This is a genomic window from Luteibacter sp. (assembly GCF_036500425.1).
Taxonomy (GTDB): Bacteria; Pseudomonadota; Gammaproteobacteria; order Xanthomonadales; family Rhodanobacteraceae; genus Luteibacter.
Genome location: NZ_DASYCB010000018.1, coordinates 1 through 49,246, shown reverse-complemented (window position 1 = coordinate 49,246; position 49,246 = coordinate 1). Strand labels below are relative to the sequence as shown.

Genomic DNA, 49,246 nt, shown 5'->3' with positions numbered 1-49,246 from the left:
CGCGCTCCTACAGGAGAGCTGCCTTGCTCTTGTAGGAGCGCGCTTGCGCGCGATCCCGGCCCCTCAGACCGTGGGAATGCCGTTATCGATCTGGGCGATGCGCGCTTCGAAGTCGCGGGCGGGGACGGCGCGGCCGAAGAGGAAACCTTGCATCTGGGTGCAGCCGGCATTGTCGAGGAAGGTGGCTTGCTCGGTGCTTTCGACGCCTTCGGCAAGCACCATCTTGTTCATGCCCTTGCCCATCGTGATGATCGCGCTAACGATGGCGGCGCTGTCATTATCCCAGGCGACGTCGCGGATGAAGGCGCGGTCGATCTTCAGTGTATCGACCGGGAAGTGCTTGAGGTACGAGAGGCTGCAATAGCCCGTGCCGAAGTCATCGAGGCTGAGCGAGACGCCTTGCGCCTTGATCCGGTGCAGCAGGTCGGCGATGTGGTCACCGCCTTCCATCACGGTACGCTCGGTCACTTCGAGCTCGAGCAAGGTGGGGTGCAGGCCGGTCTCGACCAGGATGCCCTGCATCATTTCGAAGAAGCGGGTGTTCTGGAACTGTAGCGCGGAGACATTCACCGAGACGGATATCGGGCGGTACGCGGTCGACCACGCGTGGGTTTGCCGACAGGCTTCGCGCAAGGCCCACTCGCCGATCGGCACGATAAGCCCGCAATCCTCCGCGACCGGGATGAACTGCTCGGGCGTGTAGACATCTTCGCCATCGACCTGCCAGCGCAGCAGTGCTTCGGCACCCACAATCGTGCCCAGGTCGACATCGACCTTCGGCTGGTAGTGCAGGCTCAACTCATTGCGCGCGAGGGCCTTGCGCAGCTCCACCTCGATGCGCACACGCGCGGTGTTGCGCTCGTTCATGCTCGCGTTGAAGAAGCGGTAACCGTTGCGACCCTGCATCTTCGCTTCGTACATGGCAGTGTCCGCGTTACGCAGCATGGATTCGGCGTCGTACGCATCGTCCGGGAACACGCTGATGCCGATGCTGAAGCTGATCGCCAGTGCCGACGCCTCAAGGCCGATGGCTTCGTTACAGGCACGCAGCACGGTCTCCGCGACCTCGGCGGCATCGACGCCATCCTCGACGTGCGGCAGCAGTACCACGAATTCATCGCCGCCGAGCCGGCTTACGGTATCGTCCGGGCGCACCGCAGCGCGAATGCGCCGCGCCACTTCCTGTAGCAGGGCATCGCCGGCAGCGTGGCCCATGCTGTCATTGATCTGCTTGAAATGATCGATATCGACGAAGAGCAGTGCACAGCGTTGCTTGCGCCGCGTCGCCACGGTGACGGCGAACTCGACGCGCGATTGCAGCAACGCACGGTTCGGCAGGCCGGTGAGCGTATCGTGGTGCGCCAGGTGCGCCATCTTCAGCGCCAGCGCACGCGTTTCACTCACGTCATGGAAGACCACGACACCACCGACGACGTTGCCAGCATGGTCGTGGATCGGCGCGGCCGAATCCTCGATCGGGCTATCGAAGCCGTTGCGGTGAACAAGGATCGCATCGGTGGTGAGGCCGATGATCGTGTTCTTCTGCACCGCGGTGAGCAATGGGTTGGCGATGGGGCGTCGGGTCAGGGGATCGCGCAACTGGAAGATATCGTCCATGGGCCGGCCGACGGCCTCGTGGCTCGCCCAGCCGGTCATCGCTTCAGCGATGGGATTGAGCGAGGTGATGCGGAGGTCCGGGTCGGTGGTGATCACCGCATCGCCGATGGATTTCAGCGTGACCTCGGCCAGTTCGCGCTCGCGGAACAACGCATCCTCGAAGGCCTTGCGCTCGCTGATGTCCTGCACCTGCGAGACGAAGTACAGCGGATCACCGCGTTCGTCGCGGACCAGCGAGACGGTAAGCAGCGCGTAGACCACCCGGCCATCGCGATTCAGGTAACGCTTCTCCATGTGGTAGGAGACGCGTTCGCCCGTCAGCACCTGCTGGACCATGTTGAGATCGGTAGCCAGGTCGTCGGGGTGGGTGATGTCCTGGAAGCTCAGTGCCAGCAGTTCGCTCTCGTTGTAGCCGAGCATCGCGCACATGGCGTCGTTGACCTGCAGCCAGCGGCCATCGGGAAGCACGAGTGCCATGCCGATGGCGGCATGGCGGAAGGCTTGCGAGAAGCGCCGCTCGCTTTCCCTCAGGCGGGCCTCAAGGGCGCGCCGGTCGGAAATATCGGCGAGCACCACGAACGCGCCGCGGACGTTGCCTTGCTCATCCAGGTCGGGCGAGAAGCTGGCCTGCGCATAGCGGTGGAGTTCTTCGCGGCGCAGCTCGCGGTCGGCGATGACCGGCGTGCCATTGAGCGCGGCGACCACGCCCGGCTCGATCCGCGGGTACAGCTCGGCGGGCACGAGTTCTTCGAGCGTGCGACCTTCCACGGCGGCATCGCCCATGCCCATCCACGCGCGATACGCCGGGCTTGCGTAGCGCAGGCGCATATCCGTCCCGACGTAAGCCAGCATGGCAGGCGCGCGTTCCAGCAGGAACGCAGGCCAGTCAGCCGGGGAAAACGCGTCGGTTGAAGACGGGTGGGGCATAGGAAACGTCGAGTTCGCAATGGCTCACTCTAGTGCCTCGGCGAACAGCCGTACATCACCAACCCGTGTACGCACCCGCCCGCGGCAAGTCGGATCACCCATGTAGGAGCGCGCTTGCGCGCGATGGGTGCTTGCGGCAAGACCCATCTCGCGCAAGCGCGCTCCTACACAGGTGGTTAGTGCAGGGAGGGGGCGGGGGCGGTCAGGGCGCCGCGTTCGTCGAGCAGCATGCGGCCCAGGGCGTGGAGTTCGCGATCAGTGCCGAAGCGGCTGGCCAGTGCGTCGAGCAGGGGCGCGAGGGCGTTCGGTTCCAGCGGGTAGCCGTGGGCGAGCACGCGGGCTTTACCTGGGATGGGCTGGGCTACGGTGATCGCGGCCATGCCCAGGCCGGCGGCTTCGTGGGCGTACAGGCGTGGCGCGGGCTGGGCCGGATCTGCCTCGGCCAGGGCTTCGACGAGGTAGCCGGCGGACGAGGCCGGGTCGCCTTCCAGATGCAGCGGCACGTGGTGGGCGGCGAGCAGCGCGGCGTATTGGCGTAACTCGAACAGGGTACCGGCGAGTTCGTGGGCCGGATTATCGCGCTGGATGCCGTCCCGGGCGAACCAGCTGGCGATGCCCGGGACGCTGACCCGCCCTTCGGCGTAGCGCAGCGGCAGGCCGCGGGAGCCCATGGCGGTCTCATCCCGGTAAGGCGTGAGCAGGGCGGCCTCGAGCATGGTCCACAGCGGGGCCAGATTTACGTGCTCGTACTGGACGCAGGTGAGCGCCAGCACGTCATCGCGACTGAGGTAGCGGGCGTGCTCGAGGCGGATGCCCAGGGTACGCATGAGGAAATCGGCGGTCAGCGAGCCGGCTTCGCCCTTGCCGACCAGGGCGGTCTCCATCGCCTGGGTCAGTTCCCCGGCGAGTTCGGCCGGGGCCAGCAGCATCCAGGGCATGAGCCGCATGGGGCCATCGGCGTAGCGCGGATCCGGCACCAGCGGCTGTGCCGGCATGTGCCCCTCGTGGGTACCGAAGGCGACCACACCGCCCTGGTCGGTCACCCGGGGGATGCGACGGGCCAGTTCTTCCAGGGTGGCGAACACCGGGAAGCCGGGACGGAGCAGCTCGACGCCATCGAACAAGGCACCGGCCACGGCGAAGCGGGACGCCTCGATACCGGGCAGCAGGACGCGCAGGTCATCGGCCATGAGGGCCGCCAGCGCCTGGGCTTCATCACGGGTAAGTTCGAGGCGATCGGGGGCCTCGCCCGGGACCAGTTCCAGCGCCAGCACGGCGGGGCAGGCGATCAGCGGCTCGGACACGACGCATTTCCACAACGGCAAAGGAACGTAATTCTATCATTGGCCGCCTTTGCCCTTTCGTTAGGAGGGGATGCGGGTTAGCCTTGCCGATACCCGGTTCGTCGGCGAACGTCGGCGTCCGCGATCCCTTTGGCTTCGATCGTTCCCCGGTCAGGCATCCCTATTCAGGTTCTTCGGACAGTCCCCAAAGCATGGAAAAGTCGCAAAAGCGTGTGGGTGTGGTCGGTGGCGTCCGCATTCCCTTCTGCCGTAACAACACCGCCTATGCGGAGGTCGGCAACTTTGGCATGTCGGTCAAGGTGCTCGGGTCGCTGGTCGAGAAGTTCGGCCTGCACGGCGTGGAGCTCGGCGAAGTGGCCATGGGCGCGGTGATCAAGCACTCGTCGGACTGGAACGTGGCCCGCGAGGCCGTGCTCTCCTCCGGCTTGGCGGCGACCACCCCTGGTATCACCACGGCGCGCGCCTGCGGCACCTCGCTCGATAACGCGATCATCATCGCCAACAAGATCGCCGCAGGGCAGATCGAGGCCGGCATCGCGGGCGGTTCCGACACCACCAGCGATGTGCCGATCGTCTACGGGCAGAAATTCCGCAAGCGCCTGCTGGCGTTGAACCGCGCGAAGACCCTGAAGGAAAAATTCCAGGTCGCCACGCGTGGGTTCTCGTTCAAGGAACTGAAGCCCTCGTTCCCCGGTGTGGCCGAGCCGCGTACGGGCAAGTCGATGGGTGATCACTGCGAATCGATGGCGAAGGAATGGCACATCGGCCGTGTCGAGCAGGATGAGCTGGCGCTGGCCAGCCACAAGAAGCTGGGCGCCGCGTACGACGCCGGTTTCTTCGATGACCTGGTGGTGCCGTTCCGTGGGCTCAAACGCGATGGTTTTCTCCGTGCGGATTCGACGCTGGAAAAACTTTCGTCGTTGAAACCCGCGTTCGACAAGACCTCGGGCCAGGGCACGCTCACCGCGGGTAACTCTACTGGCCTGTCTGATGGCGCGGCCGCCGTGCTGCTGGCCAGCGAGGAGTGGGCGGCGCAGCGCGGTCTGGCGATCCAGGCATACTTCCTCGATGCCGAAGTTTCGGCCGTCGATTTCGTGCATGGCGAAGGCCTGCTCATGGCGCCCACCGTCGCGGTGCCGCGCATGCTGAAGCGGCACGGCCTCACCCTGCAGGATTTCGACTTCTACGAGATCCATGAAGCATTCGCCGCGCAGGTGCTCTGTACGCTGCGTGCATGGGAATCCGAGGACTATTGCCGCAACCGGCTGGGCCTCGATGCCCCGTTGGGATCCATCGACCCGGCGAAGCTCAACATCAACGGTTCCAGTCTCGCGGCAGGCCATCCCTTCGCCGCCACGGGTGCGCGCATCGTCGCCACCCTGGCCAAGATGCTGGAACAGAAGGGTTCGGGCCGTGGCCTGATCTCGATATGCACGGCCGGTGGCATGGGTGTCACGGCGATCCTGGAACGCCCCTGAACGTTACGCATGCTCGCACTCCGCACCAGCACCTCGCTTAGCGCCTTCGGGCTGCTCATCGGCATCGCCGGCACCAGTTGGCTGACCGCGCTTACCTATGAGCGGGCGCCCGCGACACGCCGGTTCGCCGAGGTGATGATGCCTGGCACCAAGCCGGCGTTGTTGGCGAAGACGGTAGCAGACCACCCCTCATCGAACACACCGCTTGCGCGTCTGCGCACGCGCACCGTGGTGGATCTCGCGGCTCAGCCTGTCGCGCGTCGGGCGGTGACTGCGCCTGTCGCTGACGCGGCACCGCCGAAGCCAGAGCCGCTGGTTCCGGTGTACATGCCTTCACCGCGTTACCCGATGGAAGCGTTGCGTGCGCACCGCGAGGGGCAGGTGGTGTTGAGTGTCACCGTGACGCCCGAGGGTGATGTCACGGCGGTGTCCGTCGGTCGCTCCAGTGGCGACATGGCCTTGGACCAGGCGGCTGAAGAAGCCGTGCGGAACTGGCGCTTCGCCTCCGCCGCCGAGCGGCCGGTGCGGTATACGTCCGAGTTGCCGATTCGCTTCGAGCTTACTGATCCGCTCTGAGCCATCGCGCGCAAGCGCGCTCCTACACAAGACCTGCGCAGGCTTCTGTAGGAGCGCGCTTGCGCGCGATCTCCCCGGTCCTCAAAGAATCCCGGACGACGCCGACCCAAACGCCGTAATCATCCGCGTGTAAATCATCTTCAACGACACATCGACTTCCGGGAAATCGCCAACCGGCTCGTAGCATTCGAAGAACTGCGGGTCGGTCCAGCGCATCGGGATGCAACCGGGTTTCAGGTCGTAGCTCGTGGCGTAGCGGAACGGCCACAGGTCGAAGAACGGCAAGCGCTCCGACACATCGCCGATGAACTCGTTGATCTCCGACAATACCGGGATCGTCTTCTCGCGCGGCCCGATCACCCAGGCGTTGCCGGGCTCGGTGTCCTGCATGATCGAACCGCGCAGGCGATCGGCGAAGCGCTTGTCGTAGATGATCACGCCCGCCTCGGTGTTGTAGTGATCCGAGCGCGGGTCGAAGTTATGCGTGCCGACCATGGCGAAGGTGTCATCCACCACGATCGACTTCGCATGCAAGCCGAAGCGCACACCTGCCGTACGCAGCGGCGCGGGGCGGTGCCGCGCGCTGGGGCCATAGCGCCTGCCGGCCGAGAGGAAGCCCGTGCTTTCCGAGGGGCCGTTGGCCGCCGCCAGCTGCGCGCGCTCGGCGCGGGTCAGGCGCCGGCTTCCGCCACCCGAGCCGACCGGGCGGTTGACTGGCGGCGTCGCAACCTCATTCGAATGGCCTTCCAGGGCGTCGGGGTCGGCGTTCGAAGGGTGTGGCTTCATCTCGTAGATCTCGAAGCCGTAGTCGGTGAGGTAACGCTTGCGGTGCTTGTACGACATGGCGTACACGGCAAACGCATCGGTCGAGGCCAGCGAGTTGGTGGACACGACGACGCGCGGTGGGTCGGGCTGCTTGTGCAGGTTGCTGAAGATCTTCTTCGCGGGCCGGCTCATCACCAGGTACGGCGTCTGCAGCACGACCTCGCTTTTCGCGTTGCGCACCAGGCCCATGATGTTGCGGGTGAGCGCACGCGCCTCGCGGCGCTTCGGCTCGTCGGTCTTGCCGGGCAGGTCCGAGAGATATTCCACCCGATTCAGACGCAGCGATGCGCGCACCAGCCGCTCATCGAGCCAGTCAGGGTCTTCCGCATGGTCGACCAGCTCGGCGACGCGCCCAGGGTTGTCGTACTTCGGCGACAGCCATCGCTTCGGATCATCGGTATCGGCGACCAGCTCGCGATTCACGTCACGCAGGTGGGTCAGCGGTACCGCGCGTTTGTGCGCCCAGAATTGATCGAAGCTGGCGCCCATGGTCCTGGCGACGGGGCCGCCGACCATGACGTCGCGATCCACGTAGTCGAAGACCGGGTCCCAGTCGAAGTAGCGATCTTCATAGTTGCGTCCGCCAGTGATACCCACCAGGTCATCCACCACCAGCAGCTTGTTATGCATGCGCTGGTTGAAGCGGAAGAAGCAACACACGATGCTTGCGGCGAATTCCAGTGGCGGGGTGCGTGCGTTGGAGAAGGTCGGGTTGTACAGGCGGATCTCGAGGTGGTCGCTGGCGCGGGCGAGCCCGGCGAGCAAGCCCGGGTCGCGGAACGAGAACAACTGGTCGGCCAGGATGCGGACGCGCACGCCGCGCCGCGCGGCGGCGATCAACTCATCCAGCATCAGCTTGCCGGCGTCGTCCTGTTCCCAGATGTAAGTCTGCACATCGATGGACTGCCGGGCCGCGCGGATCAGGTTGACCCGCGCGGCCAGCGCGGCCTCGCCATCTTCCAGCAGGGTCGCCACATGCACGGGCTTGTCCGCCGTCGACGCGCCATTGGCTTCGAGCGCCGCCTCTATCAGGGGGGAGGGCAGTGCGCAGCGGTCCGGCTGGGTGCAGGTGGACTCGCGGTCGACCGTCAGCGTCACCACGGCATCGGCCTTCTGGATGCGGGCCGCCGAAAGCGAGCAGCCGCCGGATACCAGCGAGGCGGCAAGGACGAGGAGCGTGAGGAGGCGGCGCATGGCGCGCATCATAGGGGAGATGTTGCAACGCCACGTGAGCCGCACGGAGGGTGTGGGGCTTTACATCGCCTCGATGACGATGGCCATGCCCAGGTTCACGCGATCGGACAGGGCGCCGCGACGGCCGAGCATGCCGAAGTCGGTGCGATCGATCATGCCCTGCAACTGCAGGACGCACCCCGCCATGGCCTCGGGTGGGCAACGGTTGGCGAGGAGCCGGAAGGTGACCGGGCGGGTGACCCCACGGATCGTGAGTTCCCCGGCGACGTCACCGCCCTCGCTGAGCCGGGTCAGTGGCGTGGCGGCGGAGACGAACTGGATTCGCGGGTGATGTTCCGCATCGAAGAATTCCGGCGCCAGCACCCAGCGGCGCAGGCGCGCGGATTCCATGCGGATGTTCTCGGTGTCGATGTCGGCCCGGACCACCGCCGTGGCGGTGGCCGGATCGGTCGTGAGATCACCACGGATCCCTTCGAAATGGCCGGTGACCGAGGTGACCCACAACAGGCGCACCGAGAACTCGGCCTTCGAGCGGGCGGAATCGATGCGCAGGTCGGCGGCGGCCGCAGGCGACATCAGGAAAAGCACTGCGATCGCCGACAACAGGAAACGCATCAGGAACTCGGCGGACGGGACTAGTTAGGTGGGGACCAGAAGGTTTCGAGTTTGGCCTTGCCGGGTTCGAAGTTGCCGTCGAACGCCAGGCGGGCCATGCCGCCGGGGGGCATGCCGCGGTAGTCCTCGGAGCGGCCCTCGACGAGGAAGGCTACCAGCTGTTCGATGCCGGGATTGTGACCGACGAGCACGACGCGCTCGACATCCGACTGCTGGTCCAGCAGCTCGTAGAGGTCGCCGGGCGTGGCGTCGTAAATGGCCTCTTCGTAAAGAGGCTCGACCTGGCCTAGCGCCAGGGCGGCGGTTTCACGCGTTCGCGCGGAGGGCGAACACAGCACGCGGTCGTACTTGATCTTGTGCTCGGCGAGCCACGCACCCGCGGCGCGCGATTCGCGTTGACCGTGTTCGGTGAGTTTTCGCTCGCGGTCGTCCTTGCCGTCCCTGCCGGCTTCCGCCTCGGCATGGCGAAGAAGAATGAGTTCACGCATGGGTACCGTCCTCCGCTAAGGCCACTGTGAGTGGCGTAATACTGCCGTCGCGGTTGCCCTTACGCTCAGGTACTTCGCTTGATCCAGCGAAGCAGTTTCGCCCAGTCGTCCTGGTGTCCGCGTACGTTTTCCGAGTGATAGTCGAAGATGCCCTTACCGAGCGCCGTGAGCAAGACGTAAGCCTGCGAATCACGCAATTCAGCCACCACCGGGAACGGTGCCTGTTCGGCAAGTTCCGCCATGGCTTGCTGGCTGGCGTTTGTCCACGGCTTCAGGCGGTTGCCCACCAGGCCCACGGGCAGCTTGCCACGTTTCACCCGGGGGATGCCTTGCAGGATCTTGAGAAAATCCAGCGTCGCGTCCAGGTCGAACGTGGAGGGGAGCACCGGGACGAGGATGACATCGGCCTTGTCCAGGTAGGGCTCCATGTCTTTAGCGTCCATGCCTGCCGGCATGTCGATCATGACCCGCTGGATATCGTCGGAGAGCCGGTCGAAGGCCTTGCGGCTGCCTTCGATGGCGGTGACGGCCGGTGCGTTCTCGGGGCGGCGGCCCGCCCAGCGCAGGCTGGAATGCTGCCGGTCCGCATCGATGATGGCCGCATGCTTGCCGGCCTGAGACCAATAGGCCGCGAGCTGGGTGACCAGCGTCGACTTGCCGCAACCACCCTTGCTGCTTGCCACGAGCGTCGTAAGCATCCGCGAGCACCTGCCGTCGGGAGTGGCCTAGCCTACACAGGGCGGGCGGCGGATCAAAACAGCTTTGCACGAACCTTGGGCATCAGGACCAAGACCAGGGTCCCGATCGGGCCGAGGATGAGCGAAAGCAGGAACCATAGGAGCCCGCTACGGTTCTTGCCTTGGGCAAGACCGGCGTTGATCAGCGAGAGAGTGCCCCAACCGACGAAGAAACCAGCGGGCTGGCTAGTGAGGATGGCGAATTGATCCATTGTAAGCTCCTGTTCTATCGCAGGATTGATGCATCGGTCATGCGGCCGGTAGCTGGCATGTTCCCCCCGCGCTGGCCCCAATGGTAACAATGTCGACCATGTGTGAAGCCAAAGGGCCGCAGCTTCCGTTCATGCTGCGGCCGTATCCTTATCGTTTTATTTCACGGAGATGTCGCATGCGGGGACGCCGCGTCCTAACCCTGGCGGTTGCCAGCCTGCTTTCCCTGCCGGCGCTCGCCGCCACCTCATGGCCGGGGGCACCCGCGGCGGCGCCTGCCAAGGCCGACCAGAAAGCGCAGAAGGACCACACCCAGGCCCTGCTGCAGTTCCAGAAGGATCTGGCGAGCGTGCTGGCGCTGCGTACGGAGGCCGAGCCCCTGCTCGGTGCCGCGCTGCTGGCGCGCCCGCTTCCGAACCCGCCCGAGGTGCTTAGCTACCACGCCCTGCTCGAGCGTGCCTCGCGCAACGCCGATGCCGGCCCCCAGGTCACCTGGGTCCGCCTGGCCGATTGCGAAGCAAAACAGAAGGAGGCCTGCCCGAATCCCGAGGCGGTCACCCAACTGGAGACCCAGGCCCCGGATAATGCGGCGGTGTGGCTGCTCAAGCTCGGTATCGACGAGCACAACGGTGAGACCAGGGCCGCCCGTGCCGATTTGGCCAAGGCGGCCAACGCGAAGACCTACGACGACTACCTCGGCGCGAGCATGAAGGCGCTGGCGAACTCGGTGAGCCAGCTGCCGCCACCGCCGAACACCTTCAACGCCCTGCAGGGCGCCGGCGCCGCCGGCGTGCAGATGGTGATCGTGTTCGGCCTGGCCAGCGCGCAGCCGATGCCGGGCTTCCAGTCCACGGCGAAGTTCTGCGACGACAACAAGGACAACAGCGCCATCGTCGGCGATTGCCTGAAGCTGGCCAAGGTCCTGGAGTGGGGCAGCAGCCCGCTTGGTCGTTCGCTGGGCCTGCACCTGCGCGAGACGCTGTCGACCGATGCCGCCGACCAGCAGTCCGCGAAGGCCGCTCGCCTCAACCTGATCTGGCAGATGCAGCGTTTCGCCCAGCTCAACGTCCAGGCCCAGGGCGACAAGGCTACCGCGCAGAAGCTGCTGGCGTTGGCCCGCAGCGGCGGCACCGAGATGAGCGTGGTGCTTGCGGCGCTGCGCGCCTACGGTATGCCGGCTGAGGCGCCTGCAGGTTGGGAGCCCGCGCATGTCGAGAACAGTAGGTAAGCACACACATTGAATAACCAAAGGGCGCCGTGAGGCGCCTTTTTCTTGTTCGTTTTCGGCCGCTCAACGAGACGTCGATCACATATGGCCGAAATTGCGTAGGTCCTCGCCTACACAAATGTCAGATAACCCTTATTGCGCGTAGTCCATATTCATCGAAAGATTTATTGGGGATTCACAATGGCGGAGTTCGGCCGGATGCCGATTCAGGGGCCACCCAGGCAGAGGGCGTTTCAGTCATCACGAGCCCCATTCGAAGTACTAACCATCAATCAATGTTTGGAGGCTTCATGAACAAGATCCTCGCTCTGCAGAACGTCAATTCCCAGACCGATCCGCTGGATGATGAGCTGTGTTGGTCGACCTGCAGCTCGTCGAACTGCAATTCCTCCTCCGTGTTTGTTCCGTCGGCTGGCGCGACGAACGTCCAGGCTTGCTGATGTCTCGGCGTCCTCTTAATGGGGCGCCAGCAGTTTCCGAACAAACCACCAATCAACGTCAGGAGGTTCCATGAACAAGATCCTTGCACTGCAGAGCGTCAACTCGCAGACCGATCCGCTGGATGATGAACTGTGTTGGTCGACCTGCAGCTCGTCGGGCTGCAATACCTCGTCCGTCTTTGTTCCGTCGGCCGCTGCGACTAACGTGCAGGCTTGCTGATCTGTGGCATCACGCTTGAATTAGATGCCGTTGCACCGGGGGAGGGGTCATTCTCATGGATCCTGACAAGCACCGGTGATTGAAGGACCGTCATCATGGTCGCTGGTACCAGGGCCATGATGGCGTACTCATTTCAACGTACATGGACGCAGAAAAGAAAATACGCCGATGCCTACCATTCCCAAGTTCGCCTATACCTTGAGTCATCCGGAATTTTACGAGTCGCTCGATCATCTCGCTGTGGATGACGACGCTTACTTCCGGGGGGTGAGGTCAGTATTGCCAGAGGCATGGCGTATTGTCCGAAACAGCATCTGGTATCACTGTATTGCGCCCAGTCACACATCGCTCGACCAGGGGTGGAAAATTCACGTATCCGCCGTGACACACACCGTGTCGGATACGCTCAACGCGACACTGCCGGTACTTATGCGGCACGGCGTATCATTCAAATTCGCTGCCGACCCGAACATCCTCTTCCTGCTTACCAGCAAGCAATGGGCGCGCGGTGGGTCTGGCAAGTTCATGACCATTTATCCGCGCAGCACCGAGCACTTCCACGAACTCATCGAGGACCTTCACCAGGCGACGCTGCACCTCGAAGGTCCTTATATCCTGTCGGACCAGCGGTATAAGGAGAGCAAGTGCGTCTTCTTTCGCTATGGTGGCATCTCCGGTCTGTCCGAGCTCAGGATCAAGGGCGACCGGTACGCCTACCTTCTGTCGCCGACAGGCGAGAAAGTCCCTGATCAACGACAGGCGTTCTATCACGTTCCCGCGTGGATCGAAGAGCCCGCGTTCGCTCACGGTGAAGAGCCCGAATCTGACACGCTTACGCTCAACGATGGGCGTTACGAAATCGAGTCCGCGCTCCGTCATACCAACACGGGAGGCATTTACCTCGCACTGGACCGGCAAACTGGCCAGAAGGTGGTGATCAAGGAAGCCCGGCCGAAGACCAATGTGGATGTCAGTGGCGCGGAATCGCTCAATCTGCTTCGCAAGGAGTACCGACTCCTCCAGAAACTGGCAGGTGAGGAGATAGGCCCTCGGCCCATCGATTTCTTCGAGGAATGGGAACACTCTTTCCTGGTCGAGGAATTCCTGGACGGAATGACGCTCCGGCATCACGCGGTGCTGCATAACATCACGCGTACCGTACAGCCAACGAAGGAGGATGTCGCGGAATTCTACGCAGCCTTCAAGCCAGTGTTCATCGGCCTCAACGAGGTCGTGCGGCGTCTGGCGGCGAACGGCGTCGTCTTCCGCGATCTCTCACCCACCAACGTACTCATCCTGAAGGATGGTCGCGTACGACTGGTCGATTTTGAAGCGGCGTCGGAGTTGGGTGTCGATAAGCAAAGCAATCTTTTCACGCCGGGTTTCGCTTCTGCCGATATCTTCAAGGGAGACGCGCCCGAATACGCGAACGACCTGTTCTCCGTCGGCGCGCTTATGTTTGCCTACCTGATGCCCATCCATGCGGCCTTAGGTTTAAGCGATACGATCCATGAACGGTTCATTCCCCTTATTGGAGAAGAATACGGCCTGCCGGAGAGCCTCGTCTCGCTGATCCTTCAGCTGATGGATAAGGATCCGTCACGCCGCCCGCGTGCGGAAGATATCGCACGGGTGCTGGAGGATCCGACTCCGTTCCGTGAGCCCAAGGCCGCTCTCGATGACATCGTGGATCGCGACGAAGCCGACGCCGTGGTCAAGGGCATCGTCCGCTACACCTTGCATCACGCGCGAGTAGATCGGGGTGATCGCTTGTTCCCGGCAGACCCCATGGTCTTTGTCACCAACCCACTGAGTGTGGGCTATGGCGCATGCGGCGTCGCCATGGCGTTGGCGAGGCTGGCAGGTGAGGTGCCCGATGCCATCAGGCAATGGATACTCAACCACCCCGTTACGACCGGGGACTACCCGCCGGGACTCCTGCTGGGCATGTCGGGTATCGCCTGGTCACTACTGGACCTCGGCCACGAGGATGCCGCGCGCGCTATCGTTGAATCAAGCCGCACGCATCCGATGGCGCCCACCTTTGACCTGGCGTATGGCCTGGCCGGCCAGGGCCTCGCGTCACTTCGCTTCCACCTCGCGCTGGGCGAGGCCCGCGACCTGTCTCATGCCGTCGAGTGCGGAGATAAGCTCCTTCTCGCACTGTCGCAGGCCGGCGGGGATGTCAGCCGCGCCTGGAACGGACCCGATGGCGCACTATTCGGCTTATTGCGTGGCGCAAGCGGCATCGCGCTATTTCTCCTCTACCTTCACCTGGCGACCGGCGAGACAAAGTATCTCGATGCCGGGCGAGCAGCGATGGATTTCGACTTGTCCCTGGCGATCCCCATGGATGGCGGTCTGCTCTGGCCGAACCGAACGGGCGCTGAGCGCGCAGTCGTTCCTTATTTCGAGTTCGGTGGCGCTGGCGTGGGTGCTGTGCTGCTTCGCTATCACCGCTTCACGGGTGATGCCCGCTATCTCGATGCACTGATGGGGATAAAGCGAGCTGCTATCCGCCGCTACGCGATCTTTCCCCAGAAGGCATTCGGCTTGGCCGGGCTGGGTGACTTCCTCATCGATATGGCGAATCACGGCATCGACGAGGCGGAATGCATGGCCGGGGCACACCGAGTGGCCCGTGGCGTCCTGCTTTTCCAGCTTGAACGCGAGGGTCAAGGCATCGCGTTCCCTGGCGATGAGCTTTGGAAGATCAGTTGCGACTACCTGACCGGTAGCACGGGAATCGCCCTCTTCATCGCGCGCCTGCACAGCCGCGCCGCGCCGGAGTTCTTCCTTGATGAGCTTTTCGAGAACCAGCGGGATGCTTCCGCGATGGAAACACGCGTCCTTGAGGCTTGAGGGGCATGGCCATGATCGACTTCGCTGAGTTCTCTCGCGAGCTGGATACGCAAGGCTATTTCATCTGGCCTGGCCTCCAGCCGCACGACCTGATCGACGAACACGTCGCGGCATATCGTGCGCTGAACGAGCGTGAGGGCGTCCCGATCGGAGAGGATGTCAGCGCGCTCAGCACGGAGAAGCGAGAGGAGCTCAAGAAGGCCAGGCACGTCTTTCATGAAACCCACGAGGCCACCCGGCAGCTTTTTCATCCCAGAGCGCTCCGCACGTTCCTTGAACAACACTTTGGCGAAGCCGCGGTCATGCGGCAGCCGGAGACCGGCTTCTTCCATCGCAATACGCCGCCACACAATGACAGCCTCGATCTACGTGTATCAAAGGCTGGCACCGAAGTCCGGTTGTGGTATGCGCTGGAAGATATCCACCCCGATGCGGGGCCCATGTACGTGTTACCGGGCACTCATGCCAGCGTCTCCATGTTACTGGAGGAGGCGGTGAACGATGAAAGGCCCGACCTTGTCGGGTTGCTGCGTGAGCAGATGGGTGAAACCAGCGCCACGGCGTTCTACGAGGCAACGCTCCCCCTCTGGCGATATGTGAAGCAGACGAAGTTCGGCCATGCGGCTCAATCCGTGGCCTTGCAGCCTCTTCTTTTGAAGAAGGGCGACGCGGTCGTGTTCCGCTCGGATCTCGTGCACGGTACGTGTCACTGCAACCAGCCTGGCCTGACGCGGTCTTACGCCGTCAGCTATTGGTCTTCGCGTTCCGCTGAGTGGTATCAGTCACGATCTTTCTGGGGCGCGCCGCACGACCATCGCCGGCCCGAGAATGTGATTCCAACCGTAGTTCGTGAGACGCCATACGGGCCCGAAATATCGTTCCAGGCAATGCACGCGGCCTACATGGCCTCCTTTGGGAGGGCGGTAGTAGCGCGTGAGGAAAGCGCCTGCGCTTAGTCTTACAAGAATAAAGGTCTATGGATATTCCACGCACTCCGCCTCGCACCAGGTTTCGGTCTCCCTTGCTCATCGTCGCGGCCGTAGGGCTGATTGGCGCAATCTACTACGTGAGCAGGATCCCGGCGGCGCTTCCGTCGGTGGACCGGGACTCCGTGCTGATCGGCAAGGTAGCGCGCGGTAACCTGGCGATCGAGGTAAAGGCCAACGGGACCCTCGAGCCCGTGGATCTCCGCATCATCACGTCGCAGAACACATGCGTGGTCGCACGTATCCACGAGTACCCCGGCGCGGTCGTTCATCCGGACACGCTGATCGCGGAGCTGGAAAGCCCCGAGCTCGAACAGGCGATGCACGATGCCATGTGGCAGCTGCGTAGCGCCGAGGCGGAGTATGAGCTGCAACACCTCGACCAGAAGACCGTTGTCGACACAGCCGCGGGAGCCGCGAAAGAGGCCAGGGCGAAACTGGACGCCTACCTTCTCCTTGAAAAGAAGGGGCTCTACCAGGACAACAGCATCGATATGCTGCGCGTGCGAGTAGCACTGGAAGAAGCCGACGCACAGCTGGCCGCAGCCCGATCGCGGCTGCGCTTCTTTGAGGGCCGGGGCGAAGGAGGCACGATTGCACCGGCGAAGGCGAAGCTGGAGCAGGCACGCTCGATGTACGCGCTAAAGCAGGCGCAAGTGGCCTCGTTACAGGTTCGGGCCGGTATGGATGGCATTCTCCAGCAGCTGCCTATCCAGGTGGGTGCGCGTTGCACGGTAGGCACTACGCTGGCAATCGTCGCCAAGCCTGCGCCTCTCAAGGCGGTCCTGAAGGTCGAGCAGATCCAGGCGAAAGATGTTCGTGTAGGTCTCCCCGTCGTGGTCGACACCTATAACGGGAAAGTTGATGGCCGCGTCATTCGCGCCGACCCGAGTATCAGGAACGGCACGATGACCGTCGACGTGGCCCTTGGGGGCGAATTGCCGCCGGGCGCGCGACCGGATCTCTCCGTGGAAGGAACCATCCTGGTCGAAAATATCCCGAACGGTGTGTTCGTCAGCCGCCCCAGTCTTGTCCAGGCGCACTCCACCGCCACGGTCTTCCGGCTTACCGAAGACGGCAAGGACGCCGTTAGAACGCAGGTGCATTTCGGGCGTGGGTCTGATACCCGGCTCGAAGTGCTTGATGGCATATCGCCTGGGCAGCAGGTGATCCTCAGTGATACCAGCGCCTGGCATGGTGCCGATCGCATCCGACTCCGTTGATCCCTCCTTCACCCACGGGAAAGCGCATGACATCGCCCCTGATTCATCTCAAGAACGTATCCAAGGTCTTCCTGACGGATGACATGGAGACGCACGCCCTCTCGAACATTTCGTTTGATATTCATGAGGGAGAGTTCGTTTGCATTGCTGGGCCCTCTGGCTGTGGCAAGTCGACCCTTCTATCGATCCTTGGCCTGCTTGACACGCCGTCGCACGGCACCTACCTGTTGAACGGTCGAGCCATGACCGGGCTTTCGAAGGCCGAGAGGACACGGGTGCGGGGAAGCCAGATCGGATTCGTATTCCAGAGCTTTAACCTGATCATGGAGATGTCGGTCAGGGAAAACGTGGAGCTGCCGCTCCATTACGCGAACGTTCCGGCGGCCGAACGGCAGACGCGGGTAAACGAAGTGCTTGAGGCGGTCGGCATGGCACATCGTGCCAAGCATTTCCCGAACCAGCTATCCGGCGGCCAGCAGCAGCGCGTCGCTGTGGCGCGTGCGCTTGTAAGCCGGCCCTCCATTTTCCTGGCCGATGAGCCGACAGGGAACCTGGACTCGGCGCATGGCGAAGCGGTCATGGAGTTGCTGCAGCGCCTTCATCGCGATGGATCGACGATCTGCATGGTTTCCCACGACCCCCGCTTTACCGAACTGGGTGATCGGGTCGTACGGCTTCACGATGGCCGGATGTTCGATGTGGAAACGCCCGTCCTGCAGGCCATTTGAAGCGTTTCACCGTCCAGGGGGATCCACCATGAGTTCTGACTTTGGCGCCATTCTCCTCGATGGAGAACTTCGAGACAGGGAGGCCAGCAAAGCGCCGGGCAGGCCGGAGCGTTTGCAGGGTTTCGATGTCTTCCTTGAGGGCTTCTCCCGCGCGCTATTTACCCGCAGCCAGCACGGGCCCGTGTTGCTTCCACGTGAGGCCCTCCTGGCGTCCCGGGGCACCATGCCTCGCTGGTTTCCCGATGTGCAGGCGAAGGTGCGATCTGTCGCGGCCGGAGACCCACGTGCACTTGATGCCTGGGAGCGCTTGCTGCTGCTTTCCATTGGACCGGAAATGCTCCAGTACGCGTGGATGCGCGAGGATGCTGGGCGTCCCGATTGGCCGATCACGGCAATCCTCCACTCACCGCAGCCGATACCGCGTATCCGCTATCTGTTCACCAACCACCTCTTGGGCACGCTCGGCCGGCATGATGCGCTGGTTTGCCCCAGCCACGCCGCTCGCAAGGTCATCGAGGCGAGCTTCCGCGCCGTCCCGCGAGCGCTGCGCTCCACCGACGACTTGCCTATGGAGCTGCCGGTCATCCCGATGGGTGTCGATAGCGCGGACTGGCAGGCTACCTCGCGTGAGGAAGCACGGCGCGCGCTGGCCCTGCCGGCTACGGGCCCCATCGTGCTTTGGTTTGGCAGGCTGTCACCCTCCGACAAGGGTGAAATGCTGCCCTTCCTGCGTGCACTCGCACCGACCCTCGAGCAGCACAACGCTCGCCTTGTCATGGCAGGCGACGACTCCAGCCACCATCTGGCCGGCACTTTGCGCGAACTCGCGGAAGAGCTGGGATATGGCGAACGCTTTGCCGTCTTTCCGGACGTCACGCGGGCTATGAAGCAGACCCTGTTCCAGGCGGCGGACATCTTTCTTGGCCTCGCATGCACCATGCACGAAGGATTTTCCCTCACCATCGCAGAGGCCATGGCCAGTGGCCTACCGATCATTGCCAGCGACTGGGCCGGGCATCGGGAGTGGGTTGAAGATGGGGTTTCGGGGTACCTGATCCCGACTTACCTCCCTTCGGGCTCCGGGCACAGCGTCATTACGCTCTATGCGGGAGCCGCGCAGGAGAATTACTGGGAGCTGAGCACAGTCACGGATCTTGCCGTGCTACAGCAGACTGTTGATGCCTTGCTGGGCGACTCGCAGATGCGGGCACGCATGGGTGAAGCCGCGCAGCGCTTCGCGCGTGAGACATTCGACTGGGATGTCGTCATGCGGTCGTACGACACGCTCTGGCAAGAGCAGTTCGCGCGCGCGGCCCACCTGCGCCGGCATAGTCCGGTGCGACCACAGGTTTCGCTTCCGGCGATCTTCACTAGCTATCCCACGCGATCCATGCGGGCGACCGATGTGCTGGGCATACCGCAAGGCGCGCCGGGTGACGACTTCCTCCCCGCGCTCGCCGATGCGCGCTATTTCCGGCAGGACGTCTTCCGCCAGATCCTGCGTGCGTTTCATGACCGCGCTGGTAGCGGGAGCCTGACCGACATCACCAGCGACGTACTGGATGCCTTCCCTGGCGCATTGCACTCCTCTGACGTGGAGCGCCACATCGGCCGCCTTCTGAAACACGGGTTGCTCGAGATGGCCCGCGAGGCCTCGTCGACGTCGCCTCTCCCCCTCACTGTCAACGCGAACTGAATGCCATGAGCCGACTGAAGATCAGCTACTCCCTCACGCGCCGCAGCAGCCAGTCGCGCATCGCTTCCGCCTATCTGGAGATGCTCGCCACCGAGCACGACATCATCGGCATGCAGGATGCCGCAGACCTGGTAATCGTCCACCATCCGCCACGCAACTACGAGACGGTTTACGCCCTGCACCCCGCGCTGAAGGATCGGTACGTGGTCTCGTGCTGCGTCCCGCATGCCGAGGATGTGCCCGATCTGTGGAAGCGTAACCTGGAGCGCGTGCAAGAGGTCTGGACACCGTCCGAGTTCTGCCGGCAGGCACTGGTTCCCTACCATCCCAATGTTGTCGTGATGCCCTACGTAATAGAGCGCGATCTCGCGATTTCCACCGAGGCGAGGACGGGTGTCTCGCGCATGATAGGGTTCGATCCGGACTTCGTGTACTTCCTCATGATCGCTCCGCTGGAAGAACCAAGGAAGAACATCCCGGCCCTTGTCGAAACATTCAAGCGCGTGTGCGGGGACATGCCTCGCGCCCGGCTTGTGATCAAGGCATCGACATCGGACGTCCCATCCTGGGTGTCGCATCCACAGATCATCTTTCTACCGCTGCAGATGCCGTTCGACTACATATCCGCGCTGCATGAACTGAGCACGATTTATGTGTCCGCCCACCACGCCGAGGGGTGGGGGGTGACCATCTCCGACGCGATGCTCTTTGCGAAACCGGTTATAGCGACAGGCTATTCGGGGAACCTCGAGTACATGAACGAACACAATGCATTTCCCATTCGCTACACGCATGGTGAGGTGGCCGATATTCCCGCGCCTGGCATCGCGGTCGATCCGGGCATGCGGTGGTCTGAGCCGGATACCGAGCACCTGGCGGAACTTCTCCTGGACCTGTACAGCGCGCATGGCGACACGCGCGTGCAGGACAAGGTGAAGCGTGCCACCACGGACATTCGTCGATTCAACCGGGATGCGGTCCAGCGGATCATTAACCAGCGTGTTGAGGAGATTGCGCATGAATTCCAGGCATCCTGAGGGCACGTGATATGACGAACGCATCTGATCGCGGCCCGAGTGCGTGGCGCACGTTCTGGTCCCTGTCCTGGATATTCGATTTACGGTTCAGCTGGCGAATGATGCGACGGTACCCGTTGTTCGCCGCCGCGGCGGTGGCAACGCTTGCCTTGGGTATCGGCGCCAACACGGCAATTTTCAGCGTTGCCTACGGGTTGCTGATGCGACCGCTTCCGTATACGCAGCCCGAGCAGATCGTGCAGGTGTGCACCACCTCACAGGACGGCGTTGACGAATTGACCGTAACGGCGGATGAGCTGGGTTTCCTGCGTGGGCAGGATACCCCGCTGCAGGCGATCGGGGCTTACAGCCCCGCGAGCTTCAACGCCACGTTCGGTGATGCTCCAGAGCACGTCAACGGCTATTACGTATCCCATGATTATCTGCACGTGCTGGATATCCATCCCGTGTTGGGGCGCGACTTTCTTCCAGAAGAGGACCGCGGTACCGGCGCACGCGTTGCGCTCATCGGTTATCGGCTGTGGCAGCGGATGACGGGTGGCGATACAAGTGTCCTTGGCCGCACCTTGCAGCTAGATGGAACGGCCTACACGGTGATCGGCGTCCTTCCGGCCGATTTCGAGAGGAGTTCGCCCTCCTTCACCCACGGGAGCAATGAGGTTTGGTTACCGCTGGCTCTTGTCTCAACGACCGTGGGAGCCGGGGAGAACATCGGACTGCTTGGGCGGACCGCGGACGGCGTTACCATGGCCCAGGCCCAGGCGCGCATGGCCGGGATCACGACGGCTTTCCGCGCCCGCTTCCCGGGCGATATGTCACCCGAGACATCGATACAGCTGATCTCTTATCGCGCGTGGCTGGGTGACAATGTGCGCACTATCCTGCTTGTCCTGTTCGGGGCTGCGGGCTTCGTTCTGCTGATCGCCTGTGCAAACGTCGTTGGCCTGTTGTTGAGCCGCGCTGAAGGACGTCGCCACGAAGTTGCCGTTCGCATGTCAGTGGGTGCAGGACCGGTCCAGCTATTACGTCAGTTCGTCGCTGAAAGTGTCATCCTCGCGCTGTTGGGCACGACGGCCGGCGTCATCCTTTCCATCCTTTGCCTCAAGGGGCTCCTGGCATTGAGCCCGCAGGAGCTCCCGAGGCTTAAAGATATCCACGTTGATGGATGGGCACTCGGCTTCTCGGCTCTGGTCGGATGCATCGCTGCCCTCGTCTTTGGCATGGCGCCGGCATACCGGGTCATGCGGATGGAGCTCCTCGGCGTGCTGCAGGAAACGCAGGGAACCGGCGGAAAGCACCCGATGCGTGTGCGGCGTTCACTGGTGGTGGTCCAGATCGCCTTGTCCCTCGTGCTCCTCATTGGTTCGGCGCTGCTGTTTCAAACGTTTCGCAATGTTGCCAACCAGGATCCGGGCATCCGGAAGGAAAGTGCGGTAGCCATACCCGTTTTCTGGACGGCGCCCAACGTTGCCGAGGCGAAGCAAACGTTCACGGCTGCGCTGGAGCACTTGCGGGCGGCGGGCCTGGGGGATGACGCGGCGATCGTCGCGGCGGGCCTCCCCTTCGAACGTGGTGGCAACATGAACGTCAGATCCACGCGTTCAACCGACAAGGTAAACGCCTCCTTTAGTATGGTGACGCCTTCGGTTCTCGACGTCCTTGGTATTCCGCTTCGCCAGGGACGTGCGTTTACGGATGCCGATGACGCGGGCAAGGTGCCCGTCGCGATCATCAACGAGACGTTCGCGCACCGCATGTTCCCCGATGGAACCGCCCTGGGGCGAACCATACAGATTGGCGTAGGTGACCCAGCTCGCGAAATTGTTGGCGTCATCGGTGATGTTCGCTCCCGGCTGGACCAGGATCCCCCCGCTGCAGTAATGATTCCTCTTGCCCAGGCACAGTACGACGTACTGACGCTTTTCAGTACATGGTTCCCTGTGCAGGCGGTGCTCCATTCGAAGGATTGGAGCCCCGCCCAATCCGCCGCGGCCGTCGATGCCTTGAGAACGTCCGCGCCGGGCTTCGCCGTCGGTACCCCACGCACGGTGACGGAGATCCTGTCGACGTCCATGGCAACGCGGCGCTTTCAGCTTGTGCTGCTCGGCAGTTTCTCATTGCTCGCCACCCTTCTGGGCATGATCGGTATCTACGGGGTGATGGATGAAAACGTCACGGCCCGCATGAGGGAGATCGCGATCCGGAAGACCATTGGCGCGTCCACGGGCTCGATCCTCAGGCTCGTGTTCGGGTATTCGCTGAAGATCATCGCCATTGGTTTGATTGTCGGCGTCATAGCGTCACTCTCGCTTACCCGTCTGCTGCAGGGCTACCTGTTCGGAGTGAGCACTCTCGATCCCCTGGTGTTTGTCGCGATGGCGGCATGCCTGCTCGTGGTAGCGCTTATCGCCGCGCTGGTGCCCGCCGTTCGCGCGGCGCGGCTCGATCCCATGCGCGTGCTTCATCGAGGATGATGCGTAAGTGACGAGCCCTGGCGCCGCAGCGACGAAGAAGACCATGACCTGGCGGGAGCGTGCGATCAGCCTCCGCCACGTCTTGCCCTTGCTTGGCATGGTGTGGGAGACGAGCCCGGCTCTCACGCTCGGCACGCTGATACTTAGGGCGGCTAGTTCGGTGGCGCCGATCCTGCAGCTCTGGGTGGGCAAACTGATCATTGACGCGGTCGTGCACGCCATCATGGCGCCGAAGCCGGATGGCCACCTGGTGTGGATCTATCTTGGCATCGAAGCGATGCTCGTTGCGGGCAATGACCTCTTGACGCGGGCGACCACGCTCTGTGACAGCCTGCTGGCTGACAAATTCAACAACCACACCAGCCTGCGCATCATGGCGCACGCCCAGGCGATGGATCTGTCGTGCTTCGAAGATGCCACTTTCTACGACAAGATGGAGAGGGCTCAGCAGCAGACGGTGACGCGTACCCGGTTATTGGTCGTTCTGGGCGGCATGGCACAACAGCTTATTACCCTGTTTTCCCTCGGCGTAGCGATCATCGCGTATTCGCCCATTTTCCTCGTTCTATTGCCGACCGCGATATTGCCGTCGTTCTGGGGCGAGGCCCGCTTCGCCATGCTTTCGTACTCGTTACTGCATGGACAGACGCCGGAACGCCGCGAGCTCGACTACCTCCGGTTTCTTTCGACCAACGATAAAAGCGCGAAGGAAGTGAAACTCTTCGGCCTGGGTAGCTACTTGCTCTCCCGGGCACGAAACCTGTTCGAGCGCTTCTACGTGGACAACCGCCACCTATCCGTTCGTCGTGCCTCCGTCGGTGCGCTGCTCGGCCTTGTGCCCATCGCGGGGTATTACCTCGGGTATGTCCTTATCCTTATGCGCACACTGGACCACACACTCAGCGTCGGTGAGCTGGTCTTCGTCTCCGGTGCATTCATGCGAATGCGTTCGGTCGTAGAGAGCGTGTTTTCTGCCTTGACCCTGGTTGGCGAGCACGCGCTTCACATCAAGGACCTGTTCGATTTCTTCGCGGTCAAGCCGACGATTGTTTCGCCGCCTTCGCCAGTGACCTTTCCTCGACCCATTCGCTCCGGTTTCGAGTTCAGAAACGTCAGCTTCGCCTACGCGGGTTCATCGAAGCCGGTACTCAAGAACGTCAGCTTTCGCCTTGGCGCGGGTGAATGCCTCGCGCTCGTGGGCGAGAACGGCGCGGGGAAGACCACACTGGTCAAGCTCATGGCAAGGCTTTATGAGCCGACCGAAGGGCAGATCCTCCTCGATGGCGTGGATTTACGAGATTACTCGCAAGAAAGCCTGCATCGCGAAATCGGCGTGGTCTTTCAGGATTTTGTGCGCTATGACTTCCTGGCAAGGGAAAACATCGGCCTTGGTCAGCTGGACGCCATAGACGATGATCAAAGAATTCGATTCGCCGCGGAAAAGAGTCTGGCTGATCAGGTCATTGAACGGTTGCCGCATGGGTATGACCAGATGTTAGGGCGCCGGTTCGATGAAGGACTGGATCTCTCCACGGGCCAGTGGCAGAAGATCGCTTTGGCGCGTGCCTACATGCGCGATGCGCAAATTCTCATTCTTGATGAGCCGAGTGCCAGTCTGGATGCGCAGGCAGAACACGATATTTTTAAACGTTTTGGTGAACTCACTCAAAAGAAGACAACCCTGCTGATCTCCCACCGCCTTTCTAGTGTGCGTATGGCGGATCGGATCCTCGTGCTTGCCAATGGCTGTGTTCGTGAAGAGGGGACGCACGAGCAGCTGATGGCGAGTGGTGGCCGTTACTCCGAGCTATTCTCACTGCAAGCATCCGGTTATCTGGGCTGAACGCCGACATTGGCTCGCGCGACAGGTATGTGCGCCTGGGGCCATAGAACCCTTGAAGGATTCATCGATGACACGTTTCCATCCTCTGAAAGCGACGGCATTCATCGTACTGGCCGTGGTGCTCTTTTCCGTCCGTGAGGCGCCGGTAAAGGCCGCGCCGCCGGGAGGCGGTTCGGTATTCGATGTGCGCGAACTCGATGAACACTCGAATGCCTGTGAGAACCTTGACACTTTTGTGAACCGGAAGTGGATCGCGGCGAATCCGATCCCCGACGACCACACGAGCTGGGGTGCCTTCGACCAGTTGATGGAGCGTAACCTCGGCATCCAGCACGATATCGTCGAGGATGCAGCGCTTCATGCGGACCAGGCGGCGCGGGGATCGGTCGCACAGAAAATTGGCTGGCTCTACCGCGCGGGCATGGACGAGTCGGCGCTGGAAAAGGCGGGAGCAGATCCCGTCAAACCAGCGCTGCGCGCCATTGCACGCCTGGATACGTCTGAAGAGATTGCCGGTTACATACTCAAGGGCTTCGTCGCTGGCGAACAACACGTGTTCAACTTTGGGTCGGGTGCCGATCTTGAAGACGGGACGAAGCAGATAGGTTTCGCTACGCAGGGCGGGCTAAGCCTCCCGACGCCGGCCTACTATGTCGATGCACGATACGCTGACATCCGGGCTGCGTTCACGGATTACGTGTCGCGCTCGCTTGAACTCAGTGGCATACCCCAGGCGGACGCGGCGCGGGAGGCTGCCGATGTGATCGCGCTGGAAACGCAGATCGCGAGTGCGTCACTATCGGCCGCTGAACTTCGAAATCCCGCCAACGTCTACCATGTCGTGTCGATAGACGAAGCGTCACGGGTCACGCCTCATTTCAACTGGAAGGCGTTCTTCGCTGGCCAGCACCTTGCGGTGGATACCTTCTCGCTCTCGCAGCCAAAGTTCTTCGCCGAGTTTGACCGGCTATTGGCCAGCGCACCGCCGCGCCAGTGGCAGGCTTACCTGCGGTTCCACACAATCGACGACGCCTCGCCGTACCTTAGCAACGCATTTGCCGCAAATCGATTTGCGTTCTATGGAAAAGCTCTTTCTGGACAGCCGGCTGAGTCCGCACGCTGGAAACGCGTGTTGGGAGTGGTAAATGAATCGATGGGGCAGGCTCTTGGGCAGCTGTATGTCGCCAGGGAGTTCTCGCCGGCTGCAAAGCAGCGGGCTGAGGCCTTGACTGTCCACGTGCTTGCCGCTCTGAAGCAGCGCATTGAGAATGCTGACTGGATGACAGCCGAGACCCGGCGAAAGGCAATCGAAAAATGGAGCCTGATGGTGGCCAAGGTGGGCTATCCGGACCACTGGCGACCCTGGGACGGCCTGGTGATCCAGCCGGGTGATTACTACGGCTCCGTCATGGCCGCGACCAGGTTCAATTATGAATACGACATTGGCCACATTGGTAGGCCGACCGATCGTAGCGAGTGGGATATGCCACCCCAACGGGTCAATGCCTACTACTCGCGCAGCACGAACACGGTGAATCTGCCCGCCGCGATCCTGCAGCCGCCTTTCTTTTACGAGGGTGGCGACGATGCGATTAATTACGGTGGCGCGGGGGCGCTGATCGGACACGAAGCGACCCATGGCTTTGATGATCGCGGGCGCCAATACGACGGGAACGGGAAGCGGGCCGACTGGTGGACCGCCGAGGATGAAACGGAGTTCAAGCGACGCGCGTCGATACTGGTCGACCAGTTCAATAGCTATGCGCCGATCAAGGAAAAGCCCGATCTACATGTCAATGGTGAACTCACGCTGGGCGAAAATATCGCTGATCTGGGCGGGCTGAACATTGCCTACGATGCGCTGGAAAATGCCCTGGCAAGCAATCCGGCCGAAGCCAGGAAAAAAATCGATGGCTACACCCAGGAGCAGCGCTTCTTCATCAGCTCGGCGCGTATCTGGCGAAACAACATCCGCCCGAAGAGCGCGGAGGTGCTGCTCAACGCGGACAAGCACGCGCCGACCTCCTTGCGGGCAATTGTCGCGCCCTCAAATTCCGCGGCATTCGCCGCGGCGTTCAAGTGCGGCAAGACGGCCCCTATGGTGCGCCCGGCTGAGAAGCAGGTGAAGATATGGTAGGGCTGCCGCTGATGGTCTTTACCGAATGGCCATCGGCATCGAGGAACGTTATTTCAGCTTCTCCTTTGGCGCCGACGCTGATTTCCACACGTTTTTTTCCGTTGGCATCCATGAGGGAAAGGCGTGACGCGCCATCAGCTGTTCGGCCCGCCCACAGGCGTCGCTCACCCTGCCCGTTTTCCTGGCTGTCTGAGATGACCAGACCGGCCATGTGGTTCTCTTTATCGTCGACACCGAGAAGCTGGACGACCTGATTTGCGTTATAGCGATCAAAGGAAAGGCTGCCTCCTGCATCGACGACATCGCCCTTTGCATCGCGCCGTCCACCGAAGATAAGTCCACCGTTCTCGGTGCCTTCGTCATTGAAAAATAACATGCCAGCCTGCGGGCGATCGACTTTGGGCTGCTCATTGCCGCGCACGATGACACCGGGCAGTTTCGTGCTGTTCGCAATGACCATGCGCAGCGTCCCATCTGGCTCGCGCAGGTTGATGCGCTGAACGTTGATTTCATCGAACGTAGGGGCGCCGACCCGCGCGAAACCAGTGAGCAAGGCCACCACGACCGCGGCCGTGAGGATGCTCGTGTAAACGATAAGGACTCGCTGGCCAAGCATTGCGATTCTCCGTGGTAAGTATTCGCTGCCTTAAGATTGCCTTGTTCAGTCAGGAAAAGAAAAGGGCGCCTGAAGGCACCCTTTCATTCTGCAGACCTTATTTGGTAGTAAACGTCGATCGTATGGCGGGCAAAGAAATGGGCGCCTCCGGGGCGCCCATCGTCTTTTGCAAGAACCATCGCGCGCAAGCGCGCTCCTACAGGTGTGGAGCGCGCTTGCGCGCGATGTTCTTACTCGCCCAGCTGCTCGCGCATGAATTCCGGCTGGGCCAGCGCGGCCTTGTGGGTGTCGGCGTTGTAGTACTTGGTCGGGAAGCCCTTGCTGATGGCGCCGCGCTCGCGGAAGCCGGACAGGTCGCCATCCTTGCGGGCCATGGTGCAGCTCCACCAGCCGGTGGGATAGCACGGCTGCGGGAACGGCAGGGTACGCACGGCCTTGAAGCCGGTGGTACGCATGGCCGAGCGCATCGACTTGATCAGCTCGATGTGGGCCAGCGGCGATTCCGACTGCTGGACCAGGATGCCGCCGTGGCGCAGGGCCTTGAAGCAGCTGCCGTAGAAGGCGGCGTTGAACAGGCCTTCGGCCGGGCCGACCGGGTCGGTCGAATCCACGATGATCAGGTCGATCGATTCCGGATCCGCTTCGGCCATGTACTTGATGCCGTCGATGAAGAGCAGCTCGGCGCGCGGATCGTTGTTCGCATCGCACAGTTCCGGGAAGTACTCCTCGGCGAGGCGGGTGACGCGCTCGTCGATCTCGACCTGGGTCGCCTTCTCCACTTCCTCGTGCTTGAGCACCTCACGCAGCGTGCCGCAATCGCCGCCGCCGATGATGACGACGCGCTTGGCGCGGGCGTGGGTGAACAGCGCCGGGTGGGTCATCATCTCGTGGTAGAGGAAGTTGTCACGGCTGGTGAGCATGACGCAGCCGTCGATCACCATGAGGTTGCCCCAATCGGTGGTCTGGTAGATCTCGATCGTCTGCCACGGGGTCTTTTCCGCGTGCAGGAGGCGCTCGACGCGGAAACCGATGGAAGAGCCCGACGCCTGATGGGCCTCGGTAAACCAGCTGAGCTGCTGCTGCGACATGACGCGTGATCCTGGAAGCGGGTAGGGGGTGTAAACCGGAGATTGTACCGGCTCCGGGGCAAAAAGCGGCCAAGTCCCTGACCAATAAACCTTGTAGGCCTTCGTCGACCGATACACCGATGTCATTCAGGCCCGCTACAATAGAAGGTCAGCCACCGTCGTTATTGGACGGTTGGCCCCGCCTGGTCGGCCCCGCGGCGTGCGAGGCTCCCGGCCGCCCAGGCCCGTTCTACGTCAAGGTTCGCCGCTGCGACTGTTCCGCGCTCCCCCACGGGGGACACGACAACATCACCTGGAGACCGCCTCCCCATGGCGAACTGGACTATCGATCGCGCCAAGCTGACCTACGCGATCCCCCACTGGAGCAACGGCTACGTCGATGTGGCCGCCGACGGCCACCTGCAGATGCGCCCGTGCGGTGACGAGGGCCCGACCCTCGACCTGCCGGCCATCGTGGCCAAGGCCACGGCCGAGGGCCTGCGCCTGCCACTGCTCGTCCGCTTCCCCGATATCCTGGCCGACCGCCTCCGCAAGCTGCAGGAAGCCTTCGGCAAGGCCATCGATGACGCCGAGTACGCCGGCAAGTACACGGCCATCTACCCGATCAAGGTGAACCAGCAGCGCGGCGTAGTCGGCGAGCTGGTGGCCGCGGGCGAGGAAGGCTTTGGCCTCGAGGCCGGCTCCAAGCCGGAGCTGATGGCTGTGCTGGCCTATGCCCGCCCGGGCAGCATGGTGGTCTGCAACGGTTACAAGGATCGCGAATACGTGCGCCTTGCACTGATTGGCCGCAAGCTCGGCCTGCGCGTGCACATCGTGGTGGAAAAGCTCTCCGAGCTTGACCACGTGCTCGCCGAGGCCAAGGCGCTGGACGTCGAGCCGCTGCTCGGCGTGCGCGTGCGCCTGGCCTCGATCGGCGCCGGCAAGTGGCAGAACACCGGGGGTGACAAGGGCAAGTTCGGCCTGAGCCCGGGCCAGGTGCTCGAGCTGATCGAGCGCCTGGATGCCGCCGGCCTGAAGCACACCCTTCGCCTGCAGCATTTCCACATGGGCTCGCAGATCTCGAACGTCCGCGATATCGCCGCGGGCATGCGCGAAGCCGTGCGTTACTTCGTCGAGCTGCACCGCCTGGGCGTACCCATCGATGTGGTGGACGTGGGCGGCGGCCTGGGCGTGGATTACGAAGGCACCCGCTCGCGCAGCTTCAATTCGATCAACTACAGCCTCGGCCAGTACGCCGCCAGTGTCGTACAGCCGATCGCGGAAGCGGTCGCGGAGTACGGCATGCCCGCGCCGACGATTTTTACCGAATCCGGCCGCGCCATGACTGCGCATCACGCCGTGATGGTGGTGAACGTCAGCGAGGTGGAAGAGGTGCCACCCGGCGCGATCGGGGAGCCGCGCACCGACGAGCCCGCCGTGCTGCGCCACCTGCGTGAAACCCACGCCGAGCTGGACGAGCGCCCGCCGCTGGAGCTGTTCCACGAAGCGCAGCACCACTTCGCCGAGGGCCAGGCGCTCTACGCACTGGGCCAGCTCGACCTGCGCGACCGCGCCACGCTCGATGACCTGTTCTACGCGATCGCCAATGCCGTGCGTCCGCGCCTGCTGCCCGCCGAGCGCGCGCATCGCCAGGCGCTGGATGATCTCGACGAGAAACTGGTCGACAAGTACTTCGTGAATTTCTCGGTGTTTGAATCGGTGCCGGATATCTGGGCGATCGACCAGATCTTCCCGATCGTGCCGATCTCGCGCCTGGACGAAGAGCCGACGCGTCGTGGCGTCATCGCCGACCTCACCTGCGACTCGGATGGCCGCATCGACCATTACGTGGACGCCGAAGGCGTGGATGTGAGCTTGCCGCTGCATTCGTTGAATGAGGGCGAGTCGTACCGGCTCGGCATCTTCATGGTCGGCGCGTACCAGGAAACCCTGGGCGACATCCACAACCTGTTCGGCGACACCGATGCCGTGAACGTTCGCGCCACGGCCTCGGGCTACGAGTTCGCACACATTCGTCGGGGCGACACCACGGACCTGATGCTCGATTACGTTGGTTACGACGTAAAGGCGCTGCGCCAGACGTATGCCGATCGCATCAAGGCGGCGGGCATCGAAGGCGATGTCGCCGATGAACTCGCCGCGTCGCTCGACAAGGGCCTCACCGGTTACACCTACCTGGCGGAAACCACGCGATGACACTGAAAGCTGCATTCATCGGGCTGGGTGCCATGGGCGCCCCGATGGCCGGCCACCTCCACGCCAGGGGCCTGTTGGCCGCCGTGGGTAACCGCACGCAGGCGCGTGCCGATGCGCTGGCGAAGGAACTTGGCGTGCAGGCGCCCGATCTGGCCACCATCGGGTCGACCTGCGATGTCATCGCGCTTTGCGTGAGCGCCGATGCCGATGTGATCGGTGTTGTCGAAGCGCTGGCGCCTTCGCTGAAGCAGGGCACGGTGGTCATTGACCATTCCACGGTCTCGCCGGATACGGCGAAGAAGGCCGCGCGCATCATCGGCGACGCCGGTGGCGTGTTCCTCGATGCACCGGTGTCCGGTGGTGTCGAAGGTGCGAGGAACGGCAAGTTGTCGGTGATGGTGGGCGGCGAGGCCGAGGTGCTGGAGAAGGCACGCCCGGTGCTGGAGGCGTACGGCCTCCGCGTGACCCACATGGGCCCGGTCGGCAGCGGCCAGGCCACGAAGGCGGTGAACCAGGTGCTGGTCGCAGGCATCGCCCATGCCGTGACCGAAGGCCTCGCCCTTGGCGAAGCGCTCGGGCTCGATGCCGAGCGGCTGATCCCTACGCTAGGTGCCGGCGCGGCCGGCAACTGGTTTCTCGAAAAGCGTGGCGCCACCATGCTGCGCAACGAGTTCTCGGTCGGCTTCAAGCTGGCGTTGCTGCACAAGGACCTCGGTATCGTCCGCGGCATCGCCAGCGATGCCGGTACCGACCGCACGATTATCGAACAATCGCTGGCGGATTTTGCCCAGCTGATGTCCGAAGGCTACGGCGACGACGACATCTCCGCGCTGATCCGGCTAAAGCGCAAGAGCTAAACAAAAAACCCGCCGAAAGGCGGGTTTTTCTTGCTTTATGTAGGAGCGCGCTTGCGCGCGATGGGTGCTAGCCGCAAAAACCGGAGATTGCCGCGTCGCCGATCGCGCGCAAGCGCGCTCCTACAGGTTAGCTGCCCTCTTTGAGGGCGATGGCGTTGATGCCGGCCGACTGCAAACGCTGCTTCGTGCTTTCCAGTTCGGTGGCCGACTTGAACGGCCCCAGGCGGACGCGGTTATACGTTTGCGTGCCGACCTTCACCGGCTGCACGTTGGCGATGAAGCCTTGCAGGGCCAGCTTGGCCTTCAGTGCCTCGGCATCCGCTGCGCTGGGGAACGCACCCACCTGTAGCAGGTAACCGCTGCCCGCCGAGGCGGCCGGTGCCTGCGGCTGTGCCGGCGCAGCGGTAACCGTCTGCGTTGTTGCCTTGGGCAGGTTCGCGGTGGCGGCATCGACCTGTTGCTTCTGCTGCGCGGCCGCGGCGGCCTGGGCCTGCTGCGCGGCCTGCGTCTGCTGCTGCGCGGCGGCTTGCTGTTGCTGGCTCTGCTGCGCCTCGGCCTTGGCCTGGGCGTGGATCTCGGCATCCGGGATCCGCACTTCCTTCTCGGAAAGCACCGAGTAGAAATCGTAGGAAGGCTTGCGCGGCTTGTCCTTGTCGCCCTTCTCCGGTTCGGCCTGATCGGCGACGCCCGGCTCACTGGCTTTCTGCGCGGTGGCCTGCGGGTTCGGCTCGGGGCCATCCTTCTTCATGGGCATGAAGCTGCCCTTCATGGCGAAGGCCATGAGCAGGGCACCGGCAAGGATGCCGATCAGCGCCCAGCCCCAGCCCGGCATGCCGCCGGAACTGTTGCGGACCGCCTGACGGCCTTTGCCCTTCTTGCGTGTTGCCATTACATGCTCTCCGGGGCGCTGATGCCCAGCAGGTCGAGGCCGTTGCGAAGGACCTGCTGCGTCGCAGCCACCAGGGTGAGGCGGGCATCGCGCAGGTCGGCGTCGTCAACGATCCATTTGTGCTCGTGATAGTAACTGTGCAGGGCGCCCGCGAGTTCACGCAGGTATTGCGCGATCAGGTGCGGTTCCAGATTGATGCCAGCCGCTTCGACCACTTCCGGGTAACGCGACAGTTCCACCATGAGCGCCTGCTCATGCTCGGTATCGAGCAGGGGCAGCTTCGCGATGCCGTTGCCGCGATCGGTGCTTAGGCTGCGATCAGCCAGCTCACGGAACACGCGGCACGCGCGGGCATGTGCGTACTGGATGTAGTAAACCGGGTTGTCGTTGCTCTGCGAGCGGGCCAGGTCGATATCGAAGACGAGCTGCGAGTCGGCCTTGCGCGCGATGAGGAAGTAGCGCGTGGCATCGCGGCCCACTTCATCGATGAGATCGCGCAAGGTGACGTATGAGCCGGCACGCTTGGAGATCTTCACCTCTTCACCGCCCTTCATCACCGTGACCATCTGGTGCAGGACATACTCCGGCCAGTTCTTCGGGATGCCGGCGTCGAGCGCCTGCAGGCCGGCCTTCACGCGGGCCAGCGAACCGTGGTGGTCGCTGCCTAGTTCGGTGATGGCGCGCTCGTAGCCGCGCTGCCACTTGGTGCGGTGGTAGGCCACGTCGGGCAGGAAGTAGGTGTAGGTGCCGTCGGACTTGCGCATGACGCGGTCCTTGTCGTCACCGAAATCCGTGGAGCGCAGCCACAGCGCGCCGCCTTCTTCATAGGTGTGGCCGTGGGCGACCAGCTCGCGCACCGTCTCGTCCACCTTGCCTTCGCCATAGAGCGACGACTCGAGGTAGTAAACATCGAACGAGACGCCAAACGCCTTCAGGTCCAGGTCTTGCTCGTGGCGCAGGTAGGCCACGGCGAAGCGGCGCACGTCGTCGAGGTTGTCGGCATCGCCGGTCGCAGTGACGGTCTCGCCATCGGCTTCGACCGATTCCTTCGCCAGGAAGGCGCGGGCCACCTCGGCGATGTAATCGCCGCGGTAGCCGGATTCCGGCCAGCCCGCTTCATCCGGGCCGATGCCTTTCGCGCGGCACTGGGTGGACAGGGCCAGGTTGGCGATCTGGACGCCGGCGTCGTTGTAGTAGAACTCGCGCGCCACCTTGTAGCCGGTGGCCTCGAGCAGGCGGCTGATGCTGTCGCCGATGGCCGCCGCGCGGCCGTGGCCGACATGCAGCGGGCCGGTGGGGTTGGCCGACACGTACTCGACGCCCGCCGTGCGGCCGCCGCCATCGCGGTTCTGGCCGTAGCGGCCGGTCTCAGCCAGGGCGCGGTCGATCTCGGCATGGAACGCCGCCGCCGCCAGGAAGAAGTTGATGAAGCCCGGGCCAGCGATCTCGACCTTGCCGACCAGCGGCGAGGCCGGGAAGGCCTCGACCAGATCGGTGGCGATATCGCGCGGCTTCCGGCCGGCGGCCTTGGCCATCATCATCGCGACGTTCGTGGCGAAATCGCCGTGCTCACGGCTACGGGTACGCTCGATCACGAAAGCCGGGGCCACGAAATCGGACGGCAGCTTGCCGGACTCACGCAGGGCGCCAATGGCCTGCAGGACGAGTTGTTTGAGCTCTTGTTTCACAGGCTTCGCGACACGGATATGGAACCGGTAATCCTAGCAGAAAGGGGCTATGCGGCCGGTCGGGCCCGGCAAGGGCGAGTTCTGCAAAGGCCTGTGGATAACTCTGTGGGCAAAGGGCGGCGGCGGGCGGCGCGAAGGGTCTTCCCGTTCCGTGACATCACCCCGTAACAAGCTAAACAGTTTAGGGTCAGTGACTTAGGAGGCTGACCTGCGTCGGGACAACAGCTGTGACGGCCAACTGAAAAAAACCGCGAATGTGCATAAGTCGGAAATTGCAAGTCCGGCAGCTACCCGGAACCGGCACGTCACGGGCCTGTCATTGACCGCTGTCACACTTTCCTTCGTGCCCGGTGTCTCCCCGGCCCATGGCACACAGGGTTATCCAAGCCCCTCCCTCGACAGGTGACCCATGACGGCGCGAGCGGCACTCGCGTCGTCATTTTTTTGTCCCTAGATCAGGTGCAAGGCGGCCATGGACACCGGTTTGCCCGCGCCGACCACCACGTGGTCCAGCACCTTCACTTCGAGCAGTTCCAGCGCCTCGCGCATGGTTTCGGTCATTTCCCGGTCTTCCCTGCTTGGGCTGGCGTCGCCCGAAGGGTGGTTGTGGACCTTAAGTCCACAGATTTAGATTGTTTCATCATAGATCCGCATCCTTCGCCAATTGGGCTAGGGACACTCCAAGCCCCTTGGCGACCCGCATGAGGGTGTCAATGGTCATATTTTTCGACCCGCGCTCAATCGCGCCGAAATAGGCGCGATGCATCTCAATCGCGTCTGCGAACGCATCCTGGCTTAGGCCTCTCGCATGACGCAATCGACGGATGGCCATTCCGAGCTTGGACGAGGGGGTAGCTTGTTCCATGTAGCGGACCCTACGCGGGCGCTACTTTTGGCTCTACGCCTTTAAAGGTAGGCTATATATAAGTATCCGAGACCGAGCGCTAAGATGCAGCACCACGCCTTCAACATGACCTTAAACGATCGATGGGTGGTCTCGATTGATCTCGATTGATCTCGATAGATCGCCCAAGGGAATGCTGTACGTAAAGAAACGATCAAAGTATTCGTACGAAGCGATTCTCTGTTCTGATGCCCAGATCGCGTCCCACTCTGACCCGTATCCCATGGAGCTAATGCGCGGAAATAGCGGTTCAAGCAAACGCGTTCTTAGCGTATCTCGCTCACTTTGTGGAAGTGACGGAGTCGCCTCTTCCAGGATGACCGCAATTCGCCCTGCCTGATCAACCTGACTGTGATTCCGCCTGCCTTCGCCAGCAAGGAAAATGGATCCATTTTCTCGAATCGTTGTATAGACCGTCGGGTACCACGTAATCGACGGCCTGCAAGTAAGGTAGGATTTTCTTGGATTCTGCCGCCAGCTTGATTGCGGTGATCGATGCAAGCGCTAGGAAGCATGGCTGAAGGTCGCTGCGGCGACATTTTTGTTGCTCTACATGCTCAAGGTAGGCCTGTGCCATGTCCTTTACGCCACCTTCCCAGTGAGCATAGGTCATGAGAACGGCGCCCTTGGAAAGAACGAGAGGCTGTTCCCGCCCCTTTGTGCTGAAAAAGGACTGCAGGTTTTTCAGCTCATGCTTACGCCAGGCGGTTAGGAAGCGAGTTACCTAACCGATGGGCGACCCTAGGCGAATTCGCTTGCGGGCAAGCCATAAGGTTGGCTCTATGAATAACGTGTTTTTGATTAGTTCAATCTATGTAACGTTTTGTAGCGTTCTTCAGAAACATGCAGATTTGTAGTTACTCGTAAAAACAGATGGTTAGGCGCGTCGCTCGCGGGTTCAGGACATAACTCTTGAGGATGACGCCGGACGCATGGTGGCGCAGGCAGGCGCGGACCAGCTCGCGGGGGTAAAGCGTGGCCTCCGAGATCGTGCCCTCGGACAGGATTTCGAAGCTGATCACGCGGTTACGTACGTCCAGGAACAGGCAGCCGATCACTTCGTGCTTCAGATGGGCAAGTTTGGACTTCAGGAAGGCGAAGCAATCCTCGGTCGACCTGATCGAGGGAAGCTCCATGAGCCCCTCACCCAGCGAACGGCGGGCCAGTTCGAGGGCGGCGATGAGCCTGGCGCGTTTGACCGGGCCGACGCCCGGCACGTGCGGCAGCTCGGCCACACCGCTCAGCAGACGCCCGACGCTGCCGGCGCGGGCCAGGAGGGCGCGGCCCGTCGCCACGGCATCCGCGCCGCGCGTGCCATTGCCAAGCAGGACGGCGATCAGCTCGGCGTCCGAAAGCGCGGCCGGGCCCTGCTGGAGCAGGCGCTCGCGCGGTCGTTCGCGCACGGGCCAGGCGTGGATGGGCTGGGACCAGGTCGTGCCTTCACATGAGGCGTCGCGGGTAGGGTGCTTCTGGGCGGACTGGCGTGGCATCGGGGCTTCCTGTGTATGCCCCGGAGAGGGACGGCGGTGGGTCCCTAAACGTTACGTTTGCGCACCCGTCGTTGACGATGGAAGGATTCTGAAAAACGCCCTTACTTGCACCCGCGGAGTTGCGTAGGGGAAATCCGTTAAGCTAACGCGTCCCGCCGCTAGGCTCCGTTTCGTCATGACCCTTCGCCAGCGTCGCATCCTTATCGGCGTCACCGGCGGCATCGCCGCCTACAAGATCTGTGAACTCGTGCGCCGCTTGCTCGACCTCGATGCCGAGGTACGTGTCGTGATGACCGAGGGCGCCACGCATTTCGTCACCCCGACCACGTTCCAGGCCCTGTCGGGCCAGCCAGTGCGTGTGAGCCTGTGGGATGAGGCCGGTGAAGCCGCCATGGGCCATATCGAACTGGCGAAGTGGGCTGAGCGCGTGCTCATCGCGCCCGCCAGCGCCGACACCCTTGCGCGGCTGGCCCATGGCTTTGCCAATGACCTTCTTTCCACCGTGGTACTGGCGACCGCGGCGCCCGTGTATGTCGCGCCGGCGATGAACCAACAGATGTGGGCGAACCTCGCGGTCCAGGCGAATATCGGCACCCTGCGCGTGCGCGGGATGCAGGTGCTGGGTCCGGCGGACGGTGACCAGGCCTGCGGCGATATCGGCTCGGGCCGCATGCTCGAGCCGCATGAGCTGCGCGATATCCTGGTCGCCTCGTTTGGCGACCAGCCGCTCCGTGGCCGCCATGTGGTGGTCAGCGCGGGGCCGACCTACGAAGACATTGACCCCGTCCGCTTCATCGGCAACCGCAGTTCCGGCCGGATGGGCTTTGCCGTGGCTGCGGCGGCTCGTGATGCGGGCGCCGAGGTAACCCTGGTCGCCGGCCCCGTTTCGTTGCCGACCCCCCAGGGTGTGCGCCGTCTCGATGTGCGCAGCGCACGGCAGATGCACGAGGCCGTGCTCGCGGCGACCGATGGCGCCGATATCTATATAGGTGCAGCGGCCGTGGGCGACTATCGGCCCGCAGGCATCGCCGAGCACAAGCTGAAGAAGGCGGGCGGTGAACCGCTACGCCTTGAACTGGCCGAGAATCCCGACATCATCGGCGCGCTGGCCGCGCGGCACGGACATCCCTTCCTCGTTGGCTTCGCCGCGGAAACCCGGGATGTCGCCGACTACGCCCGCGACAAGCTCAACCGCAAGGGGCTCGACATGATCGCGGCCAACGAGGTCGGCGCTGGCCGGGGGTTCGAAGTCGCTGACAACGCCTTGCACCTGTTCTGGGCGGGTGGCGACGCCGCCCTGGCCCATGCCCCGAAGACGGAACTGGCGCGCCAGCTCATGGCCCACGTGGCCGATCGTTTCCTCGCCACCCTTGGAACCCGCTCTTGATCGATATCGAACTCAAGGTGCTCGACGCCCGCCTGGGCGTGAGCATTCCCCTGCCGGAACCCGCTACCGACGGGAGTGCCGGCATGGACCTGCGTGCCGCCACGGAGGCGCCCGTCACCCTTAAGCCGGGCGAGAGCGTGCTCGTGCCCACGGGCATGGCCATTCACATCGGCGATCCAGGCTGGTGTGCCTTAATCGTCCCGCGATCGGGGCTGGGCCATAAGCAGGGGCTCGTGATGGGCAACCTGGTGGGCGTGATCGACGCCGACTACCAGGGGCCGCTGATGATTTCAGCCTGGAATCGCGGAACTGCCGATTTGACCATCACACCGGGCGACCGGATTGCGCAATTATTACTGGTGCCGGTCGGGCGGGCCCGTTTGCACGTCGTCGACGGCTTTGCACCGTCACGCCGGGGCGAGGGCGGATTTGGATCGACCGGCGTCAACTGATACTCCGGAAGGGTAAGGGGCAACATGGCTCGGATAGCGGGAGGGGTGGGGCGGGGGCCTCGCGTCGATGCACGGCACTTGCTCACGCTGGTGGGCGCCACCGTGCTTATCGTGGCGGGAGCCTTTTGCGCCTGGCAGGCTTGGCTTATCGCCGACGAAGAGAGCGCCGCGGCGGATGTGCGTTCCGCGCAGGCTGAAGCCGTGCGCGACCTCAGCGGCGAATATGCCGGACTGCGCAAGCAGTTCCAGGTAGCGTTCAATGACCCGGCCTTTCTGGCCAGCATCGACGACCACGCGGCCGCGGCGGCGCGGTTGCATGCCGTGATCCCCGCGGCGCAGGTCGTGGAGATCTACAGCCCTGGCCTCGACGAAGTGGTCCGTGCGAATTACCGCGAGTTCGGCTACGCCAAGGCGGCCCAGCTCATGGCGGCGCTGGGTGCCAGCGAGCCGCCCTCCGCAAGCACGCAGTCCAGTGACGGCAAGCGTCGGCTGAGCGTCGTGGAGCCGATCCAGGTGGGCGGTGCGATGCGCGCCTGGGCATGGCTGGAATACCCCTTCGAAGGCATGGCTTCCCGCTTCGCCAACGTCTCGCCGCATGGTGGCCGGCTCGAGCTGCGCCAGGGAGATGGCCCGGGAAGCCTCAGCCTGATCGCACAGGGAAGCAAAAGCGGTGATGTCGGGCCCAGCGGGCAGCGCGTCGCCGGTACGGCGCTCTATGTGTTCGCCGCGATGCCGCGCGCGTTCATCGTCATTCCGCACTCGGTCGTGCTCGCCGCATTGCTTGCACTCATCGGCCTTGCCGGTGGCGCCGTCCTGTTGTGGGCGCGCAGCCGTCCGGCGCCGGCCATCGAGCCAGCGCCAGAAGAAAAGGAAGTCCTCGTCGCGGAAGTGCAGCGCAAGCCCCGGCTTCCGCCTACCCCGGGCGCGAGCGAGGCGGGCGCTGAACGGCCGGTACTCGCACGGGCCGCGACGGCGCCTTCGCCTGCCGCCGCACCGGCGGTCGTGGACCCGGCGATCTTCCGCGCCTACGACATCCGTGGCGTGGTCGGCACCACGCTCACCGCGGATGTCGCGCGGCAGATCGGCCAGGCCATCGGTGCGGTCATGCGCGAGCGCGACCTGCACGAGATCGTGGTGGGCCGCGATGGCCGCCTGTCCGGCCAGGAACTGGCCGGCGCATTGGGCGATGGCCTCCGCGATGCGGGCATCGACGTGGTCGAACTCGGCGTCGTTCCCACCCCTCTCGTCTACTTCGCGTGCTATCACCTTGGTACGGGCTGTGGCGTGGCGGTGACCGGCAGCCACAACCCGCCGGACCACAACGGTTTCAAGATCGTGATCGGCGGCGAAACCCTGGCCGAAGGATCAATCACCGATCTTTACCGGCGCATCGCCGCCGGCGGCCTGCCCACCGGGGGCCATGGCAGCTGGCGCGAGCAATCGGTGGTCGACGCTTACGTCAACCGCGTCGCGGATGACGTCTCAACCCAGCGCCGCCTGAAGATCGTCGTGGATGCCGGCAATGGCGCGGCGGGTGAAGTGGCGCCTCGCGTCCTTGAGGAAATTGGTTGCGAAGTCGTACCGCTTTATTGCGACGTGGATGGCCGGTTCCCGAATCATCATCCCGACCCGTCGGATCCGCGTAACCTGGGTGACCTGATCGCCGCTGTGCATACGATCGGTGCGGACCTGGGTATCGCCTTCGATGGCGATGGCGACCGGCTCGGCGTGGTCACGCCCGATGGCGAGATCGTTTATCCCGATCGCCTGTTGATGCTGTATGCCCAGGATGTCCTGGCGCGGAATCCCGGTGCCACGGTGATCTACGACGTGAAGTGCACCGGGCACCTGCGCCCGGTGATCCAGGAGGCAGCGGGCGTCCCGATCATGTGGCGTACGGGCCATTCGCTGATCAAGGCGAAGATGCGCGATACCGGCGCTGCCCTGGCCGGTGAGATGAGTGGCCACTTCTTCTTTGCCGACAACAACCGTTGGTATGGCTTCGACGATGGTGTCTATGCGGCCGCGCGGCTCATGGAGATCCTTGCCGCCGATCTCGAGGAGCGTACGCCGACCGAGATCTTCGGTAGCTTGCCGAAGAGTGTGTCGACGCCGGAACTTCGCCTGCCCATGGCCGAGGGTGTACCTGCTCGCTTCGTGGAAGCGTTCCTGGCGAAGGCGGTGTTCGAGGATGCGCGCATCAGCACGCTCGATGGCGTGCGTGCCGATTGGCCGGATGGGTGGGGACTGGTCCGTGCTTCGAATACCGCCCCGGCGCTGGTTTTCCGCTTTGATGCGGATAGCGCCAAAGCCCTGGAGCGGGTGAAACAGGCCTTCCGGCTGCAGCTTCACGCGGTGGACGCGAAGCTGCCCTTGCCGTTCTAGCGAGCGGCGGCGATCAGCCGCCGCCGTTCGCGTTGGCAGCGCGCAATTGCCGGTAGCGCTGGATGTCGGCGGCCATGGCCGCCTTGGCCGTGACCTCCGCGGCCTGCTGACGCTGCAGCGTCGCCCGCAACCCGGACACCGTGTTGCGCTGCTCGGCGATGCGCGTGGTCAGGTACGGCGGGACTGGCTGCTTAGCCCGCTCCAGGTCGCCAGCGCGGGTTAGCAGGTCGGCCAGGGCCTTTTCCTGCCCCTGCAGGCTGAACCGCGTCGTCTCCGCGGCCTGGTGGACGTTATCGACCTGCGATTGCTTCGCCGCCGTGAATGCTTGCTCGGTGGGGTATGCATTCAACATCTGCGCATCATCCCGCTGGCGCTGGTCGGCCAGGGCCTTCGCGGCGGCCTGCTGGTCGGCCAGCTTCTTTGCGGCGGCCTTTTCATCGGGCGTTAGCTGGCGATCGACGTGGCGAACCACGGTGCCTTGGGCATTGACGACGTCGTAACCCGCCTTGAGAGCCTCGGACGTCAGGCTATCGCTGAAGTTCGACTGGCCGGACGCATCCTTCCAGCGGTAGCGGTAGGCATTGTTGTTCCGGTCATTTTTCTGGGCCATCGCAGCGGAGGTGGCCATGACCAGCACCGCTCCCGCCAGGATAAAACGTACTGCTCGCATTGGATTCCCCTCGTGTCGCCGGAGTATAGCCAGCCGTGGTCCCGGTTCGGCGCACGGACGGCAATGGCCGCGCGCCACCCCGTGACGCGGTCGTGGGTTTGCTCAGGCGCTCACGCCATATTCGGCGCGGTAGGCGAGCAGGCGTCCATGCTCGCTGGCGAGCTCCGGGCGCTCCCCGGCGTAGGTCAGCACGTCGGCAAGGCTGGCAATGGCGATGACGGGGATGCCGAATTGGGCCGCCACTTCCTGCGCGGCGGAAAGCTCGCCCTGGCCACGCTCCTGGCGATCCAGCGCGATCAGCACACCCGCCGGCTCGGCGCCCTGGGCACGGATGAGTTCCAGCGATTCACGCACGGCGGTGCCCGCGGTCATCACGTCGTCAACGATCAGTACGCGACCCTTCAAGGGCGCGCCCACGAGCATGCCGCCTTCGCCGTGGTCCTTGGCTTCCTTGCGGTTATAGGCCCACGGTACGTCCCGGTCCTGGGTATCTGCCAGAGCGATCGCCGTGGCCGCCGCCAGGGCGATGCCCTTGTAGGCCGGACCGAAGAGCATGTCGAACGCGACGCCCGAACGTACCGCCGCGGCAGCATACGAACGGCCCAGGCGAGCCAGGGCCACGCCGGAATCGATCCGGCCCATATTGAAGAAGTAGGGGCTCGTGCGGCCCGACTTCAGGGTGAACTCGCCGAAGCGGAGGACATCGCGGGCGAGCGTGAGCTCGATGAATTCGCGCTGGTAATCGTGCACGGCAGTCGGTTCCCGGTGGAAGCAAAGGCCGCCATGGTACCGCGCGGCGCCTGCCCACGCCCCGGTTGCTATCATGGGCGCATCGCTCATCGATACGAGATCCCATGCGCATTATTTCCCTGAACGCCAACGGCATCCGGTCCGCCGCCACCAAGGGCGTGTTCGAGTGGCTGCGCAAGCAGGACGCCGACGTGGTCTGCCTGCAGGAAACCAAGGCGCAGGAAGCGCAGCTGACCGACCCGATGTTCCGCCCGGACGGCCACCACTGCTTCTATCACGATGCACGCAGCAAGAAGGGTTACAGCGGCGTCGCCATCTATTCCAAGCGTGAGCCTGACGAGATCCGCACGTCGCTGGCGCGCGAGGATTTCGACTGCGAAGGCCGTTATATCGAAGCGCGCTACGGCAACCTCAGCGTGGTCTCGTTCTACATTCCCTCCGGTTCCTCGGGCGATGAACGCCAGGGGTACAAGTTCCGCATCATGGAATGGCTTACGCCGATCTTCCGCGAGTGGGCAGCCAGCGGCCGCGACTACGTGTTGTGCGGCGATTGGAACATCGTCCATACGAAGAACGACATCAAGAACTGGACCTCGAACCAGAAGAACTCAGGCTGCCTGCCAGCGGAACGCGCGTGGCTCGACCTCCTGTTCAATGAGCTTGGCTGGGTGGATAGCTTCCGCGCGTTGAAACCCGACGCGGTGGAATACACGTGGTGGAGCAACCGCGGCCAGGCCCGGGCGAACAATGTGGGTTGGCGCATCGATTACCAGATCGTCACCGCGGGCTTGCGTGATCGGCTGCGGGATTGCTCGATCTACCGCGATGAGCGCTTCTCCGACCATGCGCCTTTCACGGTCGACTATGCCGACTGAGCAGGCCGCGGCACCGGCCAGACCCTCGATCTGGAAGGCCTTTACCCAGCCTTCGGCGTGGACCATGGCGTTCCTCGGGTTCTCCTCCGGTCTGCCGTTCCTGCTGGTGGCGGGTACCCTGGCCTACTGGCTGAAAGAAAACGGCATCGTGCTGAAAGACATCACGATGATCGCCAGCGCAGGCATGACCTACGCATTCAAGTTCGTGTGGGCGCCGCTGCTTGATCACTGGCAATTGCCACTGTTCCGGCGCCTTGGCCTGCGTCGCGGGTGGTTGTTGTTCTCCCAGCTTTGCGTCACGGCGGGCCTGGTCGCGATGGCCGTGCTGACGCCATCGAGCCTGCCGCTGTTCGTCGCCGCGACGCTTGTCGTGGCGTTCTTCGGTGCCACGCAGGATATCGCGGTCGATGCTTACCGCATCGAGATCGCGCCGGTGGAGTCGCAGGGCGCTCTCGTCGCTACCTACGCGCTGGGCTATCGCATCGGCCTGCTCACCGCCGGTGCGCTGGCGCTGATCATGGCTGACCACGCATCCTGGTCGGCGGTGTACCTGACCATGGCCGCGACGATGGTGATTCCGGTTGCCACGACCTTGCTGGCGCCGGAACCGCAGGTGGTGCGCGCGACGCCACGCGGTTGGGCAGCCGCCATGCGCGAAGGCCTCGTCGAGCCCTTCGCGGATTTCTTCCGCCGTTATGGTTGGGCCCTGGCGCTCACGACCATGGCGTTCCTGCTGCTGTTCAAGATTCCAGAACAAGCCACCATCGGTGGCGTCATGAGCCCCTTCTATCGCGACATGGGCTTCGAGAAAACGCAGATCGCCACGGTGACGAAGATCTGGGGTATCTGGATTGGGATCGCGGGCACCTTTTTCGGCGGGGCACTCGTGGCACGCTGGGGTGCATGGCGCCCGCTGGGGGCCGCGATCGTGATCTGTGGTGCCAGCAACCTGCTTTACCTGTTCCTGATCCAGCACCCGGGGGACATCGTGGTGCTGACGCTGGTGATCTCGGCCGAGAACTTCACCCTGGGGATGCTGGGGCCGCCGACCGTGGCGTTCCTCTCCTCGCTGGTGAACAAGCAGCACACGGCTACGCAGTACGCGTTGTTGAGTTCGATGGTGAACCTGCCGGGCAAGGTGCTCGGCTTCTTCGCCGGGGGCATCGCCATGACGCTGGGCTACCAGATGTTCTTCATCATCACGGTGCTCTCGCTCCTGCCGGCGATGATCTTGTTTGCCTGTTTGTGGCCGCGCTGGCGGGATAGACCGCACGGCTGATATGCGCCCCCGCTCCGAATCTGTGTAAGATCCGCGACACAGGGGGCATGCGCGAAGGAGGTTACGCACGTGCCGGATATCGTGGTGCGACACATCGACGAGCAGATGGCCGAGCGGATCAAGCAGCTCGCCCGGGAACGCCGCTGGTCGATCAATGAAGTAATACTGCACGCGTTGCGGTACGGGCTCGGCTTGAGCCCGGGCGACGTGTTCAACGAGCTTTTGCTCGAACCCGGCGATATCGCGCACCTCACCGGCGCGTGGGACGCCGACGAGCAACATGCTTTCCAGGAAGCGCTCGCGGCGTTGACGCAGGCGTCGCCTGCCTCACTTTCCGAGGCGGCAAAATCTTACGATCGCGGCGCGGTGGACGAGTTCCGCTAACGCCGCACGTCAGGGGGCGGCATACAGGGCGCCGAGAAGTCGCGGGCCACGTGCGCCGGTCACCGCAGGCAAATTGCCGGGTTCGCCGCGCAGGCGGCGAAACGCGAGCCAGGCGAAGCCCATGGCTTCCATGTAGTCCGGATCGATGCCGAAGGCGCTGCTTACATGCAGCGCCCGGCCTTCCAGCCGGCTCTCGAGCGCATGCATCAGCGCGGCGTTATGCACGCCGCCACCGCAGGCCACCACGTCGGTGGCATCCGCGGCATGCAGGCGGATCGCGTCGGCGATCGACACGGCGCTCAGCGCCATCAACGTGGCCTGTACGTCTTCCGGCGTGAGTTCCGCGACGCGCGGGTGCGCATCGAGCCACGCCATGTGGAAGTGTTCGCGGCCCGTGCTCTTTGGCGGGGGCAGCAGGAAGTAAGCGTCGTCGAGTAGTTCGGCCAACAGATCGGGGTTGACGGTGCCCGCCGCGGCGAAGCGGCCATCGCGGTCGAATGCTTCACCCTTGTGGCGCAGACACCACGCGTCCATCAGTCCGTTCGCCGGGCCGGTATCGAAACCGGTGACGTTGCCATCTGGCGTGAGCCGGGTGACGTTGGCGATGCCGCCCAGGTTCAGTACCGCGCGCGCGCCGCGGTCAGGACGCAGCACGGTGGCATGGAACGCGGGCACGAGCGGAGCACCCTGGCCACCGGCGGCGACATCCGGGCGGCGGAAATCGGCGATGGTGTCGATGCGCGTGCGCTCGGCGATGACCGCGGGATCGCCGATCTGCAGGGTGAAGGGATGTTCGCCATCCGGACGGTGCCGGATCGTCTGCCCATGTGAACCGATCGCGCGTACATCGCCCGGGCCGACGCCGGCCTTGGCCATGACCGCCAGCGCCGCAGCGGCAAACGATTGGCCCACGGCGACATCGAGGTGGCCGTAGCCATCGAGATCCAGCCGCTCTTCATCCTGTGCCACGGCGAGGATGCGCCGGCGCAGGTTTTCTTCCCATGGATGCACGAGCCCCGCGACGAGCGCGGGGCGGGTGTCGGTGAAGCGGACCAGTGCGGCGTCGATGCCGTCCGCGCTGGTACCCGAGATCAGGCCGAGGTAGAGGCCGTCGGAAGGATGTGGCACGGATCAGTCGTCGCTTGCGCCGTTGCCGGTCTTCGCGCTGGCCAGCTTGTAATTGCTGTCGAGCTGATTGAGACGGGCAAGCTGCGGGCCGACCACGTCCTTCTTGAACTTCGCCAGCTGCGCGGCGGGCAGCGGCTCGGGCTTGGGCAGGGTGACCGACTGCGGATCCCGCTGCACGTTGTTGACGCGGAATTCGTAGTGCAGGTGCGGCCCGGTGGCGAGGCCGGTCATGCCGACGAAGCCGATGGTGGTGCCCTGGCTCACGTGCTGGCCCACGCGAAGGTTCGCGAAACGCGACATGTGGCCGTAGGCGGTGCTGATCGTGCCGCTGTGCTGGATGACCACGAAGTTGCCGTAGCCATTCATCCAGCCACGGAACTTCACGACGCCATCGCCGGCAGCGTGGATCGGCGTGCCCGTGGGTGCGGCGTAGTCGACACCCTTGTGCGCGCGCATCTTGCCCAGGATCGGGTGCATGCGGCCGGCGCTGAACTGCGAGGAGATGCGGGTGAAGTCGACCGGGATGCGCAGGAACGAACCGACGAGCGGGCGGCCCTCTTCGCTGAAGTAGCCGATCTTGCCGTCCGCATTCTTGAAGCGGTAGGCGGTGTAGCGCTTGCCCTGGTTCACGAACTCGGCGGCGACGATATCGCCTTCGCGCAGGTAGGAGCCGTCGCTGTACACATCATCGTAGATGACGGTGAAGCTATCGCCCACGCGCAGGTCCTGCACGAAGTCGATGTCGTACTTGAACGCTTCGGCGAGCTTCAACACCATCGCGTTGCTCATGCCGGCCTTCGAGGCGGCGCCAAACAGCGAGCTATCGATCACGCCGTGGGCGATGTGCTCGCGGCGCTGCACGTCACGGACCTGGGTGGTGAGCTTCGCGGCATCGCCATCAAGGCGTAGCGTCGCGATGGTCGCTTCATCCTGGTCGAAGCGGACACCCTTGAGGAGGTGGTCGGCACCGACCAGGAACTGGAACTCCTGGCCTGGCTTGATCTGGTGGAATACCTTCGTGCCGCCTGCGCCGTCGATGACGTGCTGCAGGTCGGTCATGTTCAGGCCCTGGGCGATGAAGATGTCCGCGAGGGTCTGGCCGGGTTCGACCTGCACCGTCTGCCATTCCTCGGTCGGGGCGAGGGGCTTCACGGTGGCCGGATCCATCTTCGGTACGGCCAGCGGCACGACGTTGTGTACGACGGGCGTGGTCGAAGTGATCTTGGGCGATTTCATCGCGCCGGCCCAGGCGGGGATGACCAGGGCGGAGAGGATGACAAGCAGGAATGCGGTGCCCGCGAGGATCCAGCGCTCGCGCGACCAGCTCAGCGGTTCCGACGAGGCATTGCGACTGAACGACCAGTGCGCCGCGCGGTTGTCATAGAAGTGGGAGTGCCGCCGCTGTGCCTTGCGGCGAATCGCCTGCTTACGCGCACTGTGTTGTGCGCCTCGAATCTCATCCACCATTGTCTTTCTTGTATCCGCTCGCCCCGTGTTGTCGCGTACCATAACGGCCTCGTGCAAAAGACGTCAACGCCTTTCACATCAAGGCTTTGCATCGCATGTCACCGTTAACGCACAATTAACCGATACGCCTCCTTCACATACATTTGTGAAGCTGCGAAACCCATACATACGTACGTAAAGAAGAGAGCAAGCATGAACGACCTGGAGCAGTCGCTGGCGCTGATCGCGCGCGGGGCCGATGAGATCATCAAGAAGGAAGACCTCGAAGCACGCCTCAAGACCGGGCGCCCGCTGCGGATCAAGGCGGGCTTCGATCCGACCGCGCCCGACCTGCACATCGGCCACACCGTGCTGCTTAACAAGATGCGCCAGTTTCAGGACCTGGGGCATCAGGTCATCTTCCTGATCGGCGACTTCACCGGCATGATCGGCGACCCCACGGGCAAGAACGTCACGCGCAAGCCGCTCACCCGTGAGGATGTGCTGGCCAACGCCGAGACCTACGCCGAGCAGGTCTTCAAGGTGCTGGACAAGGAGAAGACCGAGCTGCGCTTCAATTCCGAATGGTTCGGCAAGATGGGCGCCGCGGACATGATCCGCCTGGCCGCCCAGCACACCGTGGCCCGGATGCTCGAGCGAGACGATTTCGCCAAGCGCTATAAGGGTGAGCAGCCGATCGCCATCCATGAATTCCTCTATCCGCTGGTACAGGGCTACGACTCCGTAGCCCTGGAGGCCGATGTCGAGCTCGGCGGCACGGATCAGAAGTTCAACCTGCTGATGGGCCGCGCCCTGCAGGAGCACCACGGCCAGCCGCCGCAGATCGTCCTGACCATGCCATTGCTTGAGGGCCTGGATGGCGTCAACAAGATGTCCAAGTCGCTGGGCAACTACATAGGTATCAATGAGCCGGCTATCGATATCGTCACCAAGACGATGAAGATCGGCGATGAGCTCACCTGGCGCTGGTTCGAACTGCTGAGCTTTGATGTATCGCTGGACGAGCTGGCCCGGATGAAGGCCGACGTGGCGTCGGGCGCCATGAATCCGCGCGATGCCAAACTGCGCCTGGCCCGTGAGTTGGCGACCCGTTTCCACGATGCCGCCGCGGCGGAACAGGCGATCGCAGGCTGGAATGCCGTAGTGACGGGGCAGGGTGATACGAGCCTGCTTCCTCTTGATGAGATCCAGGTACCCGCTGAGGGTTTCCGTCTGGCGGCGCTTCTGACGGCTGCGGGCGTGACGCCGAGCAATTCGGAGGCGAACCGCAAGCTCAAGGAGCGCGCCGTACGTATTGATGGCGAGGTCGTGGAAGACGCTGCACGCGTCTTCACCGCGGGTTTCGAAGGCGTGCTCCAGGTCGGCAAGCGAAACTTCGCCCGTATCCGCCTGATTTAACGGCGCTTTCAAAAAAAGTTCACAAAAGGGGTTGCGGCGGTCTTCAAAAACCGTATTATTCGCCTCCCCGCTGACACGGAACGCGCTTCGCGAACGGTGTCCAAGGTCTTCGGATCTAGCAACCACCTCGAAAAAATGTTTCACGAGGGTGTTGACAGAAACGAAATTTGATCTAGAATGGGCGGCTCACTCAGGACGAAATGTCCTGAAGCGGAAAACGAAATGTTCCCGCTAAGTGGTTGATCTTTGACAGTGTGCGCAGGTGAATTGTGTGGACGCCTTGCGATGGAATGACGATTGTCAAACCAAATGCAAGTGTCCCACTAGAAAGAAAGCCAGAAATGAGTTTTTTCTCTAGTTGGGGTTAAACACTTCAGAAAGATAGATCATCTTCGGATGGTCGAAAACTTAAGTGAAGAGTTTGATCCTGGCTCAGATTGAACGCTGGCGGCATGCTTAACACATGCAAGTCGAACGGCAGCACAGCAGAGCTTGCTC

Annotated in this window: 41 protein-coding genes, 1 rRNA gene and 1 pseudogene; 24 read left to right on the top strand and 19 right to left on the bottom strand. The window is 63.3% G+C overall.

Translation table 11 applies throughout. The features are described from left to right. Window positions 1-63 precede the first annotated feature (63 nt). Together VGN46_RS04235 and VGN46_RS04230 are read right to left on the bottom strand one after the other, a co-directional pair. Window positions 64-2,544, bottom strand: a complete 2,481-nt coding sequence (locus VGN46_RS04235; protein ID WP_331640968.1) for an EAL domain-containing protein — start codon at window positions 2,542-2,544, stop codon at window positions 64-66. A gap of 176 nt (window positions 2,545-2,720) precedes the next feature. Continuing rightward, complete coding sequence (locus VGN46_RS04230; RefSeq protein WP_331640966.1) at window positions 2,721-3,848, bottom strand: hypothetical protein; 1,128 nt, start codon at window positions 3,846-3,848, stop codon at window positions 2,721-2,723. A 191-nt stretch (window positions 3,849-4,039) separates the two neighbouring features. Here VGN46_RS04230 and VGN46_RS04225 point away from each other — a divergent pair, with 191 nt between their 5' ends. Together VGN46_RS04225 and VGN46_RS04220 are read left to right on the top strand one after the other, a co-directional pair. Beyond that, entirely contained in the window at window positions 4,040-5,326 is a 1,287-nt protein-coding gene (locus tag VGN46_RS04225) for an acetyl-CoA C-acetyltransferase (protein WP_331640965.1), read from the top strand. A 9-nt stretch (window positions 5,327-5,335) separates the two neighbouring features. Beyond that, window positions 5,336-5,902 (top strand): energy transducer TonB, encoded by a 567-nt coding sequence (locus tag VGN46_RS04220; RefSeq protein WP_331640963.1) that lies wholly within the window; start codon window positions 5,336-5,338, stop codon window positions 5,900-5,902. An 81-nt stretch (window positions 5,903-5,983) separates the two neighbouring features. Here VGN46_RS04220 and VGN46_RS04215 read toward each other — a convergent pair whose 3' ends face one another. The 5 genes from VGN46_RS04215 to VGN46_RS04195 form a co-directional block, all read right to left on the bottom strand. Continuing rightward, complete coding sequence (locus VGN46_RS04215) at window positions 5,984-7,921, bottom strand: phospholipase D family protein (RefSeq protein WP_331640961.1); 1,938 nt, start codon at window positions 7,919-7,921, stop codon at window positions 5,984-5,986. A gap of 60 nt (window positions 7,922-7,981) precedes the next feature. Continuing rightward, window positions 7,982-8,536, bottom strand: coding sequence for a YceI family protein (locus tag VGN46_RS04210; RefSeq protein ID WP_331640959.1), 555 nt, complete (start codon window positions 8,534-8,536; stop codon window positions 7,982-7,984). A gap of 20 nt (window positions 8,537-8,556) precedes the next feature. After that, the gene (locus VGN46_RS04205; RefSeq protein ID WP_331640957.1) at window positions 8,557-9,024 is read right to left on the bottom strand and encodes a histidine phosphatase family protein; all 468 of its coding nucleotides are present in this window, start codon (window positions 9,022-9,024) and stop codon (window positions 8,557-8,559) included. Between the two features lie 65 nt (window positions 9,025-9,089). Further along, window positions 9,090-9,722, bottom strand: coding sequence for a ParA family protein (locus tag VGN46_RS04200; RefSeq protein WP_331640955.1), 633 nt, complete (start codon window positions 9,720-9,722; stop codon window positions 9,090-9,092). 53 nt (window positions 9,723-9,775) lie between these two features. Continuing rightward, entirely contained in the window at window positions 9,776-9,973 is a 198-nt protein-coding gene (locus VGN46_RS04195; RefSeq protein WP_331640954.1) for an antitermination protein NusB, read from the bottom strand. A gap of 176 nt (window positions 9,974-10,149) precedes the next feature. On the opposite strand from VGN46_RS04195, the gene VGN46_RS04190 reads away from it, so the two are divergent. The 12 genes from VGN46_RS04190 to VGN46_RS04135 all read left to right on the top strand — a co-directional run bounded on the left by VGN46_RS04190 (window position 10,150) and on the right by VGN46_RS04135 (window position 26,845). Further along, window positions 10,150-11,199, top strand: coding sequence for a hypothetical protein (locus tag VGN46_RS04190; protein ID WP_331640953.1), 1,050 nt, complete (start codon window positions 10,150-10,152; stop codon window positions 11,197-11,199). 290 nt (window positions 11,200-11,489) lie between these two features. Further along, complete coding sequence (locus tag VGN46_RS04185) at window positions 11,490-11,639, top strand: hypothetical protein (RefSeq protein ID WP_331640952.1); 150 nt, start codon at window positions 11,490-11,492, stop codon at window positions 11,637-11,639. Between the two features lie 70 nt (window positions 11,640-11,709). After that, entirely contained in the window at window positions 11,710-11,859 is a 150-nt protein-coding gene (locus VGN46_RS04180) for a hypothetical protein (protein WP_331640949.1), read from the top strand. 168 nt (window positions 11,860-12,027) lie between these two features. Then, on the top strand, window positions 12,028-14,721 hold the full coding sequence (gene lanKC, locus VGN46_RS04175) for a class III lanthionine synthetase LanKC (protein WP_331640947.1): 2,694 nt from the start codon (window positions 12,028-12,030) through the stop codon (window positions 14,719-14,721). A 5-nt stretch (window positions 14,722-14,726) separates the two neighbouring features. After that, window positions 14,727-15,677, top strand: a complete 951-nt coding sequence (locus tag VGN46_RS04170) for a phytanoyl-CoA dioxygenase family protein (protein ID WP_331640944.1) — start codon at window positions 14,727-14,729, stop codon at window positions 15,675-15,677. A gap of 110 nt (window positions 15,678-15,787) precedes the next feature. Continuing rightward, window positions 15,788-16,930: an efflux RND transporter periplasmic adaptor subunit gene (locus tag VGN46_RS04165; protein ID WP_331640942.1), complete on the top strand. Its 1,143-nt coding sequence runs from the start codon at window positions 15,788-15,790 to the stop codon at window positions 16,928-16,930. 26 nt (window positions 16,931-16,956) lie between these two features. Next, window positions 16,957-17,658: an ABC transporter ATP-binding protein gene (locus VGN46_RS04160; protein ID WP_331640940.1), complete on the top strand. Its 702-nt coding sequence runs from the start codon at window positions 16,957-16,959 to the stop codon at window positions 17,656-17,658. 28 nt (window positions 17,659-17,686) lie between these two features. Beyond that, a complete protein-coding gene (locus VGN46_RS04155) occupies window positions 17,687-19,354 on the top strand; it encodes a glycosyltransferase family 4 protein (protein ID WP_331640939.1) in 1,668 nt (555 codons plus the stop codon). A 5-nt stretch (window positions 19,355-19,359) separates the two neighbouring features. Further along, complete coding sequence (locus VGN46_RS04150; RefSeq protein ID WP_331640937.1) at window positions 19,360-20,391, top strand: glycosyltransferase; 1,032 nt, start codon at window positions 19,360-19,362, stop codon at window positions 20,389-20,391. An 11-nt stretch (window positions 20,392-20,402) separates the two neighbouring features. Then, the gene (locus VGN46_RS04145; RefSeq protein WP_331640935.1) at window positions 20,403-22,865 is read left to right on the top strand and encodes an ABC transporter permease; all 2,463 of its coding nucleotides are present in this window, start codon (window positions 20,403-20,405) and stop codon (window positions 22,863-22,865) included. A gap of 43 nt (window positions 22,866-22,908) precedes the next feature. Continuing rightward, window positions 22,909-24,708 (top strand): ABC transporter ATP-binding protein, encoded by a 1,800-nt coding sequence (locus VGN46_RS04140; protein ID WP_331640934.1) that lies wholly within the window; start codon window positions 22,909-22,911, stop codon window positions 24,706-24,708. A 67-nt stretch (window positions 24,709-24,775) separates the two neighbouring features. Then, window positions 24,776-26,845: a M13 family metallopeptidase gene (locus VGN46_RS04135; RefSeq protein ID WP_331640933.1), complete on the top strand. Its 2,070-nt coding sequence runs from the start codon at window positions 24,776-24,778 to the stop codon at window positions 26,843-26,845. Here the strand turns inward: VGN46_RS04135 and VGN46_RS04130 are convergent. Both VGN46_RS04130 and speE read right to left on the bottom strand, forming a co-directional pair. Further along, a complete protein-coding gene (locus VGN46_RS04130) occupies window positions 26,805-27,461 on the bottom strand; it encodes a hypothetical protein (RefSeq protein WP_331640931.1) in 657 nt (218 codons plus the stop codon). The genes VGN46_RS04135 and VGN46_RS04130 overlap by 41 nt on opposite strands. A gap of 230 nt (window positions 27,462-27,691) precedes the next feature. Then, on the bottom strand, window positions 27,692-28,549 hold the full coding sequence (gene speE / locus VGN46_RS04125; RefSeq protein WP_331640929.1) for a polyamine aminopropyltransferase: 858 nt from the start codon (window positions 28,547-28,549) through the stop codon (window positions 27,692-27,694). A gap of 309 nt (window positions 28,550-28,858) precedes the next feature. Between speE and speA the strand changes: the two genes are divergently transcribed. Then, window positions 28,859-30,745 carry an arginine decarboxylase gene (speA, locus tag VGN46_RS04120; RefSeq protein ID WP_331640927.1) on the top strand — a complete coding sequence of 629 codons (1,887 nt, stop codon included), beginning with the start codon at window positions 28,859-28,861 and terminating at the stop codon, window positions 30,743-30,745. Then, on the top strand, window positions 30,742-31,602 hold the full coding sequence (locus VGN46_RS04115) for an NAD(P)-dependent oxidoreductase (protein ID WP_331640925.1): 861 nt from the start codon (window positions 30,742-30,744) through the stop codon (window positions 31,600-31,602). The genes speA and VGN46_RS04115 overlap by 4 nt, the downstream gene beginning before the upstream one ends. 127 nt (window positions 31,603-31,729) lie before the next feature. On the opposite strand, the gene VGN46_RS04110 is transcribed toward VGN46_RS04115, so the two are convergent. The 6 genes and pseudogenes from VGN46_RS04110 to VGN46_RS04085 form a co-directional block, all read right to left on the bottom strand. After that, window positions 31,730-32,491: an SPOR domain-containing protein gene (locus tag VGN46_RS04110; RefSeq protein ID WP_331640923.1), complete on the bottom strand. Its 762-nt coding sequence runs from the start codon at window positions 32,489-32,491 to the stop codon at window positions 31,730-31,732. After that, on the bottom strand, window positions 32,491-34,179 hold the full coding sequence (gene argS, locus VGN46_RS04105; RefSeq protein WP_331640921.1) for an arginine--tRNA ligase: 1,689 nt from the start codon (window positions 34,177-34,179) through the stop codon (window positions 32,491-32,493). The genes VGN46_RS04110 and argS overlap by 1 nt, the downstream gene beginning before the upstream one ends. Before the next feature lie 450 nt (window positions 34,180-34,629). Next, window positions 34,630-34,806 carry a JAB domain-containing protein gene (locus VGN46_RS04100; protein ID WP_331640970.1) on the bottom strand — a complete coding sequence of 59 codons (177 nt, stop codon included), beginning with the start codon at window positions 34,804-34,806 and terminating at the stop codon, window positions 34,630-34,632. A gap of 13 nt (window positions 34,807-34,819) precedes the next feature. Next, on the bottom strand, window positions 34,820-35,011 hold the full coding sequence (locus tag VGN46_RS04095) for a helix-turn-helix transcriptional regulator (RefSeq protein ID WP_331640969.1): 192 nt from the start codon (window positions 35,009-35,011) through the stop codon (window positions 34,820-34,822). A 412-nt stretch (window positions 35,012-35,423) separates the two neighbouring features. Continuing rightward, window positions 35,424-35,777: pseudogene (locus tag VGN46_RS04090) on the bottom strand (MAE_28990/MAE_18760 family HEPN-like nuclease); the annotation flags it as partial. Window positions 35,778-35,940: 163 nt separating this feature from the next. Next, entirely contained in the window at window positions 35,941-36,573 is a 633-nt protein-coding gene (locus VGN46_RS04085) for a JAB domain-containing protein (RefSeq protein ID WP_331640919.1), read from the bottom strand. A 175-nt stretch (window positions 36,574-36,748) separates the two neighbouring features. Here VGN46_RS04085 and coaBC point away from each other — a divergent pair, with 175 nt between their 5' ends. Genes coaBC through VGN46_RS04070 form a run of 3 tightly spaced genes read left to right on the top strand, consistent with a single transcriptional unit; the run spans window position 36,749 to window position 40,797 of the window. Next, a complete protein-coding gene (gene coaBC / locus VGN46_RS04080; RefSeq protein ID WP_331640916.1) occupies window positions 36,749-37,960 on the top strand; it encodes a bifunctional phosphopantothenoylcysteine decarboxylase/phosphopantothenate--cysteine ligase CoaBC in 1,212 nt (403 codons plus the stop codon). Continuing rightward, window positions 37,957-38,412 (top strand): dUTP diphosphatase, encoded by a 456-nt coding sequence (gene dut, locus VGN46_RS04075; protein ID WP_331640914.1) that lies wholly within the window; start codon window positions 37,957-37,959, stop codon window positions 38,410-38,412. The genes coaBC and dut overlap by 4 nt, the downstream gene beginning before the upstream one ends. Before the next feature lie 24 nt (window positions 38,413-38,436). Next, on the top strand, window positions 38,437-40,797 hold the full coding sequence (locus VGN46_RS04070) for a phosphomannomutase/phosphoglucomutase (protein WP_414675216.1): 2,361 nt from the start codon (window positions 38,437-38,439) through the stop codon (window positions 40,795-40,797). Between the two features lie 13 nt (window positions 40,798-40,810). Here the strand turns inward: VGN46_RS04070 and VGN46_RS04065 are convergent, their stop codons facing one another. Then, window positions 40,811-41,467, bottom strand: a complete 657-nt coding sequence (locus VGN46_RS04065) for a DUF4124 domain-containing protein (protein ID WP_331640909.1) — start codon at window positions 41,465-41,467, stop codon at window positions 40,811-40,813. 102 nt (window positions 41,468-41,569) lie between these two features. Then, entirely contained in the window at window positions 41,570-42,217 is a 648-nt protein-coding gene (pyrE, locus tag VGN46_RS04060) for an orotate phosphoribosyltransferase (protein ID WP_331640907.1), read from the bottom strand. A 104-nt stretch (window positions 42,218-42,321) separates the two neighbouring features. Here pyrE and VGN46_RS04055 point away from each other — a divergent pair, with 104 nt between their 5' ends. The 3 genes from VGN46_RS04055 (at window position 42,322) to VGN46_RS04045 (ending at window position 44,755) form a co-directional block, all read left to right on the top strand. Next, window positions 42,322-43,092, top strand: coding sequence for an exodeoxyribonuclease III (locus VGN46_RS04055; RefSeq protein ID WP_331640905.1), 771 nt, complete (start codon window positions 42,322-42,324; stop codon window positions 43,090-43,092). After that, window positions 43,082-44,371, top strand: coding sequence for an AmpG family muropeptide MFS transporter (locus VGN46_RS04050; protein ID WP_331640903.1), 1,290 nt, complete (start codon window positions 43,082-43,084; stop codon window positions 44,369-44,371). The genes VGN46_RS04055 and VGN46_RS04050 overlap by 11 nt, the downstream gene beginning before the upstream one ends. 69 nt (window positions 44,372-44,440) lie before the next feature. Then, window positions 44,441-44,755 carry a hypothetical protein gene (locus tag VGN46_RS04045; protein ID WP_331640901.1) on the top strand — a complete coding sequence of 105 codons (315 nt, stop codon included), beginning with the start codon at window positions 44,441-44,443 and terminating at the stop codon, window positions 44,753-44,755. Window positions 44,756-44,764: 9 nt separating this feature from the next. Here VGN46_RS04045 and VGN46_RS04040 read toward each other — a convergent pair whose 3' ends face one another. Further along, complete coding sequence (locus tag VGN46_RS04040; protein ID WP_331640899.1) at window positions 44,765-45,883, bottom strand: anhydro-N-acetylmuramic acid kinase; 1,119 nt, start codon at window positions 45,881-45,883, stop codon at window positions 44,765-44,767. Between the two features lie 3 nt (window positions 45,884-45,886). Then, on the bottom strand, window positions 45,887-47,350 hold the full coding sequence (locus tag VGN46_RS04035) for an OapA family protein (RefSeq protein ID WP_331640897.1): 1,464 nt from the start codon (window positions 47,348-47,350) through the stop codon (window positions 45,887-45,889). Between the two features lie 192 nt (window positions 47,351-47,542). Here VGN46_RS04035 and tyrS point away from each other — a divergent pair, with 192 nt between their 5' ends. Beyond that, window positions 47,543-48,748 (top strand): tyrosine--tRNA ligase, encoded by a 1,206-nt coding sequence (gene tyrS / locus VGN46_RS04030; protein WP_331640895.1) that lies wholly within the window; start codon window positions 47,543-47,545, stop codon window positions 48,746-48,748. A 409-nt stretch (window positions 48,749-49,157) separates the two neighbouring features. After that, window positions 49,158-49,246, top strand: a 16S ribosomal RNA gene (locus tag VGN46_RS04025); the annotation flags it as partial.

Bases quoted from the DNA above. Each gene is read 5' to 3' on its own strand.
- VGN46_RS04235 (WP_331640968.1), bottom strand. From the start codon at position 2,544: ATGCCCCACCCGTCTTCAACCGACGCGTTTTCCCCGGCTGACTGGCCT.
- VGN46_RS04225 (WP_331640965.1), top strand. From the start codon at position 4,040: ATGGAAAAGTCGCAAAAGCGTGTGGGTGTGGTCGGTGGCGTCCGCATT.
- VGN46_RS04220 (WP_331640963.1), top strand. From the start codon at position 5,336: ATGCTCGCACTCCGCACCAGCACCTCGCTTAGCGCCTTCGGGCTGCTC.
- VGN46_RS04215 (WP_331640961.1), bottom strand. From the start codon at position 7,921: ATGCGCCGCCTCCTCACGCTCCTCGTCCTTGCCGCCTCGCTGGTATCC.
- VGN46_RS04210 (WP_331640959.1), bottom strand. From the start codon at position 8,536: ATGCGTTTCCTGTTGTCGGCGATCGCAGTGCTTTTCCTGATGTCGCCT.
- VGN46_RS04205 (WP_331640957.1), bottom strand. From the start codon at position 9,024: ATGCGTGAACTCATTCTTCTTCGCCATGCCGAGGCGGAAGCCGGCAGG.
- VGN46_RS04200 (WP_331640955.1), bottom strand. From the start codon at position 9,722: ATGCTTACGACGCTCGTGGCAAGCAGCAAGGGTGGTTGCGGCAAGTCG.
- VGN46_RS04195 (WP_331640954.1), bottom strand. From the start codon at position 9,973: ATGGATCAATTCGCCATCCTCACTAGCCAGCCCGCTGGTTTCTTCGTC.
- VGN46_RS04190 (WP_331640953.1), top strand. From the start codon at position 10,150: ATGCGGGGACGCCGCGTCCTAACCCTGGCGGTTGCCAGCCTGCTTTCC.
- VGN46_RS04185 (WP_331640952.1), top strand. From the start codon at position 11,490: ATGAACAAGATCCTCGCTCTGCAGAACGTCAATTCCCAGACCGATCCG.
- VGN46_RS04180 (WP_331640949.1), top strand. From the start codon at position 11,710: ATGAACAAGATCCTTGCACTGCAGAGCGTCAACTCGCAGACCGATCCG.
- lanKC (WP_331640947.1), top strand. From the start codon at position 12,028: ATGCCTACCATTCCCAAGTTCGCCTATACCTTGAGTCATCCGGAATTT.
- VGN46_RS04170 (WP_331640944.1), top strand. From the start codon at position 14,727: ATGGCCATGATCGACTTCGCTGAGTTCTCTCGCGAGCTGGATACGCAA.
- VGN46_RS04160 (WP_331640940.1), top strand. From the start codon at position 16,957: ATGACATCGCCCCTGATTCATCTCAAGAACGTATCCAAGGTCTTCCTG.
- VGN46_RS04155 (WP_331640939.1), top strand. From the start codon at position 17,687: ATGAGTTCTGACTTTGGCGCCATTCTCCTCGATGGAGAACTTCGAGAC.
- VGN46_RS04150 (WP_331640937.1), top strand. From the start codon at position 19,360: ATGAGCCGACTGAAGATCAGCTACTCCCTCACGCGCCGCAGCAGCCAG.
- VGN46_RS04145 (WP_331640935.1), top strand. From the start codon at position 20,403: ATGACGAACGCATCTGATCGCGGCCCGAGTGCGTGGCGCACGTTCTGG.
- VGN46_RS04140 (WP_331640934.1), top strand. From the start codon at position 22,909: ATGACCTGGCGGGAGCGTGCGATCAGCCTCCGCCACGTCTTGCCCTTG.
- VGN46_RS04135 (WP_331640933.1), top strand. From the start codon at position 24,776: ATGACACGTTTCCATCCTCTGAAAGCGACGGCATTCATCGTACTGGCC.
- VGN46_RS04130 (WP_331640931.1), bottom strand. From the start codon at position 27,461: ATGCTTGGCCAGCGAGTCCTTATCGTTTACACGAGCATCCTCACGGCC.
- speE (WP_331640929.1), bottom strand. From the start codon at position 28,549: ATGTCGCAGCAGCAGCTCAGCTGGTTTACCGAGGCCCATCAGGCGTCG.
- speA (WP_331640927.1), top strand. From the start codon at position 28,859: ATGGCGAACTGGACTATCGATCGCGCCAAGCTGACCTACGCGATCCCC.
- VGN46_RS04115 (WP_331640925.1), top strand. From the start codon at position 30,742: ATGACACTGAAAGCTGCATTCATCGGGCTGGGTGCCATGGGCGCCCCG.
- VGN46_RS04110 (WP_331640923.1), bottom strand. From the start codon at position 32,491: ATGGCAACACGCAAGAAGGGCAAAGGCCGTCAGGCGGTCCGCAACAGT.
- VGN46_RS04095 (WP_331640969.1), bottom strand. From the start codon at position 35,011: ATGGCCATCCGTCGATTGCGTCATGCGAGAGGCCTAAGCCAGGATGCG.
- VGN46_RS04085 (WP_331640919.1), bottom strand. From the start codon at position 36,573: ATGCCACGCCAGTCCGCCCAGAAGCACCCTACCCGCGACGCCTCATGT.
- coaBC (WP_331640916.1), top strand. From the start codon at position 36,749: ATGACCCTTCGCCAGCGTCGCATCCTTATCGGCGTCACCGGCGGCATC.
- VGN46_RS04070 (WP_414675216.1), top strand. From the start codon at position 38,437: ATGGCTCGGATAGCGGGAGGGGTGGGGCGGGGGCCTCGCGTCGATGCA.
- VGN46_RS04065 (WP_331640909.1), bottom strand. From the start codon at position 41,467: ATGCGAGCAGTACGTTTTATCCTGGCGGGAGCGGTGCTGGTCATGGCC.
- VGN46_RS04055 (WP_331640905.1), top strand. From the start codon at position 42,322: ATGCGCATTATTTCCCTGAACGCCAACGGCATCCGGTCCGCCGCCACC.
- VGN46_RS04050 (WP_331640903.1), top strand. From the start codon at position 43,082: ATGCCGACTGAGCAGGCCGCGGCACCGGCCAGACCCTCGATCTGGAAG.
- VGN46_RS04035 (WP_331640897.1), bottom strand. From the start codon at position 47,350: ATGGTGGATGAGATTCGAGGCGCACAACACAGTGCGCGTAAGCAGGCG.
- tyrS (WP_331640895.1), top strand. From the start codon at position 47,543: ATGAACGACCTGGAGCAGTCGCTGGCGCTGATCGCGCGCGGGGCCGAT.